The organism is Sinorhizobium fredii NGR234 (assembly GCF_000018545.1).
GTDB lineage: Bacteria > Pseudomonadota > Alphaproteobacteria > Rhizobiales > Rhizobiaceae > Sinorhizobium > Sinorhizobium fredii_A.
In genome coordinates, this window is sequence record NC_012587.1 from 3,850,491 (window position 1) to 3,904,611 (window position 54,121).

60 protein-coding genes (2 of these 60 only partly in view) are annotated in these 54,121 nt (G+C 64.1%); 22 read left to right on the forward strand and 38 right to left on the reverse strand.

The window, feature by feature from the left end; genetic code table 11:
- Positions 1-426: the 5' portion of a MarR family winged helix-turn-helix transcriptional regulator gene (locus NGR_RS29305; protein WP_012710104.1), read on the reverse strand. Its footprint begins 72 nt before the window's first position; the window shows 426 of its 498 coding nt (coding positions 1-426); its start codon is at positions 424-426; its stop codon lies off the left edge, out of view.
- Positions 427-551: 125 nt separating this feature from the next.
- On the opposite strand from NGR_RS29305, the gene NGR_RS29310 reads away from it, so the two are divergent.
- Positions 552-1,427, forward strand: coding sequence for an EamA family transporter (locus NGR_RS29310; protein WP_164924698.1), 876 nt, complete (start codon positions 552-554; stop codon positions 1,425-1,427).
- Positions 1,428-1,541: 114 nt separating this feature from the next.
- On the opposite strand, the gene NGR_RS29315 is transcribed toward NGR_RS29310, so the two are convergent.
- Positions 1,542-2,798 (reverse strand): aminopeptidase, encoded by a 1,257-nt coding sequence (locus NGR_RS29315; protein WP_012710106.1) that lies wholly within the window; start codon positions 2,796-2,798, stop codon positions 1,542-1,544.
- An 82-nt stretch (positions 2,799-2,880) separates the two neighbouring features.
- Positions 2,881-3,567: a glutathione S-transferase family protein gene (locus NGR_RS29320; RefSeq protein ID WP_012710107.1), complete on the reverse strand. Its 687-nt coding sequence runs from the start codon at positions 3,565-3,567 to the stop codon at positions 2,881-2,883.
- An 84-nt stretch (positions 3,568-3,651) separates the two neighbouring features.
- Between NGR_RS29320 and NGR_RS29325 the strand changes: the two genes are divergently transcribed.
- Positions 3,652-4,107, forward strand: coding sequence for a MarR family winged helix-turn-helix transcriptional regulator (locus NGR_RS29325; protein ID WP_164924565.1), 456 nt, complete (start codon positions 3,652-3,654; stop codon positions 4,105-4,107).
- Positions 4,108-4,260: 153 nt separating this feature from the next.
- Here NGR_RS29325 and ybaK read toward each other — a convergent pair whose 3' ends face one another.
- From ybaK to tatA, 4 genes are all read right to left on the reverse strand, one after another.
- Positions 4,261-4,734: a Cys-tRNA(Pro) deacylase gene (gene ybaK, locus NGR_RS29330; RefSeq protein ID WP_164924566.1), complete on the reverse strand. Its 474-nt coding sequence runs from the start codon at positions 4,732-4,734 to the stop codon at positions 4,261-4,263.
- Positions 4,735-4,739: 5 nt separating this feature from the next.
- Positions 4,740-5,090, reverse strand: coding sequence for an ArsC family reductase (locus tag NGR_RS29335; protein WP_012710110.1), 351 nt, complete (start codon positions 5,088-5,090; stop codon positions 4,740-4,742).
- 80 nt (positions 5,091-5,170) lie between these two features.
- Positions 5,171-5,800 (reverse strand): YitT family protein, encoded by a 630-nt coding sequence (locus tag NGR_RS29340; RefSeq protein WP_012710111.1) that lies wholly within the window; start codon positions 5,798-5,800, stop codon positions 5,171-5,173.
- A 14-nt stretch (positions 5,801-5,814) separates the two neighbouring features.
- A complete protein-coding gene (tatA, locus tag NGR_RS29345) occupies positions 5,815-6,984 on the reverse strand; it encodes a tyrosine aminotransferase (RefSeq protein ID WP_012710112.1) in 1,170 nt (389 codons plus the stop codon).
- Between the two features lie 211 nt (positions 6,985-7,195).
- On the opposite strand from tatA, the gene NGR_RS29350 reads away from it, so the two are divergent.
- Complete coding sequence (locus NGR_RS29350; RefSeq protein ID WP_012710113.1) at positions 7,196-7,663, forward strand: Lrp/AsnC family transcriptional regulator; 468 nt, start codon at positions 7,196-7,198, stop codon at positions 7,661-7,663.
- 112 nt (positions 7,664-7,775) lie between these two features.
- Here the strand turns inward: NGR_RS29350 and NGR_RS29355 are convergent, their stop codons facing one another.
- The 6 genes from NGR_RS29355 to NGR_RS29380 form a co-directional block, all read right to left on the reverse strand.
- Positions 7,776-8,363 (reverse strand): hypothetical protein, encoded by a 588-nt coding sequence (locus NGR_RS29355; RefSeq protein ID WP_012710114.1) that lies wholly within the window; start codon positions 8,361-8,363, stop codon positions 7,776-7,778.
- Positions 8,364-8,367: 4 nt separating this feature from the next.
- The gene (locus NGR_RS29360; protein WP_202800176.1) at positions 8,368-10,056 is read right to left on the reverse strand and encodes an SWIM zinc finger family protein; all 1,689 of its coding nucleotides are present in this window, start codon (positions 10,054-10,056) and stop codon (positions 8,368-8,370) included.
- Positions 10,053-10,454, reverse strand: a complete 402-nt coding sequence (locus NGR_RS29365) for a hypothetical protein (protein WP_012710116.1) — start codon at positions 10,452-10,454, stop codon at positions 10,053-10,055. Before NGR_RS29365 ends, NGR_RS29360 begins: the two co-directional genes overlap by 4 nt.
- A 206-nt stretch (positions 10,455-10,660) precedes the next feature.
- Positions 10,661-12,223 (reverse strand): glutamine-hydrolyzing GMP synthase, encoded by a 1,563-nt coding sequence (gene guaA, locus NGR_RS29370; protein WP_012710117.1) that lies wholly within the window; start codon positions 12,221-12,223, stop codon positions 10,661-10,663.
- A 106-nt stretch (positions 12,224-12,329) separates the two neighbouring features.
- Positions 12,330-12,968 (reverse strand): 5'-methylthioadenosine/S-adenosylhomocysteine nucleosidase, encoded by a 639-nt coding sequence (locus NGR_RS29375; RefSeq protein WP_012710118.1) that lies wholly within the window; start codon positions 12,966-12,968, stop codon positions 12,330-12,332.
- Positions 12,965-13,351, reverse strand: coding sequence for a PaaI family thioesterase (locus NGR_RS29380; RefSeq protein WP_234782428.1), 387 nt, complete (start codon positions 13,349-13,351; stop codon positions 12,965-12,967). Before NGR_RS29380 ends, NGR_RS29375 begins: the two co-directional genes overlap by 4 nt.
- A 224-nt stretch (positions 13,352-13,575) precedes the next feature.
- On the opposite strand from NGR_RS29380, the gene NGR_RS29385 reads away from it, so the two are divergent.
- Positions 13,576-14,130, forward strand: a complete 555-nt coding sequence (locus NGR_RS29385) for a GNAT family N-acetyltransferase (protein WP_164924567.1) — start codon at positions 13,576-13,578, stop codon at positions 14,128-14,130.
- Here the strand turns inward: NGR_RS29385 and NGR_RS29390 are convergent.
- From NGR_RS29390 to NGR_RS29435, 10 genes are all read right to left on the reverse strand, one after another.
- Positions 14,127-15,215: a DUF1513 domain-containing protein gene (locus tag NGR_RS29390; RefSeq protein WP_164924568.1), complete on the reverse strand. Its 1,089-nt coding sequence runs from the start codon at positions 15,213-15,215 to the stop codon at positions 14,127-14,129. The two genes, NGR_RS29385 and NGR_RS29390, sit on opposite strands and share 4 nt — an antisense overlap.
- 216 nt (positions 15,216-15,431) lie before the next feature.
- Positions 15,432-16,421 (reverse strand): magnesium transporter CorA family protein, encoded by a 990-nt coding sequence (locus NGR_RS29395; protein ID WP_012710122.1) that lies wholly within the window; start codon positions 16,419-16,421, stop codon positions 15,432-15,434.
- Positions 16,422-16,629: 208 nt separating this feature from the next.
- Positions 16,630-17,754, reverse strand: a complete 1,125-nt coding sequence (locus NGR_RS29400) for an imelysin family protein (protein WP_012710123.1) — start codon at positions 17,752-17,754, stop codon at positions 16,630-16,632.
- Entirely contained in the window at positions 17,754-19,505 is a 1,752-nt protein-coding gene (locus tag NGR_RS29405) for a di-heme oxidoredictase family protein (RefSeq protein ID WP_012710124.1), read from the reverse strand. Before NGR_RS29405 ends, NGR_RS29400 begins: the two co-directional genes overlap by 1 nt.
- Positions 19,506-19,553: 48 nt before the next feature.
- A complete protein-coding gene (locus tag NGR_RS29410) occupies positions 19,554-20,834 on the reverse strand; it encodes an imelysin family protein (RefSeq protein WP_012710125.1) in 1,281 nt (426 codons plus the stop codon).
- A gap of 144 nt (positions 20,835-20,978) precedes the next feature.
- Positions 20,979-22,268 (reverse strand): RsmB/NOP family class I SAM-dependent RNA methyltransferase, encoded by a 1,290-nt coding sequence (locus NGR_RS29415; protein WP_012710126.1) that lies wholly within the window; start codon positions 22,266-22,268, stop codon positions 20,979-20,981.
- Positions 22,269-22,398: 130 nt separating this feature from the next.
- Positions 22,399-22,773 carry a septal ring lytic transglycosylase RlpA family protein gene (locus NGR_RS29420; RefSeq protein ID WP_012710127.1) on the reverse strand — a complete coding sequence of 125 codons (375 nt, stop codon included), beginning with the start codon at positions 22,771-22,773 and terminating at the stop codon, positions 22,399-22,401.
- 460 nt (positions 22,774-23,233) lie between these two features.
- A complete protein-coding gene (locus NGR_RS29425; protein WP_164924569.1) occupies positions 23,234-24,109 on the reverse strand; it encodes an SDR family oxidoreductase in 876 nt (291 codons plus the stop codon).
- The gene (gene queG / locus NGR_RS29430; protein WP_012710129.1) at positions 24,097-25,269 is read right to left on the reverse strand and encodes a tRNA epoxyqueuosine(34) reductase QueG; all 1,173 of its coding nucleotides are present in this window, start codon (positions 25,267-25,269) and stop codon (positions 24,097-24,099) included. The genes NGR_RS29425 and queG overlap by 13 nt, the downstream gene beginning before the upstream one ends.
- A gap of 10 nt (positions 25,270-25,279) precedes the next feature.
- Entirely contained in the window at positions 25,280-25,972 is a 693-nt protein-coding gene (locus NGR_RS29435) for a glutathione S-transferase family protein (protein ID WP_012710130.1), read from the reverse strand.
- Positions 25,973-26,231: 259 nt separating this feature from the next.
- Between NGR_RS29435 and NGR_RS29440 the strand changes: the two genes are divergently transcribed.
- Positions 26,232-27,038 carry an undecaprenyl-diphosphate phosphatase gene (locus NGR_RS29440; protein ID WP_012710131.1) on the forward strand — a complete coding sequence of 269 codons (807 nt, stop codon included), beginning with the start codon at positions 26,232-26,234 and terminating at the stop codon, positions 27,036-27,038.
- A 276-nt stretch (positions 27,039-27,314) separates the two neighbouring features.
- On the opposite strand, the gene NGR_RS32475 is transcribed toward NGR_RS29440, so the two are convergent.
- The 5 genes from NGR_RS32475 to NGR_RS29460 all read right to left on the reverse strand — a co-directional run bounded on the left by NGR_RS32475 (position 27,315) and on the right by NGR_RS29460 (position 30,534).
- Positions 27,315-27,476 (reverse strand): hypothetical protein, encoded by a 162-nt coding sequence (locus tag NGR_RS32475; protein WP_012710132.1) that lies wholly within the window; start codon positions 27,474-27,476, stop codon positions 27,315-27,317.
- Positions 27,477-27,714: 238 nt separating this feature from the next.
- Entirely contained in the window at positions 27,715-28,695 is a 981-nt protein-coding gene (locus tag NGR_RS29445) for a complex I NDUFA9 subunit family protein (RefSeq protein ID WP_012710133.1), read from the reverse strand.
- Positions 28,696-28,827: 132 nt separating this feature from the next.
- The gene (locus NGR_RS29450; RefSeq protein ID WP_012710134.1) at positions 28,828-29,115 is read right to left on the reverse strand and encodes a DUF1330 domain-containing protein; all 288 of its coding nucleotides are present in this window, start codon (positions 29,113-29,115) and stop codon (positions 28,828-28,830) included.
- A gap of 125 nt (positions 29,116-29,240) precedes the next feature.
- Positions 29,241-29,945, reverse strand: coding sequence for an orotidine-5'-phosphate decarboxylase (pyrF, locus tag NGR_RS29455; protein WP_012710135.1), 705 nt, complete (start codon positions 29,943-29,945; stop codon positions 29,241-29,243).
- Positions 29,946-29,952: 7 nt separating this feature from the next.
- Positions 29,953-30,534, reverse strand: a complete 582-nt coding sequence (locus NGR_RS29460; RefSeq protein ID WP_012710136.1) for a histidine phosphatase family protein — start codon at positions 30,532-30,534, stop codon at positions 29,953-29,955.
- A gap of 98 nt (positions 30,535-30,632) precedes the next feature.
- Between NGR_RS29460 and NGR_RS33305 the strand changes: the two genes are divergently transcribed.
- Together NGR_RS33305 and NGR_RS29465 are read left to right on the forward strand one after the other, a co-directional pair.
- Positions 30,633-30,992, forward strand: coding sequence for a helix-turn-helix domain-containing protein (locus NGR_RS33305; RefSeq protein WP_015886710.1), 360 nt, complete (start codon positions 30,633-30,635; stop codon positions 30,990-30,992).
- Positions 30,931-31,584, forward strand: a complete 654-nt coding sequence (locus NGR_RS29465; protein WP_012708199.1) for an IS630 family transposase — start codon at positions 30,931-30,933, stop codon at positions 31,582-31,584. The genes NGR_RS33305 and NGR_RS29465 overlap by 62 nt, the downstream gene beginning before the upstream one ends.
- A 12-nt stretch (positions 31,585-31,596) precedes the next feature.
- Here the strand turns inward: NGR_RS29465 and pmtA are convergent, their stop codons facing one another.
- Entirely contained in the window at positions 31,597-32,199 is a 603-nt protein-coding gene (pmtA, locus tag NGR_RS29470) for a phospholipid N-methyltransferase PmtA (protein WP_012710137.1), read from the reverse strand.
- A gap of 269 nt (positions 32,200-32,468) precedes the next feature.
- Positions 32,469-33,587, reverse strand: a complete 1,119-nt coding sequence (gene dnaN, locus NGR_RS29475; RefSeq protein ID WP_012710138.1) for a DNA polymerase III subunit beta — start codon at positions 33,585-33,587, stop codon at positions 32,469-32,471.
- Between the two features lie 234 nt (positions 33,588-33,821).
- On the opposite strand from dnaN, the gene rsmI reads away from it, so the two are divergent.
- The 9 genes from rsmI (at position 33,822) to NGR_RS29520 (ending at position 43,574) form a co-directional block, all read left to right on the forward strand.
- A complete protein-coding gene (gene rsmI, locus NGR_RS29480; protein WP_012710139.1) occupies positions 33,822-34,769 on the forward strand; it encodes a 16S rRNA (cytidine(1402)-2'-O)-methyltransferase in 948 nt (315 codons plus the stop codon).
- Entirely contained in the window at positions 34,759-35,127 is a 369-nt protein-coding gene (locus NGR_RS29485; RefSeq protein WP_012710140.1) for a YraN family protein, read from the forward strand. Before rsmI ends, NGR_RS29485 begins: the two co-directional genes overlap by 11 nt.
- 106 nt (positions 35,128-35,233) lie before the next feature.
- A complete protein-coding gene (locus NGR_RS29490) occupies positions 35,234-36,532 on the forward strand; it encodes an extracellular solute-binding protein (protein ID WP_012710141.1) in 1,299 nt (432 codons plus the stop codon).
- 123 nt (positions 36,533-36,655) lie between these two features.
- A complete protein-coding gene (locus tag NGR_RS29495) occupies positions 36,656-37,576 on the forward strand; it encodes an ABC transporter permease subunit (protein WP_164924570.1) in 921 nt (306 codons plus the stop codon).
- A 10-nt stretch (positions 37,577-37,586) separates the two neighbouring features.
- The gene (gene ugpE, locus NGR_RS29500; protein ID WP_012710143.1) at positions 37,587-38,429 is read left to right on the forward strand and encodes a sn-glycerol-3-phosphate ABC transporter permease UgpE; all 843 of its coding nucleotides are present in this window, start codon (positions 37,587-37,589) and stop codon (positions 38,427-38,429) included.
- A 190-nt stretch (positions 38,430-38,619) separates the two neighbouring features.
- Complete coding sequence (locus tag NGR_RS29505) at positions 38,620-39,759, forward strand: sn-glycerol-3-phosphate import ATP-binding protein UgpC (protein ID WP_012710144.1); 1,140 nt, start codon at positions 38,620-38,622, stop codon at positions 39,757-39,759.
- Positions 39,756-40,742: an endonuclease/exonuclease/phosphatase family protein gene (locus tag NGR_RS29510; protein WP_164924571.1), complete on the forward strand. Its 987-nt coding sequence runs from the start codon at positions 39,756-39,758 to the stop codon at positions 40,740-40,742. The genes NGR_RS29505 and NGR_RS29510 overlap by 4 nt, the downstream gene beginning before the upstream one ends.
- Positions 40,743-40,917: 175 nt before the next feature.
- Positions 40,918-41,865: a glutathione synthase gene (gene gshB, locus NGR_RS29515; RefSeq protein WP_012710146.1), complete on the forward strand. Its 948-nt coding sequence runs from the start codon at positions 40,918-40,920 to the stop codon at positions 41,863-41,865.
- 176 nt (positions 41,866-42,041) lie between these two features.
- Entirely contained in the window at positions 42,042-43,574 is a 1,533-nt protein-coding gene (locus tag NGR_RS29520) for a YifB family Mg chelatase-like AAA ATPase (protein WP_012710147.1), read from the forward strand.
- A gap of 91 nt (positions 43,575-43,665) precedes the next feature.
- On the opposite strand, the gene cysK is transcribed toward NGR_RS29520, so the two are convergent.
- The gene (cysK, locus tag NGR_RS29525) at positions 43,666-44,634 is read right to left on the reverse strand and encodes a cysteine synthase A (RefSeq protein ID WP_164924572.1); all 969 of its coding nucleotides are present in this window, start codon (positions 44,632-44,634) and stop codon (positions 43,666-43,668) included.
- Between the two features lie 282 nt (positions 44,635-44,916).
- On the opposite strand from cysK, the gene NGR_RS29530 reads away from it, so the two are divergent.
- Both NGR_RS29530 and NGR_RS29535 read left to right on the forward strand, forming a co-directional pair.
- The gene (locus NGR_RS29530; RefSeq protein ID WP_012710149.1) at positions 44,917-45,549 is read left to right on the forward strand and encodes a LysE family translocator; all 633 of its coding nucleotides are present in this window, start codon (positions 44,917-44,919) and stop codon (positions 45,547-45,549) included.
- Positions 45,550-45,624: 75 nt separating this feature from the next.
- On the forward strand, positions 45,625-46,362 hold the full coding sequence (locus tag NGR_RS29535) for a gamma-glutamylcyclotransferase (RefSeq protein WP_012710150.1): 738 nt from the start codon (positions 45,625-45,627) through the stop codon (positions 46,360-46,362).
- 2 nt (positions 46,363-46,364) lie between these two features.
- On the opposite strand, the gene NGR_RS29540 is transcribed toward NGR_RS29535, so the two are convergent.
- Positions 46,365-46,670 (reverse strand): NIPSNAP family protein, encoded by a 306-nt coding sequence (locus tag NGR_RS29540; RefSeq protein WP_012710151.1) that lies wholly within the window; start codon positions 46,668-46,670, stop codon positions 46,365-46,367.
- The gene (locus NGR_RS29545; protein WP_012710152.1) at positions 46,670-47,581 is read right to left on the reverse strand and encodes a DMT family transporter; all 912 of its coding nucleotides are present in this window, start codon (positions 47,579-47,581) and stop codon (positions 46,670-46,672) included. The genes NGR_RS29540 and NGR_RS29545 overlap by 1 nt, the downstream gene beginning before the upstream one ends.
- A 136-nt stretch (positions 47,582-47,717) precedes the next feature.
- Between NGR_RS29545 and NGR_RS29550 the strand changes: the two genes are divergently transcribed.
- Positions 47,718-48,155, forward strand: a complete 438-nt coding sequence (locus NGR_RS29550; RefSeq protein ID WP_012710153.1) for an Lrp/AsnC family transcriptional regulator — start codon at positions 47,718-47,720, stop codon at positions 48,153-48,155.
- Here NGR_RS29550 and dut read toward each other — a convergent pair.
- Positions 48,148-48,624, reverse strand: coding sequence for a dUTP diphosphatase (dut, locus tag NGR_RS29555; RefSeq protein ID WP_012710154.1), 477 nt, complete (start codon positions 48,622-48,624; stop codon positions 48,148-48,150). The two genes, NGR_RS29550 and dut, sit on opposite strands and share 8 nt — an antisense overlap.
- Positions 48,625-48,716: 92 nt before the next feature.
- Between dut and NGR_RS29560 the strand changes: the two genes are divergently transcribed.
- Positions 48,717-50,300 carry a peptide chain release factor 3 gene (locus tag NGR_RS29560; RefSeq protein WP_012710155.1) on the forward strand — a complete coding sequence of 528 codons (1,584 nt, stop codon included), beginning with the start codon at positions 48,717-48,719 and terminating at the stop codon, positions 50,298-50,300.
- Between the two features lie 17 nt (positions 50,301-50,317).
- Here NGR_RS29560 and NGR_RS29565 read toward each other — a convergent pair whose 3' ends face one another.
- From NGR_RS29565 to NGR_RS29580, 4 genes are all read right to left on the reverse strand, one after another.
- On the reverse strand, positions 50,318-50,689 hold the full coding sequence (locus tag NGR_RS29565; protein ID WP_012710156.1) for a hypothetical protein: 372 nt from the start codon (positions 50,687-50,689) through the stop codon (positions 50,318-50,320).
- Between the two features lie 89 nt (positions 50,690-50,778).
- Positions 50,779-51,471 (reverse strand): B3/B4 domain-containing protein, encoded by a 693-nt coding sequence (locus NGR_RS29570; RefSeq protein WP_012710157.1) that lies wholly within the window; start codon positions 51,469-51,471, stop codon positions 50,779-50,781.
- Between the two features lie 14 nt (positions 51,472-51,485).
- Entirely contained in the window at positions 51,486-52,394 is a 909-nt protein-coding gene (locus NGR_RS29575) for a DMT family transporter (RefSeq protein ID WP_012710158.1), read from the reverse strand.
- An 81-nt stretch (positions 52,395-52,475) separates the two neighbouring features.
- Positions 52,476-53,282, reverse strand: a complete 807-nt coding sequence (locus NGR_RS29580) for an AraC family transcriptional regulator (protein WP_164924573.1) — start codon at positions 53,280-53,282, stop codon at positions 52,476-52,478.
- Between the two features lie 67 nt (positions 53,283-53,349).
- Here NGR_RS29580 and NGR_RS29585 point away from each other — a divergent pair, with 67 nt between their 5' ends.
- Both NGR_RS29585 and NGR_RS29590 read left to right on the forward strand, forming a co-directional pair.
- Positions 53,350-53,874: a helix-turn-helix domain-containing protein gene (locus tag NGR_RS29585; RefSeq protein ID WP_012710160.1), complete on the forward strand. Its 525-nt coding sequence runs from the start codon at positions 53,350-53,352 to the stop codon at positions 53,872-53,874.
- Between the two features lie 73 nt (positions 53,875-53,947).
- On the forward strand, positions 53,948-54,121 hold the 5' portion of the coding sequence (locus tag NGR_RS29590; RefSeq protein ID WP_012710161.1) for an NAD-dependent epimerase/dehydratase family protein. It continues 810 nt past the right edge of the window; only the first 174 of its 984 coding nucleotides appear in the window; the start codon lies at positions 53,948-53,950; the stop codon falls past the right edge of the window.

Sequence of the window (54,121 nt, forward strand, 5' to 3'; positions counted from 1 at the left end):
GATGAGGCGCTGCTGGTTGGCGACGTGGGCGGCCGCGGCGGCATCGATGCGCTTCAAGCCCTCTGGCGTCAACGCGATGATCACGCCGCGCCGGTCTTCGGGATTGTCCAGGCGCTCGACGAGGCCTGCTTTTTCGAGTTGGTCGATGCGGTTGGTCATGGTGCCGGAGGTAACCATTGTCGCCGCAAGCAACTCGCCGGGCGAAAGCTGAAAGGGAGCGCCGGAGCGGCGGAGCGTCGCCAAGACGTCGAAGCTTGCCGATGTCAGATCGTATTCGGCGAAGACCGTTTCCTGCTCCCGGGCGATATGGGCCCTGAGCCGCGCCAGGCGGCCGAGGGGACCCATGGCGGAGATGTCCAGCTCCGGCCGCTCCCTGCGCCACTGTGCCAGGATCTTGTCCACATGGTCCTTGTCGCTTTGCCTCATGCGCGCCCATGGTCTGACGGGCGGAGCCGCTCCGCGCCTTCGTCGTGGTTGTAATGCCTTGGTATCTTGACGTCAAGTTAAATTATGTTAGTTATCTTTATATCAAGATTATTGAGATGAAGAAAATGGAAGCGCGAAATTTCGACATTGCCTTCACGGCCATAGCCCCGGCGATCTGGGGAAGTACCTATCTGGTTACCACCGAATTCTTGCCGGCCGGCTACCCGCTGACGGTGGCGATGCTGAGAGCCCTGCCTGCGGGCCTCCTGCTGCTGCTCGTCGTCCGGCAAATGCCGACGGGCATCTGGTGGGCGCGCAGCTTCCTGCTCGGCGCGCTCAACTTCTCCTTCTTCTGGGCGATGCTGTTCGTCTCCGCCTATCGCCTTCCGGGCGGCGTCGCCGCGACGGTCGGCGCAGTCCAGCCGCTGATCGTCGTGCTGCTCTCCCGTGTCGTGCTCGGTTCGCCGATCCGGATACTAAGCATTGTCGGCGGTCTGGCAGGCATGGCCGGCGTCGCGCTTCTGGTGCTGACGCCCGGCGCGGCGCTCGATCCGCTCGGGGTCGTGGCCGGCCTGGCCGGCGCCGTCTCCATGGCTTTCGGCACGGTGCTTAGCCGGCATTGGACGCCGCCTGTCTCGCCGCTGACCTTTACCGCCTGGCAATTGGCGGCCGGTGGGCTTCTCCTTGTGCCGGTTGCTATGTTCTTCGAGCCCCCGCTGCCAGCGCTCACCGCCTCCAATATCATGGGTTTCGCCTATCTCGGCCTGATCGGCGCCGCCTTCACCTATCTTCTGTGGTTCCGCGGTCTGTCACGGCTGGAGCCCTCCCAGGTCGCACCGCTCGGCTTCCTGAGCCCCGTCGTGGCAATCTTGCTTGGTTGGGGCGTGCTTGGCCAGCAGATGACGGCGGTGCAGGTGTTCGGGATCGTCGTTGTGTTCGCAAGTGTCTGGATGAGCCAGCAGGCGCAAATGGTGCGCCGCACGGTGCCGGGTCGGACTTAATGAAATCGTGCATGTTGCGAGGCAACTGCCCCCTCACCCTAGCCCTCTCCCCGCACGCGGGGAGAAGGTGCCGGCAGGCGGATGAGGGGCCGACCCGCCGGCAGTAAAAACCTATCAGGCCCACTCGCCCTGACGCATCACCGGTACGCGGCTGCCGTCGGCACGCACGCCGTCGATGTCGACCGCGCCGGAGCCGATCATCCAGTCGATATGGATCAGGCTGGAATTGCCGCCTTGGGCGCGGATCTGCTCCTCTCTGAGGCTGGCACCGTTCAGGAAGCATTTCGAGTAGCACTGGCCGAGCGCGATGTGGCAGGAGGCGTTTTCGTCGAAGAGCGTGTTGTAGAAGAGGATGCCGGAGGCCGAGATCGGCGAGGAATGCGGCACCAGCGCCACTTCGCCGAGCCGGCGGGCGCCGTCGTCGGTGTCGAGGACCTTCTTCAGCACTTCCTCGCCGCGCGAAGCCTTGGCCTCGACGATACGGCCGCCTTCGAAGCGCACCTCAATATTGTCGATGAGCGTCCCCTGGTGTGACAGCGGCTTGGTGCTCGACACATGACCTTCGACGCGCAGCGCATGCGGCGTCGTGAACACCTCCTCGGTCGGGATGTTCGGGTTGCAGGTGATGCCGTTCTTTGCGGTCGAGGCGCCGCCGTGCCATTCGTGGCCGTCCGCAAGCCCCACCGTCAGATCGGTACCCGGGCCGCTGAAATGCAGCGCGGCGAAGCGCGCCTCGTTCAGCCAGGCCGAACGGCGGCGGAGATTGGCGTTGTGCTCCGCCCACGCGGCAATCGGATCGTCGACGTCGACGCGGGAGGCCGCGAAGATCGCGTTCGCCAGTTTCTCGACGGCGATCGCTTCCGGATCATCCGAAAAGACCTGCTTGGCCCAGGAGGGGTTCGGATAGGAGACGATGTTCCAGTTGATGTCGAAGTTGGAGATCTTTTCGAGCGCCGGCTTGTAGGCGATCGAATTGGCCCGGTTGGCGCGCGCCACCTTCTGTGGATCCTGAGACGAGAGCAGCATCGGGTTGTCGCCGGCGATCGCCAGACGCGCCGCGCCGCCGGCAAAGGCCTTCGCCATGCCCTGGTACAGCCAGTCGCTGGCCCGGTCGAAACTCTCGTCCGGCGCATGGGCGTAGCGGGCGAGCGTCGCCTCTTCGTCGGCATAAAAGGTCGTCACCAGCCCGGCGCCGCCCTTGTACGCATGCCTGGTGATGAGCCGCACCAGCGGCAGCGCGGCGATCGGCGCGGTCATCACCAAGTCCTGGCCACGCTGCAATTGCAGGCCGACCTTGACGGCGACCTCGGCGAGTTTTTCGAGCTTGGCGGCGTCGACGGGGTTTCTGGCCGACTGGAGGGGGGCGTTCATGGGAACTCCTTCTGGCATGTGATGCGGGTGCGCCCGTTTTAGACCGCTTCCCGCAAAAACAGAAGGCTCTGTTGTCTTCCAATCAGGCGGCGATCTTTCCGGTTTTCAGCAGGACCGCGTCGTGCTTTTCGAGAAACGCCACCAGCCGCGCGGCGTAGTCGTCGGTTACCGCTGCCTTGACGCTTGGCCGAGCCGCCAGTGCCTGACGCCAGGCGCCGACGCGCGGGCTGCCGTCGAAGATGCCGTGCTCCGCGATCGTGTCGAACACGTCGAAATAGCGGAAGATCGGCGCGAAGACGGCGTCGACGAGACTGAAACCGGCGCCGGCAAAATAGGGGCCGTCACCGAGTTCGGCCTCGACGGTCGCGAACTTCGTCTTGAGCGTGTTCCGCTTGGCCTCGAGTGTCTGCACGTCCTGTGTCGTCTCGTAGACCCAAAGATCCGAAAGAATGGAGGAGCCGAATTCCAGCCAGCCTCGGTGGCGTGCCCTGATCAGAGGATCGGCCGGGTGAAGCTTCGCGCCGGATTGCGTTTCTTCGAGATATTCGCAGATCACCGTGCTTTCGAAGAGGATCGCCTCGTCCTCGTCCTGCGGAATGCTGAGCAGCGGCACCTTGCCGAGCGGCGAGATCTTCAGGAACCAGTCGGGCTTGTTCGCAAGGTCGATATGGACGCGTTCGAAGGGTACGCCCTTTTCGTGAAGCGCGATCGCGGCGCGTTGCACATAGGGGCAGAGATGGTGGCTGATCAGGGTGAGGGACGCGGTCATCGGGGTCTCCGCTGTTCGTCAAAGTAGATGCAATTGCATATATAACGGGTTGCCAAATTCGTCAAGATAGATGTAACTGCATCTATGAAGGATGGGGACGGATCAGAGCAAACCGCGCCGACCGCGGCCACCACCGACGCATGGGTCGGGCTCATGCGGGCGCAGAGCCGCGTGCTTGCGGCAATCGAAAAGGACTTCAAGGCGGCAGGGCTGCCGCCGCTCGGTTGGTACGACGTGCTCTGGGAACTGGTGAAGGCCGACGCCGGCCGGTTGCGGCCCTTCGAGATCGAGGCCCGGACGCTGCTCGCCCAATACAATCTCTCGCGCCTGATCGATCGGCTCGAAAAGAAAGGTCTGGTGCGTCGCGAAGCCTATGACGAGGACGCCCGCGGCTGCTGGGTCACCGTCACCGAAGCGGGGCGGGCGATGCGGGCGCTGATGTGGGAGACCTATTCGCGGTCGATCGATAAGCACGTCGGCGCGAAGTTCAGCGAGAACGAGGCGGATGAGCTTGCCAAACTGCTCTCGCGGCTCAGTTGATACACGATGCCGGTTAGAGCGACCAAGCGTTAGATCGTGTGGGACGACGACGGGTGGCTCTTTAAGAGGAAGCGGCATCCTTACACCCTCTGGCCTGCCGGGGCAGGGCAGAGGGGGTAAGCCAAGCTCCAAGGCGCCGGCAATAGCCACGGCCTAAGCGATCAGCGGTGCGCCGATCGCCTTGAGCACGGCCTGCGCATCCTTCGGGTCGAGCCGCACCTGTAGCCCGCGTTGGCCGCCGTTGATATAGACCAGCGCTTCGCCGAGCGCGGCCTCCTCGATTGCGGTGGGCACGAGCTTCTTCTGGCCGAAGGGGCTGATGCCGCCGACGTGGTAGCCGGTCAGCCGCTCGGCCTCGGCCGGCTTCATCATGTTCGCCGACTTGCCGCCGAAGGCGGCCGCGAGCTTCTTCATGCTTACTTCGCGATCCGACGGCACAATGCAGCAGACCGGTTTGCCGTCCACCTCCGCCATCAGCGTCTTCAAGACCCGCGACGGATCCTCGCCGAGTGCTTCGGCCGCCTGCAGCCCGACGCGCTCGGCGCCCGGATCGTAGTCGTAGCTGTGCACGGTGAAGGCGATGCCGGCCTTCGTAAGCGTTTGCGTTGCCCGGGTGGTTTTGGACATCGCGCTCAAGCGCCGAATTCGGCTTCGTAGAGCTCCGGCTTGAAGCCGACGAGCAGCTTGCCTCCCGCTTCCAGGACCGGCCGCTTGATCATCGACGGCTGCTTGAGCATCAGCGCGATCGCCTTTTCGCCGGTCAGGTCCTGCTTCTCCGCGTCGGGCAGGTTGCGGAAGGTCATGCCCTGGCGGTTGAGGACCGTTTCCCAACCGAGCTCGGCGCACCAGCGCTCCAGGTGAGCGCGGTCGATGCCCTCGGCCTTGTAGTCGTGAAACCGATAGGCCGTGCCGCGGCCGTCAAGCCAGCCGCGCGCCTTCTTCATCGTGTCGCAGTTCCTGATGCCGTAGATGGTGACCGTCATTGCCCGAATCTTCTTTCGCCAAATTCGCGATCACACATAGCCGCGTGCGGCGCCGGAGAAAAGGCCGGAAGACCTCGATCTCAGGTCACGCCGGCATAGCGTCCGGGCTTGTGGTTGATCGCCAGCGTCATGTTGACGACGACAGCGCCGACGACCGACAGGAAGAGATTGGCCGGCGGCAGCACGAATGCGGAGGCCGCGAGGATCGCGAGATCGACGCCGAGTTGGAAATAGCCGGCGCGGATCGCCCATCTCTCCTGCAGGTAGATCGCCAGGATATTGATACCGCCGAGGCCGGTGCGGTGACGGAAGAGGATCAGCAGGCCCATCCCCATCAATGCGCCGCCGATGATGGCGGCATAGAGAGGATCGAGTCGGGCAAAGTCCACCCATTCTGCGGTCAGGCGGGAGAACAGCGAGACGAGGCTGACCGCAATGAAGGTGCGCAGCGCGAAGACCCAGCCGAGGCGCTTCACCGCCAGGATGTAAAAGGGCAGGTTGACGAGCGAGAAAGCGAGCCAGAAGGCGGCGCCGGTCGCATATTGCAGCAGCAAAGCCAGGCCGGCGGTGCTGCCGGTGATGAGCATGGCCTTGCCATAGATGACGACGCCGAGCGCCATGATCAGCGTCCCCGTGACGATTGCGAGCGCGTCCTCGTAGAGCCGGTGCCGCTCGGGCGCACCGGCGTTGGTGTTTTCGTCGACCTTCATATTGGCGAGTCCGTTCAGAGGCTGGTGAATTTCTGGATGACGTCGGCGACCTCCGCCGTCTTCAGCCCGGCGATATTGATGCGGCCCGAGCCTGGCATGTAGAGGCCGTGCTCGGTCCTCAGCCGCATCACTTCCGCCTCGGTCAAGGGCAGCATCGAGAACATGCCCTCCTGGTCGGCGACTGCCCCGAGGCTCTGCCAGCGGCTCCGGAGCCCTTCGGCGAGCGCCTGGCGTATGCCGGTCATGCGCAGCCGCATGCCTTCCAGTTCCTCGGCCCAGTCGCGGGCGAGATCCGGATCGGCAAGGATGGTGCGCACCACGGCCGCGCCATGGTCCGGCGGCATCGAATAGCTGGTGCGGGCAAGCCCGGCGAGGTTGGAGCGCACCGTGTCGGCGGAAGAGGTCGACGGGGTGACGCCGAAGATCGCACCGGTGCGCTCGCGATAGAGGCCGAAGGATTTCGAGCAGGAAACCGCGACGAGCGCTTCCGGAACGACGGTTAGGAGGTGGCGCAGGCCCGCGACATCCTGCTCGAGACCGCGGCCGAAGCCCTGGTAGGCGAGGTCGACGAGCGGCAGCAGGCCGCGCTCGGCGACCAGCGCCGCGATCTCCATCCATTGGGCTTCCGTCAGCACGCCGCCGGTCGGGTTGTGGCAGCTCGCATGCAGCAGCACCGCGTCGCCGGGGGCTGCACCTTCGAGCGCGCTGACGACATTGTCGAAGATCACGGACTGCGAGGGCATATCGAAGAAGTCGTAGGTGGCGATCTCGAGACCCGCCGCCTTGAAGATCGGTGCGTGGTTCGGCCAGCTCGGCAGGCCGAGCCAGATTTTCCGGCCGCCCATCCGGTAGATCAGATCGGCCGCCAGACGAAGTGCGCCGGACCCGCCGGGCGTCTGCACCCCGGCCACATGGCTGCGCTCGACCGTGTCGCCGCCGACGAGACGCCAGAGATGATCGAGGAACACCAGATCGCCCTCGGGCCCGACATAGGCCTTGGTCTCCTGTGTTTCGAGCAGCCGCTTCTCTGCCTCTTTCACGGCGCGGAAGATCGGCGTGCGCCCCGTTTCGTCGCGATAGACGCCGACGCCGAGATCCACCTTGCCGGGGCGTTCGTCCTTTCGGAACAGGCCGATCAGGGCCAGCAACGGATCGTCAGGTTGGCGAGCGAGGGCGTCGAACATGCTGGAAATCCCTATGAAACGGAGAAATCGATCGATAGTCGGCTTGAGGCAGCTGAAAGGCAAGCCGCGTCTGCGGCCCGTCCGTTTCTGTGTAGCGCAGGGTCAGCGCAAAATCGCCGATGAATTTGCGCATATCCAGGAGATAACTTATAGGTTTTTGCTCTGAATTGTACATTTGCACGTTCAGCTTGCTGAACCGAGGGGAGCCGCGATGGAACAACGGGCCGAACTGGATGCGACCGATCGCCGGATCATCCGGTTGCTGATCGCCGATGCGTCGCTCAGCAACAACGAACTGGCCGAGCGGGTGGGCCTATCGCCCGCACCGCTGTCGCGCCGGCTGGCGCGCCTCTACTTGACCGGCGTCATTCGCCAGACGGTCGTCGTCGACCCGAAGGCGCTGGGGATCGGCTTCCAGGCCTTTGTCGAGGTGACGCTGGAACGCACCGCCAGCAAGGTCGGGCAACGCTTCATCGAGTTGGTGTCCCGCATGCCGGAAGTTATCGAATGCCACACAGTTGCCGGCGACTTCGACTTCCTGCTGAAGATCGCGGTGCGCGATGTCGCCGATTACAAGCGCCTGCTCTGGAGCGAGTTCGAGCAGATCGCCGAGATCAAGACGCTGCGCTCGACCATTCTGCTCGACAGCCCGAAGATGGCTACCGGCGCGGCGCCGTAGGTCGCGGAAGCGCGCCGCTTGCGGTCTCGATGGCCCCTCATCCGCCTGCCGGCACCTTTCTCCCCGCAGGCGGGGCGAAGGGACTCGCGGCGCGCACCTATTAGCAGTTGCGTCACTCTTCTTGGACGGCCGGCAGATCGAGCGCGGAGCGCAGCACTCCGGTTCCCCGTTCGTAAAGCATCGCATAGCGCGCCGGCGCCAGAAGATCGGCCCATGGCGTAAATCTCGGAACGACCTTGTTGAAAGGGATCGTGCCGCAGCCTGGCGTGAGACAGTCGAACTTGCCTTTGGGACACTGACTGAACTTGCAGAGGCGGCCGAGATAGCGGTCGCTTCCCGGTTCGAACAGGAAGCCATCGACTTCATTGCTCGGAACGCTCATGCCGGCTCCCGCCTCGAAGGCCTCGCGCAAGGCCCTGGCGCATGCTTTCCGCAACTCGCCGAGCCGCTCCTGCGAGTCGATCCAAAGAGCCATGTCGAGATCGCCGCACTCGTGCCAGACCTCGATGCCGCGACGCCGGAACTCCCTGAAGCGGGGTACCTCCTTCCAGAGCGGTTTTGCGACCGAGCCGATGACGGCGATCGCCTGAACCTCCGGAAACGTCATCCAGGCGCGCGTGACGATGTCCGCCGCCAGGCGAAAGTCGCGCTGGCGCTTCACGAGATAACGGTTCTGGCTTTCGATTTCGGAGCGCCGCACGGACTCACCCCAAAAGCTTCATGAAATTACGCCTGCGGCCGTGTCGCGTCTTCAGCGACTCGACATAGTCCGCATGTTCGCCGGCGCTGCGCAAGCCGCCGATCCGGTCGATCAATCGGGCCGCTTCCTCGTAATTGTGATTGCCGCTGAGATTGACGAGTTGTTCGATCTTCTCGGCATAGACGCGGACCGCCTGCTCTGGATGGGTCGCCGCGCTTGCATCGGCAAGCGTCTGCCGCATTCCGGTCGAGACACCACGCCTCGATGACACTGCCCAGGCGGCGTCGAACCGCTCCTCATGCATCAGGATGCGCATGAGAAGATCGTACGGGGCGTAGAGACCAGCGTCCTTGCCCCCGGCCAGTTGGGACTCGATCGTCTGCACCGCGCTGTCGCAGACCGCTTCTCCCTCCAGTTCCCGGAGCTTCAGGTAGATCTCGAAATTCGGAACCTTCCTGAATGCCCGCCACAGGTGCTGCGCCGCATCCGTGGCGCGACCGATCTTCGTCAGGAGCTCGACGGCGATAAAGACGAGCTGCGCGTCGGGTCGCTCGTCCTCGAAGATCCACAGACCCTCCTCGGCCCAGCGCAGAGCTTGCTCCTCGCGGTCGTTCTTCCGGCAGAACCCTGCCAGTTCCAGGTAGTTCCAGGGCGACGACAGGTCCTTCGTGCGCAGCGCAATGCGCGCCTCGATATTGCGTTCGTCCGCGCCGACGGTGTCGAGAATCCGCCGCAATTGACTATAATCGGCAGTGTATGCGGTTCGGCTCCGCGTTCCACCGCCGCCGCGCAGTGGCGGCAACTTCTCCCAAGCCGCGAGCGCAAGGCGGCGGTATTCTGCGAGCCCTTCATCTCCCAGGATATCCGCATAGGTGCCGGCGGCGTTGTAGAAGGTGTCGTACTCGCCCTCCATCTCGCGCTTAAAGAGATCGCGGGCGAGTAAGACGGGGTCGGGTCGGACGGCACGCGCCGCAGCGAGATGGATATCGCGGGTCCGGTCGAGCAGCGTACTGCAATGGCCGTCGGAGTCGTCGATGTTTTCCATGGCGTCTTGGATTCGGTCGAAGGTGTGCTCCGCAAGCTGCAGGGCAAGTTCGCCATGGCCCTTGCCCGGCAGTTCCGCGACGACGTTAAGCACCCGATGCACGTCGGCCGCCCATCCGGCAGCTTCCCTGTACCCAACGTAATCGTCGATCTGCGTGGCGCTGTCGATGGCCCGCCTGAGGTGCTTCTCGATCGTCTTGCTGTCGCCGTCCGTGGCAAGCGCGGCCATGTCCAATCTATGAAGCAGGTCCGAATCGAACTCGGCGATCTCCATGATCATGTCGACCAGGGCGTCGATGCTCTTCGCCTGCAGATGAGCGCGAATGCGCGCGAAAGTGCCGGTGCCGTCTTGCCCTGCCTCGCCTCCGCCGGCATTGGCCGCAAGCGCCACTGCGACCATATGCTTGCAAGATCCGCGGTCGTCGAAGGCGACGCAGGTACAATCCCCACCGAACGCCCGCCCTTGGCCGGTAAGCTCGACGCGGTAGCTCTCCGTGCCTTTCACGCGCGCCAGTACGCGCTCCGGCTTGATCGCCAGAAGTTCGACGCGATCCTCGCGAAAATAAGCCTCGCCGCGTGCGAACACCGTCTTGCCCACAAGCTCCCGCAAGGCGTCGACGTTGAAATATACTTTGTTTTCAGGGCTCATATGGGCTGAAGCAACTCCTCGGTTTCGATAAGGTGGAGCGCCTCCTCGAGTGTGACACCGGAATAGAGGCGCCACCATCGCCCGGTGTGCCTGAACCACATGACGTCGAACCGGGTTTCGGCGACGCATTCCTCCAGATGGTTGAGGCGTGTGAAGGCCATGTCGAATTCTTGGCCGGCATTGTCGGCAAAGCCGGAACGGTAGCGCGTGATGAAGCTGTATTTGCCCGCTCGCCACTTGCCGAAAATATCGACCGGATAATTGAACTGGGTTGGGCGGATATTCGGCAGGAAGCGGGGCTTCAGCTTCTCCGCGATGAATCGCTCGCAGGTCGCGGCGACGGCCGCTTTTTCCTTGGGGTCAAGTGCCTTGACCCACCGCCACTCTCCCCGTGCCATGGACCCTCCTCGCTCGGTGATTTACAGCGCCGCGCGTCTTGTAAGACGCGCAAAGGTCGCTGTAGCACTTTGAGTGCTGCATGTCCTAAATCGCCTGCGATTTAGAACATGCAGCGGGCGGGGAACAGCCTATACGGAAGCTGCGACGGCGCAACAGCCCGGCCGGGTTATCCTCAGCGAAGGTGCAGGCACTGGAAGCGTCGCCCTCACTCCCACTCGATCGTGCCGGGCGGCTTCGAAGTGACGTCGTAGACGACGCGGTTGATGCCGCGCACCTCGTTGATGATGCGGGTTGCGGCGCGACCGAGGAATTCCATGTCGTAGTGGTAGAAGTCGGCGGTCATGCCGTCGACCGAGGTGACGGCGCGCAACGCACAGACGAACTCGTAGGTGCGCCCGTCGCCCATGACGCCCACCGTCTGCACCGGCAGCAGCACGGCGAAGGCCTGCCAGATGGCGTCGTAGAGGCCCGCCTTGCGGATCTCGTCGAGATAGATCGCATCGGCCTCGCGCAGTATTTCGAGCTTCTCGCGGCTGATGCCGCCGGGGCAGCGGATGGCAAGGCCCGGGCCGGGGAAGGGATGGCGGCCGATGAAGCTCTCGGGCAGGCCGAGCTCGCGGCCGAGCACGCGCACCTCGTCCTTGAAGAGTTCGCGCAGCGGCTCGACGAGCTGCATGTTCATCCGCTCCGGCAGGCCGCCGACATTGTGGTGCGACTTGATCGTCACCGACGGGCCGCCGGTGAAGGAAACGCTTTCGATCACGTCCGGATAGAGCGTCCCCTGGGCGAGGAAATCGGCGCCACCGAGCTTCTTCGCCTCTTCCTCGAAGACCTCGATGAAGAGACGGCCGATGATCTTGCGCTTGGTCTCCGGATCGCTGACGCCCTCGAGCTCGCCGATGAAGCGGTCGGACGCGTCGATGTGGAGGAGGTGGAGGTTGTAGTGCTCCTGGAACATGGCGACGACATTCGCCGCCTCGTCCTTGCGCATCAGGCCGTGGTCGACGAGGATGCAGGTGAGCTGGTCGCCGACGGCCTCATGGATGAGCAGCGCCGCCACGGAAGAATCGACGCCGCCCGAAAGCGCGCAGATCACCTTCTTGCCGCCGACTTGTTTGCGGATCGCCTCGACCGCCTTGGCGCGGTAGGCCGACATCGTCCAGTCGCCCTTGATGCCGGCGATCTTGTGGACGAAGTTGGAGATCAGCTTGGCGCCGTCCGGCGTATGCACCACTTCCGGATGGAACTGCACGGCGTAATATTTGCGCGTCTCGTCGGCGATGAAAGCAAAGGGCGCATTCGAAGAGGTCGCCACCACCTCGAAGCCTTCCGGCAGCGCTGTCACCCGGTCGCCGTGCGACATCCAGACCTGATGGCGGGAGCCGAGCGACCAGAGCCCGTCGAAGAGGGCACAGTCCTTCTCGACCTCCAGGAAGGCGCGGCCGAATTCGCGGTGATGGCCGCTCTCGACCTTGCCGCCGAGCTGGGCGCACATGGTCTGCTGGCCGTAGCAGATGCCGAAGACCGGCAGGCCGCTTTCGAAGATCACCGATGGCGCGCGAGGCGACCCGATGTCGAGCGTCGAGGCCGGGCTTCCGGACAGGATCACCGCCTTCGGTTTCAGGCGCTTGAAGCCCTCTTCGGCCGACTGGAATGGTACGATCTCGCAATAGACACCGGCTTCGCGCACGCGCCGGGCGATGAGTTGCGTCACCTGGCTGCCGAAATCGACGATGAGCACGGTGTCGGGATGGGCTGTCTGGGTCATGGCGGGCCTTCAAGCGAGCTTGATCATGGCGAGCCTTTAATGAAAGCCCGCCGCCGGCGCAACGTTTACATTGCACCCGGACAATTTAGGAGCTGCTGCGGGACTGTCAGAGCCGGATTTCGCCGCCGTCGAGCGCGCCTTCAAGCCGGTCGATTGCATCTGCCAGCTTCTCGTCGATGACGTGCAGATATTCCGTCCAGTCGCCGACATGCTGCAGTTCCGCCTTGCCGTCGGATATGCCGCGCAGCCCGATGAGCGGGACGCCGAAGCTCTGGCAGGCGCGCAGGATCGCATAGGTCTCCATCTCGACCATGTCGGCGTCGATATCGTCATAGGCCTTGCCGGAGACGATGTTGGCGCCGGTCGAAAGCCGTGCCTCCTTCACGCCTGGAATGCGCAACGGCAGTTCGACGACGGCGGGAAGGTCGAGGAAAGGTGTTCTGCCCTTCTCGAAACCGAGCGGCGAGGCGTCCATGTCGCGATAGGCGACCGACGTCGCCTGGTAGATTTCCGTCTGCTCGAGCCTTGCCGAGCCCGCCGAGCCGAGCGAGACGACGAGATCCGGCAGGTTGCCAGCCGCCTGGAGCTCGCAAAGCGCCCTGGTCAGGCCGACGGCCGCCTCGACCGGGCCGACGCCCGTCATCAGCGGTGCGATCCGCTGCTTGAGGCAGGGACCATACTCCGGTTCGACGGCCATCACGTAGAGGACCTTCTTGCCGGCCACCGGCTTCAGCTCGAAACTCATCCCTCGATCCCTTCACGGCCGCGCACCACCATCATCGTCCCGGTCATCGAGGCGATCAGCTTCGCCGGTCCGTCGGACCTGACCGCATAGGCCTTGCCATCCGAAACGATGATCGTCGTGCCTGGCTTCGTCACCTCACCACGGAACAGGAAGCGCTCGCCGCGGCCGGGCGACAGGAGATTGACCTTGAACTCGATCGTCAGCAGCGATGCGTCGGGGTCGATGAGCGAATAGCCCGCATAGGTCCCGGCGGCATCGAGCGCCGCCGAGATCACCCCGGCATGCAGGAGACCGTGCTGTTGCGTCAGCTTGGGATCGAACGGCAGCTCGATCTCCACGGTGCCCTGCTCGACACGGGTGAGTTCAGCACCGATCGTGCGCATGGCGGCCTGACGGTCGAAGCTCTCCCGGATGCGGGCACGAAAATCGTGTGGTTCGCTGTCGTCCCTCAATGCAAAAGCCCCTTGTCAAAACAGTCCTGGCTGCCCCGCCGCGCAGACAGTTGCATGCGTCGCGCGCGAGAACAAGCGCAATCGTCCGTACGCCGCAGGCCGCGAATCGAGGCCCCGGACTTTCGGCAGGCGGGCTGCGTCCATATATCATCTCGATGAGAAACGTCAGACGCATCGAGATCCGCTCGGCCGTGCCGGATGACGTGATGATGATCGCGTCGGTCCTTGTCAGCACCTGGCGCGCGACCTTTCGCGGCATCATTTCCGATGCCTATCTCGACGCGATGAAGGTCGAAGACCAGGCGATCGGCCATGCCCGACGGATGCGGATTCCGGGTGCTTTCCTCGTGGTCGCCGTCGACCTCTCGGACGAGCGGGTAATCGGCTTCGCGAATTACGGTCGGGCGAGGTCGATGCCGCCCCCCTTCGACAAAGAACTCTACGAGCTTTATCTGCTACCGGAATTTCATGGCGTGGGCATCGGCTCGGCGCTGGTGCGCACCGTGGCGGGCCATTGCCGTGAGATGCAGGCCTCATCGCTCTTCGCCTGGGTGCTGGCCGGCAATCCGAACCGGGCCTTCTATGAGCGGCTCGGCGCGCGGGCCGTCGGGCAGGGACGCGTCAGCGTCGGCCGCGAGAGCCTGGAGCAGATCGCCTATCGCTGGGACGATCTGGCGAAGCTTTCCGGCGCGGGAAGTCGATCGACCTAATCCTTGTCCAGCCGAATGATATGCTGGTCCCAGGCGACCGGGCTTCGGCGGCTCATGAACAGGCCGTCATAGGACGAGACGGCGAAGCCGGGCTTTGCGGCGGCAACGCCTGCCGCGTCTGCGACCCGCTCCTCCTTCACGACCGAACCCGTTTTCGCATCGAGCGTGACGGCGACGTTGCCCTTCGGCGACGTAAGGCCGACAAGGCCCTCGCGGCGGTTGACGGCGATGGCGCCGACATAGTTGGCGAGTGCTGCCGTCGTGCTTTCCGGCAGGGGAACGAAGGTCAGCTTCTCCCCCTTGGCGCAATGCCCGACCAGCGGCGGCAGGTCGTCGCGCGCCCCCTCGTACTGGCAGGCGAACCAGATCCTGCCGTCGGCGCCGATGTCGACATGCCGGGTGGAAAGCTGCCTGAGTTCAGCCGGCAGGCCATGTTTCTCGATGAGCGCTCCGGTCGCCGTGTCGACGAGGGTGAGGCTCGGTTCCATGCGGTCGAGATTGAGCTTGGTGCGGCCGAAATCCGGATGCGTCTCGATGCCGCCATTGGCGATGACGAGCGTCCCGCCCTCGGGGGCGAGCGTCATGTCGTGCGGGCCGATGCCATAGGTCGGGAACTCGCCGATGCGGGCAAAGCCACGTGTCCCGTCATAGACGCCGATCATGCCGCGATTGGCGGAAAAGTCGTTCTCGGTCGCGTAGAGCAGCCGCCCGTCGGCCGAAAAGCAGCCGTGGCCGAAGAAGTGGCGGCCTTCGGCGGCGGTGATCACGATCGGCTCGGCAGTGCCGTCGGTCGCCAGGATCATCGCATAGGTTCCGGGCCGGCGCGCAAAGGCGACGGCTCGGCGCGTCGCCGGCGAGAAGGCCATGCCGTGTGCCCGCGCCGGCAGCACCGTACGCTCGACGATCTCTCCCGCTTCCGTCAGCGTCGCGATGCCGTAGCCGCCGTCCGGGGCCATGAAGGCCGAGGCGAAGACGGCGTCGGTCCGTTCGAGCGCGAAGGCGCCGCGCGAGCCAAGCGTTGCCATCCAGACGGCCCCGGCCATTTTGACGAAGCTGCGTCGGTCGATGAGGGTCTTGGCGCTCATGCGATTTGCCCTGATGGGCCTGGGCGGAATCCGACCGGTTGGTAAGACCCCTCCCCAACCCCTCCCCACAAGGGGGAGGGGCTTTCCCCCGCTGCAGCCCGAGGTGCCATCTGCGACATTCGAGCCTGCTGAACCGTTGAGGTTGAGCGGGCCCGGCGCGGCATCGTAAGCCCCTCCCCCCTGTGGGGAGGGGCTGGGGAGGGGTTTCTTCCACATCTACAGCCAACCCCGGCGTTTGAAATAAAGATACGGCAACAGCGCGGAAATCGCCATCGCCGCCAGCGCATAGGGATAGCCCAGCTGCCAGTGCAGTTCCGGGATGATCTCGAAGTTCATGCCGTAGATCGAGGCGACGAGCGTCGGTGGCAGGAACACGACCGCCGCGACCGAGAAGATCTTGATGATCTGGTTCTGCTCGAGATTGATCAGGCCGAGCGTCGCGTCGAGCAGGAAGTTGATCTTGTTCGACAGGAACAGCGCGTGGTCGCCGAGTGAGGCGGCGTCGCGCTGGATCAGCTTAACCCGCTGCCGGCTCTCCTTGGCGGCCTTGCGCGCCGTGCTGCCTTCCAGGGCCACATGGTAGGCGACGAGCCTGCCGATGCTGACCAGGCTTTCGCGGATGGTCGTCAGCAGGTCGCCCTTCTGGCCGATCTGCTCGATCAGCGACTGCAGGTCGCGCGTCTTCTTGGTGGCGCTGGCAGTCGACTTGCGGAACACCTCGCGCGAGATCCCGTCGACCTCGTTGCCGGCCCGTTCCAGGGCGTCAGCGATCCGGTCGATCATAGCCTCGAGCAGACCCAGCATGACCAGTTCGCCCGTTTCGCAGACGGCGCCGTTCGGTTTCTGGATGCGGGTTGCATAGGTCTGGAACGGCTTCGGATCGGCGTGGCGCACCGTGACGAGAGTCGCCCCCTTGAGGACGAAGGTCACCGGCACCTTGACCGGATAGTCGCTGTCGAGCTTGGCGGTCGCGGTCATCGTCATGAACTCCGCGCCGTCCTCCTGGTAGAGGCGGTCGGAGAGCTCGATTTCCTGCATCTCGTCGCGGGTCGGGATGGCGATGCCGAGGTGCTCCTCGACGAACCGGGTCTCATCGGCGGAGGGATTGAAAAGGTCGAACCATGTGACCGGCTCCTGGAAGGCAAGGCCGGTGGCGTGATCGGCGAGCGCGAGATGGCCGTTCTGGCTTAGGTAGATGCGCAGCATTTTGGGCTCCATGGGCGAGGTCATCGGACCGCCTGGAGCCCTGATCAATCAGGTCCGAGCGGCCGCGATGAAAGCTCGACTTCGACTGTCGGGGTTCATCTTGGGTTGGTCCTTCGTGGGTGACGCATGCCCGTGAAAAACGGGCATGGAATGCGCTTTGCTCCCAAACTTACGGCTTGTCAACCTGAGGCTTTTTCACGTTGGCGTGTCAATCGCCGTCGGCGAAGGAAAACCCGGCGCCGAGCCCGATCGCGCCGCCGAAGTCGCGGTTCAGCCGGTCGAGGAGGTCGGCGGTGTTGAGTGCGATGAAGTCGAGCCTTGCGCGTTGTTTCTCATCCGCCAGAACCGCATCGATCGGCCCCTCGACGCGGTCGGTCGCGCTGATCAGCGCCTTGAACAGAAAATTCAACGAGCCGGCGATCGAGCGGCTGTCGGCGGGAAGCAGCTTCTCCATGCCTGCGCTGTTGAAGAGCGCCTGCAGACCGCCGAGGTTCGCGGCAATGGACGCCATCGTGTTACCCGAGCGCCAGTAGATCGCGAGCTTCGGGCGGCCCTTGTCCGGCTTGCCATCGAGCGCCCCATCATAGAATGGGCGCAGCCGCTGGTCCTTGATCATCTCGACGCTGTGCACGAGAACCCCGAGCAGTTCCGTCGCCGCCTCCTTGCTGTCGCGGAAGAACGGGTTGCCGGGGCCGGGCGACTTCCAGGCAGACTGGACGCCATCGGGCTTCTCCCAGGCGGCGAGCAGCTCGTCGGCGATCGCCGTCAGGTTCTGGGAGATCGCCACTCCGTAACGGCAGCGAAAGCTGCCTCCCTTGCCGGCGAGCGTCTCCGCTCCGGTGCCGTAGAGAACATACTCGAAAGCGCCGAGCCCCTGCACGGCGACGCTCTTCCCCTTGAGACTGTCCGCCCTTGTCGCACTCTCGTCGTGCTTGGCAAGAATGGCCTGCACCTGCTTGAGACCAGTGCTCTTGCGATCGGGATAGAAAAGGAAGCGCTCGAACCGGTTCTGTTCGAGAGCCGGTCCAAGCCGGACGATTTCGATCGTCGACCATTTTCGTACGACATTCGAGAAGGCCGATCGGGTTTCCTCGAGCGCTGCGGCGGACGGTGTCGCGCAGAGCGCGGCGCTTTTCTCGGCAAGATCGGCCGTTGCCCGCGACAGGTCGCGGTATCCGGGAACGATGAAACTATCCACCGCCTCTGCCATCACCCCCGGCAAGGCCGCTTCGTCGAGGACCCGCGGCGAAAGGGCAGTGCCCTCCTGTGCCGCTGCGGGCGCGGCGGCTGCAAGAAGCAGCAGGCCGAGGGTCAGAGGAAGCTTAAAGCGCATCAGAGCGACTCCAGAAAGGAAAGCAGGGCGTTTCGGTCGTCCTTCGCCATGGTGGCGAAGGCATTGCGGGCCTTTTCCGCTTCTCCGCCGTGCCACAGGATGGCCTCGGTGGAATTGCGAGCCCGCCCGTCGTGGAGCAGGAATGTGTGACCGCTGACCGTTTTGGTCAGGCCGATCCCCCAGAGCGGCGGCGTGCGCCATTCGCGCCCGCTGGCGACACCGACCTGCTGGCTGTCCGCCAGTTCCTCGCCCATGTCGTGCAGCAGGAAATCGGAATAGGGCCAGATCAGCTGGAACGCCAGTTCCTTGTGCGGTGCGTCGCGCCGGGTGACATATTTTGGCGTGTGACAGGCCGGACAACCCGCTTCGTAGAAAAGCTGCTTGCCTTTCAGCGTTTGCGGAAAGCTCGCCTGGCGGCGGGCCGGGACTGCCAGGTTGGCGGAATAGAAGGTGACGAGGCCGAGCACCGGGTCGGGCGCCTCGACCGGCCCGAGCCGCGCCTGCACGCCGCTCGGCAGCTTCAGGCAGGCGTCCTGCGCCTCGGTGCAATCGCCGTGGCTGCGGCCCGAGGCAGGCGTGGAAATGCCGATGTCGGTGGCGAAGGCGTCGGCCGCCTGCTGGCGAATGGTCGCGTTCTGGGCCTTCCATCCGAAACGGCCGAGCGCGGTCGCGTTCCTGTCTCGGTCGCGGACGAGCGCCGCCCGTCCGCTGATGCCGTCGCCGTCCCGGTCGTCCGGATCGGCCCGCGCAAGAATGTTGGCCTCGTGGATCATTTCTATGAGGCCGAGGCCGATCATCGGCGGGGCGACGCGCGGCGACAGCGTCGTCGCCGGATGCAACGGGCCATAGCCGAGATCGGCAACCGCGTATTCGGGCTTGCGCAGCGAGACCGTCTCGCCTTCGGAAAGCGGCACCGTTGCTTCCGTATAGGTGACCGTGAGACGCCCTTCGGCGGCAAGCCCCGGCACGGCGCTGTCCTGCAATTGCGCGCCATAGACGGGATCAGGAAAGTTGAGCACCTGGTAATCGGCGACCATGCGGCGTTCGGCTTCGTCGCGCGGCGCACGGGCAAGACGGTAAACCGTCGACGTCGCGTCGCCTGCCTCGGGCGGGCGGCCGCGGCCGTCGCGCAGGTGGCAGCTCTCGCAGGCGCGGGCGTTGTAAAGCGGGCCGAGCCCGTCGGAGGCCTGCGTCGAGGAAGGGGCGGAGACCCAGAGCTTTTCGAACAGCGCCTTGCCGAGCTTGAAATTCTGCTCGTCCTCGAAGGGTAGATTGGCGGAGAATTGCTGGAAGACCTTCTGGTCGACCGGCGCGATCGTCGTCGTCGCGCCCGCCGACATCGCCTCGAAGGGTTCGGCCCTGGAGAAGTCGGTCGCCGGTCGAGTGACGGCCTCGACGCGCTGGAGGTCCTGTTCGGAAAGGTCGTCGCGTTGAGGGAGGCACCCCCCTCTGCCCTGCCGGGCATCTCCCCCACAAGGGGGGCGATCGGCAAACGGCGATGTCCCGCTCAGCGAATGGGGCTGGGCGAGTACCCTTGCAGTCGATGAAGGCGGCGCTTGCGACGTGTCCGTCGGGCAGGGCTCTGCTTCTGGCCAATCTCCCCCCTTGTGGGGGAGATGCCCGGCAGGGCAGAGGGGGGTATTGGCGCCGGCGCCGCGACCGATACCCCCGCCAATCGCCGATGCCGTGGCGGCAAGGCCGACGAGCGCGGCGAGCGGCAGCGCGAGGAAGCGGGCGGTCGGGACCTTCATCGGGCAAGGGCCGGGCCGCGCCTTGTCGGAGCGACCCGCCTTTTCGGCTTATTGGAAAACCGCGTTAGGATTATCCAGGCTGTCGGAACCTTCAAGCTCGATTGTGCCGAGTTCGAGCGCCGCGATGACGCGCTCGACGGTCTTGGCCTGGGCGATCAGCCCGTCGATGGCGGCCTGAACGGTCGCATTGCCGTCCTTGTTGCCTTCGGCGATCATCTGGTCATAGGCCTCGCCAGCTTCGGCGCGCTTGGCCATCGCCTGCATCTTCTCGACGGTGGTTGCGAGATTGGTCGCCATCTCCTTGTCGAGCGCGGCGTCCTTGGCGGCGACGAGTTCGGACAGCGAGGGGCCGGCAAGCTTCGTGCCGTCGACCCGGGTATATTCGCCGGTATAGGCCGACTGGATGCCGATCGCATCGTGCAGATGCGAATTATGGGTGTTGTCCGAGGAGCAGTCGTGTTCTTCTTCCGGATCGTGCAGCAGCAGGCCGAGCTTCATGCGCTCGCCGGCCAGTTCCCCATAGGAGAGCGAGCCCATGCCGGTGAGAATCGCCGCGAGACCGGCCTTGGGGTCCGCTTCCACTGCCTTGGCCGCGGCACCTTCCGGCGCCCAATTGGCGACCATTTCCTTGAGGTCGGCGACGAGCAGGTCGGTCGCCGCCTTCAGGTAGGCAGCGCGGCGGTCGCAATTGCCGTTCGTGCAGGCTTTGGTGTCGAAATCGGTATAGGTGCGCTTGCCGGCGCCCGGGCCGGTGCCGTTCAGATCCTGGCCCCACAGCAGGAACTCGATGGCGTGGTAGCCGGTCGCGACATTCGCTTCGATGCCGCCGGCTTCCTGCAGCGTGCCGGCCAGGAATTCCGGCGTGATGTTCGTCGCGTCGACGTCCTTGCCGTCGATCTTGATCGTCTTGTTGGCGATGACGTTGGCGGTGAAGAGCGCGTTCTCGTCGCTCTCCGTGCCGTAGCTCGGATCGACATAGTCGATCAGGCCCTCATCGAGCGGCCAGGCGTTCACCTTGCCTTCCCATTCGTCCACGATCGCATTGCCGAAGCGGTAGACCTCGGTCTCCTGGTAAGGGTTGCGGGCCTTGAGCCAGGCGTCGCGCGCCGCCTTCAGCGTCTCTTCGCTTGGGCCTGCGATCAGTGCATCGACCGCCTTGTCGAGCGCCTCGGCCGTTGTCAGTGCGTCCTCGTATTTGGCGTGCGCGACGGCGGCATAGTGTTTGACGACCGCAGCGGCATCCGTCGCGGCGCTGGCCGGCTGCAGAGCAAGCACGGACGTGGCCGTCATGAGTGCCAGCGCAGCGGCGCGGATGAAATTCTTGGTCATGACCCTCTCCTTGGCATGTCGGCCGAGCAACGGCTCGAGGCCGGGTAAAGCGCCATTGTCATGAACCAAAAGTAAACTGGTGTCAAAGCGTATAGTTTAGAACATTTTCAAATTACGACCTCCCCTTGCGGGGTGCAGGGAATGCTATCCTTTTCTGCCCATCAGGCAGAAGAAGAACCCGTCGGTTCCGGTCGAGGCGGGCGTCAGGGTGACGGTCTTCATGTCGGCGGACCAGGGTTGCGGCTTGTCGGTGCCGAACAGCGCCGCCCAGGTGTCTGCGGCCGAGAGGATCTCGAACTCCGGATTGTCCTCGCAGAAGCCGTAGACCTGTGCCTCGTTTTCTTCCGGCAGCACCGAACAGGTCACGTAGATCAGATGGCCGCCGGGACGGACGAACTGGGCGGCGCCGGCAAGCGCCTCTTCCTGCTGCGCCAAGCGCTCCTCGAGGTTCTTCTGGGTCAGGCGCCATTTCGTGTCCGGCCGGCGCCGCCACGTTCCGGTGCCGGTGCAGGGGGCATCGACGAGCACCCGGTCGCAGCGGCCGGCGAGCGATGCCAGCGCTTCGGCCGACTCGTGCACCTGCACATTGCGGGTGCCGGCCCGTTTCAGCCGTTCGATGATCGGCGCAAGACGCTTGCGGTCGGTGTCATAGGCATGCACCTGGCCCTTGTTGTTCATGGCAGCGGACATGGCGAGCGTCTTGCCGCCGCCGCCGGCGCAATAGTCGAGCACCTGCTCGCCTTCACGCGGGAAGACCAGGTCCGCAACGATCTGCGAGCCTTCGTCCTGAACCTCGAACCAGCCCTTCTGGAACGAGATTTCGGCGGTCACGTTCGGCAGCCGCGAGGCGCCTTCGCCAGCGGGGATGCGCACGCCGTGGCGGGCGATCGCCGCCGGCTCGGCGCCGCTGCGCTCCAGGGACTTCAGCACCTTGTCGCGGCTGGCCTTCAGCGTGTTGACCCGAAGGTCGAGGGTCGGTCGGCCGGCGAGCGCCCTGGCTTCGTCGAGCCAATCGTCGGAAAAATTTTCCTCGAAGGAGGCCTGCGTCCATTCGGGGATGTCGCCTTGCACGTTGAGCGGCGCGTCGTCGATGCGCCGCGCGCCGAACGCCGTCATCATCTCCGCCGAAGGTGCCTGCGGGGCAAACTTGTCATCGGCAAGTTCCTCCGCGAGCTTGTCGGGCGTAAAGCCCCATTGGCGGTACATGACCGCGTGGCCAAGCGCGGCCGCGCTGTCGCTGTCCATCAGATAGGCATGGGAAAGCTTCATCCTAAGTGCGTCATAGACGATGTTGCCGATGGCGGCGCGATCGCCCGATCCGGCGAAGCGGTGCGAGAGGCCCCAGTCCTTGAGCGCGTCGGCGACCGGGCGCTTGCGCTTCTCGATATCGTCAAGAACGTCAATGGCTCCCGAGAGCCGTCCGCCCAATCGCATCTTCGATCAACTCCTTTTTCGCCGTGGTAGCGGCGATGGCCTCGAAGAGCAAGTGAGCGGTCGCATTATCCGCCAGAGCAGCAGCCCCGCAGAATAATCCGTCCAGCCGACCCGGTGGACGGATGGATGATCAGGAATTGACGACTTGGTAGCAGATGCTGGCCGTGCCCGAGCGGATCATGCCGATCTGCGAGGCGGCCGCCTTGGACAGATCGATCACGCGGCCGCGAATGAAGGGGCCGCGGTCGTTGATCCGGACTACGACGGACTTGCCGTTCCGCTTGTTGGTAACCTGCACCTTAGTACCGAATTTCAGGCTGCGGTGGGCTGCCGTCAGGCGCGCGGCGTTCATGCGCTCACCGGAGGCGGTTTTCGAGGTGAGGGCGTACCAGGAGGCGCCACCGCAACCCGTTCCCTTTGCCTGGATGTCGGATGCCGAGACCAAACCCATCCCGACGGCGAATAGCGCTGCGGCGGCAGCAGTCTTGATTTTCGCGGGCTTCAAGCGATGACCTCTTCGGATTGAATGTTCGACTAGTTCCCTTGCAGTTCGAGCTAATTAGGGCAAAAAATGGCAAAACCGTGCTTCAACCGTTAACCTTCGATTAGGATTTATTGAAAAACATGGTGATTTTAAAAATGGAGTGCCGTTTTAATTGCTTTAGAAAGGACAAAGAAGTTCTATGAAATCAGCGGTTAAACGATTTGAGCGCCCATTCGTTCCGCGCAGCTGCCAGCCGAACGTAAAAAATCATTTAAAATTTCGATTCACTGGATTTTTCACGAATTTCCCTCGTCAAAAATGCGAACTATCGCTTAGGTTGTAGTGAATGGACAAGTATAGGGCAAAATATGGCAGTATGAGGCAGGAGCGCTGAATCTTCCGAATCTATTACTTTCGGATGATCTCACGACATGCTTTTGGAGGGGGGCGATATTCTGAAAGAAGTATCGCAGAAGTAAATCTATTCGCCGCGCCAGGTGCCGCTGGCCCATAGCTGTGCAAGCGAAACGCGATAGTTCGGGAAGGCGAATTCGAAGCCAGCCCGGCGAAGCCGCGTGTTGGAGACGCGCTTGTTCTCGCCATAGAAGGATCGCGCCATCGACGACATCTCTGCGCTCTCGAAGGGAATCTCCGGTGGTGGCTCGACACCCATCAGCCGGGCGGCCTCGGCCACCACGTCCTGCGGCGGCCCTGGCTCATCATCGGTCACGTTGAAGATTCCGCCCATGCCGCGGCCGGCGAGGAATGCGGCCGCCGCCCCGATATCCTCGACACGGATGCGATTGAAGACCTGGTTCGGCTTCACGACGCGCCGCGCCGTGCCTTCCGTGAGGTTGCGGAAGGCGTTGCGGCCCGGCCCGTAGATGCCGGCGAGCCGCAGTACGGCGACGGGAATGCCCAGACTCGCGCCATGATCCAGCCAGGCATTTTCCGCCTCGACCCGCTCGACGGATCGCTGCGAGACAGGCTTGAGCGGTGTCTCCTCCGATACCCAGCCGCCGCCATGATCGCCGTAAACGCCGACGGTGGAGAGATAACCGACCCAGCGAAGGTTCGGCAGAAGCCTCTCGAGCGGTGGCGTGCCGGCCCGGAACATCGGGTCGCCTTCGCGACCGGGGGCGATCGACTGGACGAGGTGAGTCGTCTTGCGCATCGCCTCGGCGAGATCAGCGGAAATCGCGTTGCCGTCGAACAGCAGAGGCTCGATGCCTGCGGCCTTGAGCGTTGCCAGCTTCTCCGGTGACCGGGTGGTTCCCGTTACCGATTGCGCCGCGGGGGCGAACGCCTTCGCGATGGCCGTGCCGGAATAGCCGGCGCCAAGTATCAGGACATGCATCGGCTCACTCCTGCCATTTCCCATTCCGAAAGCACCTCGTCGTCGGTTTCCTGTCCGCATTCCGCGGCGAAAGCTGCCAGGTCGCCCGCCGGCATCAGGCGCGACAGCGCCCAGACGGCCATCCCTCTGACGGTTGGCGAGCCATCGCGCGCGCATGCCTTGCAGGCGGGTATCAGGTCCTTCTGACCGGAATTGCCGGCGGCGATCAAGACATTTCTGACGAAGCGGTCGCGTCCGATACGTTTCACCGGGGAGCCGGAGAACAGGCTGCGGAATGCGGCGTCGTCGAGCGTCAGCAGGGCGGCGAGCTCCGGCTCCTGGAGGTCCTCCCGTGCCCTGAGCTTCATCTCCGAGGCCGAGCGTGCAAACTTGTTCCAGGGACAAACGGCGAGACAGTCGTCGCAGCCATAGATGCGGTTGCCGATCAGCGGCCGCAATTCGCGGTCGATCGGCCCCTTGTGCTCGATGGTCAGATAGGAGATGCAGCGCCGCGCATCGATGCGGTAGGGCGCCGGAAAGGCGTCGGTCGGACAGGCATCGAGACAGGCCCGGCAGGAGCCGCAATGGTCGCGCTCGGGCGCATCGAGATCGAGATCGGCGGTCGTGAACAGGCTGCCGAGAAACAGCCAGGAGCCGAATTCGCGGCTGACGAGATTGGTATGCTTGCCCTGCCAGCCGATGCCGGCCTTTTCCGCGAGCGGCTTTTCCATGACCGGGGCGGTGTCGACGAAGACTTTCACGTCCTCGCCGGCGCGTGCCGCAAAGCGCGTGGCGATCTCCTTCAGCCGGCCCTTGACGACGTCGTGATAGTCGCGGTTCTGAGCGTAGACCGAGATCGCGCCTCGGTCCCGCTTGGCGAGGATCGCGAGCGGATCGCTGTCGGGGCCGTAATTCATCCCGAACAGTACGATCGAGCGGACCTCGCTCCACAGCACCCGCGGATCGGCGCGCCGCTCCGCCGTCTCGGCAAGCCATTCCATCGTCCCATGCCAGCCGGCGTCAAGGAATTGCGCAAGCCTGTCCGGCGCCTCGGGAATCGCGTCCGGCCGGGTGATGCGACAGAGGTCGAAGCCCTTGGCCGCGGCCTCTTCCTTCAGGAAGGCGGTGAGCGTCCGTCGTTTCCTGCCCTGGTTCTCCGCCTTTATAGCGTGGCCGGGCATTGTCGTGTCCTTAGAAGTCAAGGTCCGCATAATGGGAGACGGGGGTTACACCGCGCACCCGCTCGGCGAGCAGCGGGCGGAAGGACGGCCGGGATTTGAGCCGCTGGTACCATTCCTTGGCGGTCGGCGCGTCGGACCAGTCGATTTCGCCGAGATAGTCGAGGACGGAGGTCGCCGCGGCCGCCGCGAGGTCGGCGTAGGAGATCCGGTCGCCGGCCAGCCACGGGCGCGAGCCGGCGAGCCACGAGAGATACTTCATGTGCTGGCGGACATTGCTGCGCGACGTCCTGAGGACCTTCGAATCCGGCGCGCCGCCACCCTGGTCGGGCGTCATCTGCAGCTTGAAGATGCGCTCGCGCACCAGCGGCCGCGTCACGTCGGCTTCCATCTTGTGCAGGAACCATTCGGTGAGCCGGCGGATTTCGGCGCGCTGGAACGGATCCTCCGCCAAAAGCCGGCGGTCGCGTTTCATGATGCCGCTGGTTTCGTCGAGATATTCCGAAATGATCGTCGCGCCGCAAAGCGCCCGCATGCTGTCGTCGACATAGACCGGCAGGGTGCCGGCCGGGTTGAGCGCCAGGAAGTCGCGCCGGTTCTCCCAGGGCTGCTCTTCGCTCAATTCCGTCTGATAGCCATATTCTGAGAGAATAAGGCGTACGAACCGCGAGGCAGAGGACATAGGGTGATGATACAGTGTCGGCATCGATGATCAGATTGCAGCTGTTTTTCGGGGATCTGCAGCGCCGTGCGTCTTTTCAGACGCACCAGGACGCTGCAGCACTTTGAATCGCTCGCATGCTTTGATCCTTAAATCGGCTCGATTTAAGGAAACATGCAGTCGGCATCGCGGCATATGCAACTGGCCACGGCTTCATACAACGAGCTATAGGTAGTTGCGGTGGCAAACACAAGAGAATCGACCTCCTCCTCCCAAATCCAAGAATATCAGGAAACGTTCATATATGGCCGATCAATCGATCATCAGCGCGCTCGTGCTCGGGCTCATCGAAGGGCTGACGGAATTCATCCCCGTCTCGTCGACGGCGCATGTGCTGCTCGCCGGGCACTTCCTCGGCTTCAAGTCGCCGGGAAACACCTTTGCCGTGCTCATCCAGCTCGGTGCCATCCTTGCCATCCTGCTCGTCTATTTCCAGAAGCTCCTGTCGATCGCGCTGGCCCTGCCGACGAGCGTCAAGGCGCGCCGCTTCGTGTTTTCCGTGCTCATCGCCTTCCTGCCGGCGGCGCTGATCGGCGCGGCGGCGCACGGCTTCATCAAGGCGGTGTTGTTCGAGACGCCGATGCTGATCTGCGTCGTTCTGATCGTCGGCGGCGTCATTCTCTACGCAATCGATCGCCTGCCGCTTCAGCCGCGCTATACCGACGTCTTCGACTACCCGCCGTCCCTGGCGCTGAAGATCGGCCTCTTCCAGTGCCTGGCGATGATTCCGGGGACGTCGCGCTCCGGCGCAACGATCGCCGGCGCCCTCTTGATGGGAACCGACAAGCGTTCGGCGGCCGAATTCTCCTTCTTCCTCGCCATGCCGACCATGTTGGGCGCCTTCACCCTCGATCTCTACAAGAACCGTGACGCGCTCTCCTTCGACGACATCGGCGTCATCGCCATCGGCTTCATCGCCGCCTTCGTCGCGGGGATCGTCGTGGTGCGCTCGCTGCTCGATTTCGTCTCGCATCGCGGCTTCACGCCCTTCGCGATCTGGCGCATCGTCGTCGGCACGGCGGGGCTGGTCGGGCTTTGGTTGGTTGGGTAGACTCTGCGCTTGCGAGCCGCTCTGCCATAGATTCGCCTTTCACCCTAGCCCTCTCCCCGCACGCGGGGAGACGGGACTTTAGAGCGTGCCGCGAGTCTCCTTCGCCCCGTTTACGGGGAGAAGGTGGCCGGCAGGCCGGATGAGGGGGCGCGAACCGGAAGAAAATCGCACGTAGAAACAAAAAAGCCGCATGCGTCTCTTGCGAAACGCATGCGGCCCCTGGCCCCCGCCAATGAACTCACAATGTCTGCCTCGAAGACGAGGCAGTTGACCGGCTTACCAGCCGGAAGCGCCGATCGACGCCGTCGTGCACGGGTCGACGCCATAGGCAGGCGTGCAGCCCTTGCTGCTGCTCGCCACGGTACCCGGTGCGATGAATGAGCCAGCCAGAATGATCAGTGCCGCAGACGCAAAAAAGATTGCGATCGACTTGCCCATGAGACGTTATGCCTTTCGACTATGATGTTGTCACCGCCTGCGCTTGCCGCGCCTTGGGTGCGAGCGGTGTTTATTCGCCGGGCGTGTCATGATCAATATCAGGACATGCTGAATCTGCGGTAAACATCATTCCCGTTTTCGACTGCGGCAGAACTGCAACGCTGTTGCGCCAGTGCCACAAGCGAAAGCCGCCGGCGGGACCGGCGGCTGGAATCGAACCGGGCGGGTTGCAGGGCAATCAGGCCGCGCGGCCGCCGCGCGTATACTGTCCTTGCGGGCGAAAACGTACGAGATAGGTCGGCAGGATCGAATCGAGCAATGTCGGTTCGATGCCGATGCCGGCTAGTGTGCGGCCCTCGGCTTCGGCCGCCGCCGAAACGACATTGTCGGATTTCAGCAACACCACCTGGTCGGCGGTAATCGGCGGCGCGATGAAGGGAACGAGCGATGCGACGCTGCCGAGAAGCGATGCGATGCCGAAGGGGATCGACACGAAGGAACGCTTGCGATCGATGGTGTTGAGCGTGATCTCCAGACATTCGCGGAACGACAGGACCTGCGCGCCACCGAGTTCATAGATCGTCCCGCCCTTGAGCTTGCCGTCGACGGCGCGGGCGACGGCTTCGGCGACATCCGTCACATAGACCGGCTGGAACTTCGTCTGGCCGCCGCCGATCAGCGGCAGCGCCGGCGCGAAGCGCGCCATGCTGGCGAACTTGTTGAAGAAGTCGTCCTCCGGCCCGAAGATGATCGACGGGCGCAGGATGATCGCCTCGGGAACCGTTTCGAGGATGGCGATCTCGGCCCGGCCCTTGGTGCGGGCATATTGCGATTCTGAATTCGTGTTGGCGCCGATTGCCGAGATATGCGTCAGCGTCGCGCCGGCCGCACGGGCGGCTTCCGCGACGGCGCGGGCGCCGAAGTCCTGAACCGCGTCAAAGGTGTTGCGGCCGCTCTCGAAGAGCACGCCGACACAGTTGATCACATGGTCGGCGCCCTCGACGGCGCGATCAACGGACTTGCGATAGCGCAGATTGGCCTGAACGAAGGAAATCTGCCCCATCGTGCCGAGCGGCTGGAGGTGACCTGCCAGGTCCGGCCGGCGCACCGCAACGCGAATGCGATAGCCCCGCTTGGCAAGGGCGCGCACCACATGACGGCCGACAAATCCGGATCCGCCGAAAATCGTCACCAGCGGCGGAAGGTTGGACAAGGTCATGGGAAGCGCGCTCCTGAAGTCGTTTGGAAGAATTGCTTGCTACATAGCCGAAGCGGCGGCCAAGGTGAAGGCCATTCCGCGCGTCGCCGCGAGCCTCGCGCCTGCCCGGCCGGCACTGCCAGGAGCCGCGTCTCAGACGCCCTCCACCACGACCATCTCGGCGTCGGCGACCTCTTGGCGGATCGCCGCGGCGATCTGGTATTCCGGGGAATTGTAGCAGTCGACGGCCGCCTGCAGGGAGGGGAATTCGATCACCACATTGCGGGCGCGAACGGCGCCTTCCAGCCGTTGGAACTCTCCGCCGCGCGCCAGGAAGGTCGCGCCGTATTTCTCGAAGGCGGGCTTGGCGGCTGCCACATAGTCCTTGTAGCGTTCGGGGTCTCTGATATCGACCCGAGCAATCCAGTATCCCTTGGCCATTTACGAGTTCCTCGTCTTTCTCGAAAAGCACAGACGGGATCGTTACTTCCGGCAATTCTTGGTCGAGGTCAAGCGCCCCACTCACCGGAAGTCGATAAAGTCGAGGCCGGCTGCGGCCTCCGGTGTCAACCGGAGAGGGCGTTCTGCATCTCGGCAAGTATGCTGCGGCTGGCAGCCAGCGGATCGGCGGCCTTGACGATCGGCCGGGCGACGACGAGATGGCTCGATCCGGCACGGATCGCCTCGGCCGGTGTCATCACCCGTTTCTGGTCGCCTTTCTCCGTGCCGGCGGGGCGAATGCCGGGCGTTACCACCGCCATCTCCGAACCGACGACGCGGCGGACGGCGGCGGCTTCCTCCGCCGAACAGACGATGCCGCCCATGCCGGCAGCGCGTGCCTGTTCGGCCCTGCGCAGCACCAGGCTATGCGGATCCGAGCCGTAGCCGGCATCGATGACGTCTTGCGCGTCCATCGAGGTCAGCACCGTGACGCCGAGCAGGCAGAGATCGGAGCCTTTCGCCGCTTCGACAGCCGCCTTCATCGCCTTCGGATAGGCATGCAGCGTCAGCATCGACATGCCCATCCTGACGATGTTCTCGACGCCCTTCGCCACCGTGTTGTCGATGTCGAGCAGCTTCATGTCGAGAAAGACCTTCTTGCCGCTCGCCGCCAGATCGCGGGCGAAGTCCAGGCCGCCGGCGAAGGCGAGCTGGTAGCCGATCTTGTAGAAGACGACCTCGTCGCCAAGCGTCGAGACGATCCTTTCCGCCTCGGCGATCGTCGGAAGGTCGAGGCCGACGATCAGCCGGTCGCGCGCGCCTGTGCTCATGTCGAGATCACCCCTGCCAGATTTCCATCGGCGTCCAGTCGCATGTGACGGCGCGATCCGCAAGACGGAAGGCAAAGAGATTACCGCCGCCCGGCAATTGATCGGCGCTGCGGGCGATCGGCACGCCTGCCATCCGGCATTTCAGCAATGTGCCGACACCGCCATGGCCGACAAAGGCGATCGGGATGGCCGGATCGTGGCGGTCGAGTATGTAGAACACGGCCCTTGCGATGCGCGCCTGGGCGTCGATGGCGCGCTCCCAGCCCGAATAGCTCTCCTCGGGATGGGCGAAGAACCGGTCCGCTGCCCTTTCGAAGTCCTCCGGCGGGAGGAATCCGGTCGCGGAACGGTCATTCTCGCCCGTCTCCTCGTCCGTCTCGACCGGAACGCCTGCAGCCTCGGCGAGGAACATTGCGGTTTCCAGCGCCTTCCTCTCGGCGCTCGATATGACGCGGCCAAGCAATCGGACCCACGGCTGCCCGGAGGTCATGCGCGCCCGTTCCCGGCCGAGATCGGACAGGCCCCATTCCGGCACCGCGACGGCAGCATCGATCTTGACTTGCGGATGCGTGAGATAGACGCCGAACACGGGCGGGCCGGCGGTCTAAAGCGGGTCGCGATTTTTAGGATTCAGGATTCCCGAATCGGGGTTGGCTGTGATTCCCTCGCTTTGACGGGAGGGACACCATGGGCAAATCACATCCGCTTGCTTTGCGTAGTCGTGTCATTGCGTTTGTCGAGGACGGTCACAGCCATCGGGCCGCGGCCCGGCACTTCCGGGTGTCGCCGCGTTTCGTGAACAATCTGGTGAAGCTCAAACGCGCGACCGGATCGCTGGCGCCACGGCGGCAAGGCCATCTGGGTGGCGGCAAGCTGAACGCGCATGGCGAGTGGGTCCGCGAGCGCCTGGCGCAGAATGGCGACCTGACGCTGGACGAACTGTGCCTGGAACTCGCCGGGCGCGGCGTCATCGTGCACCGCTCCAATGTTGGCCGTCTTCTCCACCGCCTCGACCTCAGCCATAAAAAAAAGCCTGCAGGCAAGTGAGCAGCAGCGCCCAGAGATCGCGCGGGCGCGTGAGCTCTGGACCCGGCGACGCCGGCGCTTCTTCAACAAGGCATTGGCGCGACTGGTCTTTATCGACGAGACCTCGACCAATACCAAGCTGACCAAGCGCTCAGGCTGGGCACCAAAAGGGCAACGCTATCGCGCCCACGCCCCCTTCGGTTCGTGGAAGACGCAGACCTTCATCGCCGGCCTGCGATCACATGGCGTGGTCGCGCCCTTTATCGTCAACGCGCCGATGAACCGGCGCATCTTCGAGACCTGGATCGAAACGCAACTCGCCCCGACGCTGTCGCCCGGAGACGTCGTCATTCTCGACAATGTCGGCTTCCACAAGAGCGAGCGGGCCGAACAAATGGTCAAGGCGAAAGGCGCATGGCTGCTCTTCCTGCCACCCTATTCGCCCGACCTCAACCCGATCGAAATGGCCTTCTCCAAGCTCAAGGCGCTGCTGCGCAAGCGGGCCGCCCGCAGTTTCGACGCCATCGCCGATGCACTCGGCGATATCTGCAATCTCTTCTCCGTCACAGAATGCCGGAACTACTTCAATGCGGCCGGATATGAGGCCGATTGAACGCGACACGCTTTAGTGAGCCTTGCTGTAGACCCAGAGCTGAGCCGGCGGGATGTTGCGCACGACGAAATCGTAATGCTGGATGCGATAGCGATCCGGCATGGCGACGACCGGCGACATCGGCCCGTAGGAGATCTGAACGACAGGACGACCGAAGGGGATGCGCGACAGCAGGTCCTCGATCAGCTCGACGCGGCGGTGCATGGGGAAGTTCAGCAGCGGGACGGCGGAGATGACGCTGTCGAACTGCTGACCGTTCAGTGCGCCGAGCGTGCGCGCAAGGTCGAATGCATCGCCGTTGATGAAGTTGACGCCGGCGAAATCCGCCTTCAGCTGATTGAAGAATTCGGTCGAGTATTCCACCGATACCAGCCTGTCAGGGGAGATGCCGCGCTCCAGGATCGCCTTGGTGATGACGCCCGTGCCCGGACCGAGCTCGAGAACCGGCAGGCCGGAACGCGGGTTGACGACGCTCGCCATGCGTCGCGCCGTTATCGAGGACGTAGGCAGGATCGCGCCGACGGCTCGGGTGTTGCTCATCCAGCCCTTGAAGAAGCGAATCTCTTCGTCGAACTTCTGACCGAACTTTTCCTTCACCTTCAGGCGCAGACTCATTGAATCCCCTCGGCTTCATTGTTCCATGACAACGCACGCGTCGCCGCTATTCGGCGGCCCGCGCGAACCTCTTCTCATAATGTGCTCGCATCTGCGGCGAAAACAAGTCGGCCCGCGTCTGAAAGCGACAGTTTATCAACAGAGAGCGACGTCGGCCCTGTGAAAAACCCGCCAAGCGGGCGCGTGGCGGGTTTCAATCCGAAATCGCTCTGCTGATCTATCCCTAAATCGCCGCCGATCCAGCGATGGAAATGCAGCGCGGTTCAGCCTCAGACGCGCATCGGCATGAGCACGTAAAGCGCGTCGTCCGCCGCGAGGTCACGCACCAGCGTCGGAGAGCCGGGATCGGCCAGCATGAAGACCGCTTCATTGCCGGTCAGTTGGGCGGTGATGTCGAGCAGATATTTGGCGTTGAAGCCGATTTCGAGCGGATCGTTCTCGTAGCCGACCGGCAGTTCTTCCATTGCGCTACCGGAATCCGGGTTGTTGACGGTCAGCGTCATCTGGCCGTCGGTGAGTGCCAGCTTGACGGCGCGGCCGCGTTCGGAGGAGATCGTCGAGACGCGGTCGACGGCTTGCGCGAAGGACTGGCAGTCGACGCGCAGCTCCTTGTCGTTGCCGGCCGGAATCACCCGCTGATAGTCCGGGAAGGTGCCGTCGATCAGCTTGGATGTCATGACGATCGAGCCGATCGTCAGGCGGATCTTCGCGTCCGAGACTTCAGCGGTGACGACCACGTCCGGCGTGTCGAGCAGCTTCTGCAATTCGCTGACCGTCTTGCGCGGAATGATGATGCCGGGCATGCCCTCGGAGCCGGCCGGCGCCTCGATGTCGGCGCGGGCGAGGCGATGGCCGTCGGTTGCCACCGCACGCAGCTTGAGCTCACCCTTGTTCTCCACCGTGTGGACGAAGATGCCGTTGAGGTAGTAGCGCGTCTCCTCGGTCGAGATCGCGAACTGCGTCCTGTCGATCAGCATCTTCAGATCCGTCGCCTTGAGGCGGAAGGAATGCGAGAAGCTGCCGGCCGTCAGATCCGGAAAATCCGATTGCGGCAGGCATTGCAGCGAGAACTTGGAGCGGCCCGAGGCAACCGTCATTGCGGTACCCTCGGCATTGGTGGCGAGCCGCACCTCCGAACCATCCGGCAGCTTGCGGACGATGTCGTAGAGCAGATGCGCCGGAACGGTCGTCGCGCCGGCCTGTTCGACCTGCGCCGGCGTGGCCTCGGTGATCTCGAGGTCGAGGTCCGTCGCCTTCATTTCAAGGCTGGCGCCGTCGGAGCGCAGCAGCACGTTCGAGAGGATCGGTATGGTGTTGCGTCGTTCGACCACGCGATGGACATGGTTCAGCGATTTCAAAAGGTTGGACCGCTCGAGAGTAATGCGCATGGGATGCTACCGCTTTCAACCATAGCCGGACGGGCAAGGCGCCCGCCGCAGCGTCAAACTGCGTGTGTCCCGGCCAGCCGGCCGGAGCGATGTGGACGGGCAAAATGGCAGAAAAATTGCCGCGAAAGCAAGCGGTTTCGCGGGCTTTTCCCAAATGGAGGCGCCTGGCGAGATGGGCGCCCTTGCCCTGCGCTTGCCGCTCACTCATAAAGGGGCGAACCGGCGGTGCCGGGCATGAGCGGGAACATGGCATTGGACAAGCAGCAATCGGCCGAGGCGGCGGAGAAGGAACGACACCGCAGCTTTCGCCTGCACAATGCAAGCATTCCGGCGCGGCCGCTGGAGCCGGCCCTCTATCTGGTGGCGACGCCGATCGGCAATCTTGCCGATATCACTTTGAGGGCGCTCGAGACGCTTGCCGGTGCCGATCTGCTCGCCTGCGAGGACACGCGGGTGACGCGGGTGCTGCTCGACCGCTACGGCATCGTCAACCGGCCGGTTGCCTACCATGAGCATAACGCCGCCGAGGCCGGGCCGCGGCTGCTTTCAGCACTTGCCGACGGGAAATCGGTGGCGCTCGTCTCCGATGCCGGAACGCCGCTGGTCTCCGACCCCGGCTATCGCCTGGCGCAACTCGCCATCGACGCAGGTCACCGGGTCGTGCCCATTCCCGGGCCGTCGGCGCCGCTCGCGGCCCTCGTCGGCTCGGGCCTTCCAAGCGACGCCTTCCTGTTTGCCGGCTTCCTGCCCACCAAGGACAAGGCGAAGCGCGACCGGCTCAGGGAATTTGCCGAGGTGCCGGCGACGCTGCTTTTTTTCGAGTCGCCTCACCGCATCGCCGCGACCGTCACCGCGGCCGCTGAGGTTTTCGGCGAAGAGAGGAAAGCCGCCGTCTGCCGTGAACTGACCAAGACCTTCGAGGAATTCCGCCGCGGTACGCTCGGCGAGCTCAGGACCTTTTATGAGGAAGGCGCGACCGTCAAGGGCGAGATCGTTCTGGTGATCGGTCCGCCGGACGCAAAGCCAGCCCCCGCGGCCGCGGATGTGGACGCGCTCCTCAGGGAACTAGCCCGCGACATGCCGATGGGCAAGGCAGCGACGGAAGCGGCGCGCCGCACCGGTTTGCCGCGCAAGGAGCTCTACGACCGGCTTTTGAGCCTCAAGGACGGCGATGAAGGCTGAGCGTCCTGATGGCCGCAAGCTTCGGGCGCTGAAGCGCGGCCATCTCGCCGAATACCGCGCCGCGCTCTGCCTGATCGTCAAGGGCTACCGCATCGTCGCCATGCGCTATCGAACCAAACTGGGCGAGATCGATATCATCGCCCGGCGCGGCGACTTGATCGCCTGCGTCGAAGTGAAGGCCCGGGCGAGTTTCGACGGGGCGGTCTTCGCGGTCTCCGATACGGCGCAACGGCGGATCAGGGCGGCAAGCGACGTCTGGCTGTCGCGCCAGGCGGATTTTCACTGCCTCTCGGTCCGCTACGACATCGTCGCCGTCATGCCCTGGCGCTGGCCGCGGCACCTGCCGGATGCGTTTTGATCAAACGATCAAAAATGTAATCGATCCGACACAAAAGCATTACCGGCCTGTCATCGAAGGTCACTAGTCCACTTCCACCGCAATCACGGTGGAGAGGGACCCAGACATGTTCAAAACGATTTCGCTCGCAGCCCTAGCTCTTGCATTTTCCACGACGACGTCGCTCGCTGCGACCGACATCACCTGGTGGCACGGCATGGCCGGCCGCAACGGCGAGGTCATCAACGAGGTCGCCCTGAAATTCAACGCGGCCCAGAGCGCCTGCGCGCTGACGCCCGTCAGCAAGGGCACCTATGAGGAGGCGCTTGCCTCCGGCATCGCCGCCTTCCGCGCCGGCGAACAGCCGAACATCCTGCAGGTCTTCGACGCCGGCGCCGCAACGATCATCAACGCCAAGGGCGCCGTCATTCCGGCGGAAGACCTGATCACCAAGGCGGGCTACGGCTTCGATCGCAACGCCTTCATCGATGGCGTGCGCCATTTCTACGCCGATGCAGAAGGCAAGTTCGTCGGCATGCCGTTCAACTCGTCGGCACCGATCATGTACATCAACGACGAGGCCCTGAAGAAGGCCGGCGTCGAGGCGCCGAAGACCTGGGAAGAGTTCGAGGCGATCGCGCCGAAGCTGAAGGAAGCCGGCTTCATCCCGCTCGTCCAGTCGCAGCTCACCTGGCAGTTCACCGAGAACTTCTTCTCGCGCAACAACATCCAGTTCGCCACCAACAACAACGGCTACGACAGCGTCGTCGACACCAAGCTCAACGTCACCGACCCGAACCTCGAAATGATGTTCGAGAAGCTGAAGGCCTGGAAGGACCAGGGCTATTTCGCCTTCTACGGCGCCGGCTGGAATGACAACCAGAAGGTCTTCGAAGAGGGCAAGGCAGCCCTTTGGATCGGCTCCTCCGGCTCCTTCGGCGGCCTGCAGAAGACGGCGACCATGCCCTTCTCTGCGACCTTCCTGCCCTATTGGGGCGCGATCAATGGCGCCGGCACCAACTCCTTCATCGGCGGCGCGGCACTCTTTGCCATGTCCGGCAAGTCGGACGAGGAAAACAAGTGCGTCGCCGATTTCTTTGAGTTCCTGACCTCGCCGGAAGTCCAGTATTTCTACCACAAGTCCACCGGCTACGTGGCGATCACCAAGGCTGCCTATGCGCTCGCTGAGAAGGACGGCTACTACAAGGAAAAGCCGATCGCCGAAGTCGGCATCAAGCAGCTGCTGCTGCCGGCCGGCGAATGGTCCAAGGGCTACCGCCTCGGCTTCTACCCGCAGATCCGCGAGATCATGGAGCGTGAATACGGTCGTATCTTCTCCGGCGAAGCGACCGTGAAGGATGCCCTCGAAACGATCGAGCGGGAAGGCAACGAGCTGCTCGCCCGGTTCGCCAAGACGGCCGGCTGATCGATGAGCCAGACGAGCCCCTCACCCTGGCCCTCTCCCCGCGCGCCCGGAGAGGGGAATGCAGCGTCCTTCGGGACGTCCCTTCTCCCCGCAGCGGCGCGGAGAAGGTGGCCGGCAGGCAGGATGAGGGGCGCGTCCGGCCTCGAAGGGCAGCAGACGTTCGCCAAGCGCGTGCAGTTCTCGTCACCCTTCCTGCCCTACCTGTTTCTTGCGCCGCAGCTCGCGATCATCTTCGTGTTTTTCTACTGGCCGTCCGTCCAGGCGATCCAGTCTTCCTTCTACCTCGAGGATCCGTTCGGCTTCGGCGCGACCTTCGTCGGCATGAGCAACTACACCGACGTCCTGAAGTCGACCGAATATCTCGGAATCGCGCAGTTCACAGCGATTTTCACCGCCCTCGTCGCCTTTTTCGCGCTGTCGATCGGCCTGCTTCTCGCCATCAAGGCGGACGGCGTCATTCGCGGCAATGCCGCCTACAAGACGCTGCTCATCTGGGTCTATGCGATCGCCCCACCGGTCGCCGGCCTGATCGGCATGATGTTCTTCAACCAGCATATCGGCCCGCTCGTCGAGTTCGCCCGTTGGTTCGGCTGGGACATCAAGGTCGGTCTCGATTATTCCGACACGGCCTTTGCGATGATTGTCGTCTCGGTCTGGAAGCAGATCCCCTACAACTTCATCTTCTTCCTTTCCGGACTGCAGGGCATTCCGGTCTCGGTGCGCGAGGCGGCGGCACTCGACTGCCGCTCCGAGTTCCGTCGTTTCTGGACGGTCATCCTGCCACTGCTGGCGCCGACCGCTTTCTTCCTGCTGATCATCAACGTCACCTATGCGCTCTTCGACACATTCGGCGTCATCGACGTGATGGTGAAGGACAAGGCCGCCAACAATCCCATTACCCTTGTCTACAAGGTCTACATGGACGGCTTTCGCGGCAGCGACCTCGGCGGTTCTTCGGCGCAATCGGTGATCCTCATGCTCGTCGTCCTGGTGCTCACCGTCTTTCAGTTCCGCTTCATCGAGCGGCGCGTGCACTACAATTGAGGGAACGCCGATGCATCGCACCCGGTTCTTCGACCACGTCATTTTGCTTATCGGCGTCTTCATCATGGTGGCGCCGGTCGTGGTCGCCTTCATGACCTCGACGCATGAAGCGGCCGACATCCATCGCAACGGCCTCAGCCTTACCTGGGGCGGCCATTTCACAGAGACCTACGAGGCGGTGCTGACCCGCGAAGGCGGCTTCACCGGCAAGGTCACCGGGCTCAACATGATGCTGAATTCGATGATCCTCGGTCTCGGCTTCGCGGTCGGCAAGATCGTCCTCTCGATGCTGGCGGCCTATGCGATCGTCTATTTCCGCTTTCCGCTGGCGACCTTCTTCTTCTGGGTGATCTTCACGACTCTGCTGCTGCCGCTCGAAGTCCGCATCCTGCCTTCCTACGAGGTGATGAATGCGTTGAGGCTGACGAACACCTATACCGGGCTGATCGTGCCGCTTCTCGCCTCTGCAACGGGCACCTTCTATTTCCGCCAGTTCTTCAAGTCGGTGCCGGACGAACTCTTGGAGGCGGCGCGCATCGATGGTGCCGGACCGTTCAAGTTTTTCATCGACGTGCTGGTGCCGCTGTCGCGCACCATGATGGCGGCGATCTTCATCATCATGTTCGTCTACGGCTGGAACCAATATCTGTGGCCGACCTTGATGACGACCGACGAGGGCTTCTTCACGCTGGTGCGCGGCATCAAGCAGATCCTGCTCGTCTGGGTCGGCTCCAACATTCCCGACTACAACGAGGCTTTCGCGCTGGCGATCCTCGCCATGCTGCCGCCGGTGATGATCGTCGTGATCTTCCAGCGGTGGTTCATCAAGGGGCTTACCGAAAGCGACAAATAAGCATTTCCAGGCGAAGCGTGCAGCGATTCGCCGTCTGGAAATGCGCAGGACAAACAAAGCATTTCCAGGCGAAGTGTGCAGCGGCTCGCCGTCCGGAAATGCGCAGGGCAAAGAGTTTGACGGAACGAAGCGAGGGCGACGCGGTTTAGAGCCCGCGCCCTGACTCGCAATCCATGAATGGAGGCAGCCAATGGCAGCGATCGACATCGTCGATGTCTCGAAAATCTACTCGGGCAATATCGAGGCCGTGAAATCCGTCTCGATCGATATCGCCGACGGCGAGTTCATCGTGCTCGTCGGGCCTTCCGGCTGCGGCAAGTCGACGCTTCTGCGCATGGTCGCCGGGTTGGAGACAATATCGAAGGGCACCGTGACGATCGGAACGCGCCTCATCAACGATGTCGAGCCGGCCGAGCGCGACATTGCCATGGTCTTCCAGAACTATGCGCTCTACCCGCACATGACGGTCTTCGACAACCTCGCCTACGGCCTCCGGAATCGGAAGACGCCAAAGACCGAGATCGACGCGCGGGTCGCGGAAGCCGCGCGCATGCTGGAGATCGAGCCCTATCTCGACCGCAAGCCCCGGGCGCTGTCCGGCGGCCAGCGCCAGCGCGTCGCCATGGGCCGGGCGATCGTCCGCAAGCCGGCCGCCTTCCTCTTCGACGAGCCGCTCTCGAACCTCGACGCCAAGCTCCGCGTGTCGATGCGCGGCGAGATCAAGCGGCTGCAGAAGCGGCTCGGAACGACGTCGCTCTATGTCACCCATGACCAGCTCGAGGCGATGACGCTGGCTGATCGGCTGGTGGTGCTGAATGGCGGCCGGATCGAGCAGATCGGCCGGCCGCTCGAGGTCTATCATGCGCCGGCCTCGACCTTCGTCGCCAGCTTCATCGGCTCGCCGGCGATGAACCTCCTCAGGGGCGCATTGGAGGGCGGCCGCCTGCATATCGGCACGCACGGAATCGATCTCGCTTATCCCGTGCCGGCGGAAGGCCCGGTCACGGTCGGCCTGCGCGCCGAGGATCTGCGACCGGCGTCCCCCGGTGAGCAGGCACTGCTCTTCCGGGTTGACTATGTCGAAGAGCTCGGTGCCCAGCGCCTGGTGCACGGCATGGTCGAGGACCAGGCGCTGACCGTCTCCCTCGCACCTGAAACGCCGCTTGCGGACGAGGTGGCGATCGCCATTCCGATGGATCGATTGCATTTCTTCTCGGCTGATAGCGGCAAGCGGCTCAATCGCCCAAGGGTGACCGAGGGGGCGGCCGACGGGGCGACAGCTGCTCCTTTGGCCCGCCACCACGCCGTAAACCTGGAGCCTGTACCGTGATTGAAGGGACCGTATCGACGCTCGCCGTCGCTTCGCAGGAAGATCGCGAGGGCTTTGTCCGGATGGAGCGCAGCGTCGCCGCCCATGACGCCGTCATGGCTGGGCTCGAGGCGATGAATACGATCGAACTCGGCGGTTCAGCCTCCGGAGCGCTCGCTTTTCCCTTCACCGTTGCCGCCTGGAACCTCGAGCGCTGCCTCTTTCCCGAAGAAAGCGCCGACCAGGTCCGCGCCACCGGCGCGTCGCTGGTTCTGCTTTCGGAGATGGACAACGGCATGGCCCGCACCGGTCAGCGTCATACGACCGCCGAGGTCGCGGCGGGGCTGGCGATGCAATTCGCCTATGGCGTCGAATTCGTCGAATTGGGCCTCGGATCGGATACCGAGCGCGAATTCTGCAGGGATGACTTCAACGAGAAGGGCTTCCATGGCAACGCCCTGCTTGCCTCCACTCCGCTCCGCCGCCCCTTCCTGTTGCGGCTTTGGGGCGAGCGCCTGTGGTTCATGGATGGTGGCGATCAGCCGCGCCTCGGCGAGCGTTGCGCCGTCGGCGCCGTGATCGGCACCGAAGCCGGCCCCTTCGTCGCCGTTTCCACGCATCTGGAAAGCGCCACGACCGCCGCCTACCGCGAGCGTCAGGTCGGGGCGCTTATCGATGCGCTGGACGTGGCCTTTCCGGGGCTGCCCATCCTGATCGGCGGCGATCTCAACACCGGCAACCATGTCGGCGGCGACTTCGAGGCCGAGGGCCTCTTTGCGGCGAGCGCCGCACGCGGTTTCACCCGCCACGGCGGGCCGATCGACCGGATGACCACCCGCCCGAGCCTGATCACCCGTTGGCCGAAGCGGGCGATGAAGCTCGACTGGTTCCTGGCGCGAGGCCTGAGGATCGGCGAAAGCCGTATCATTTCCTCGCTCGATGCCTCCGGCCGTCCGCTCTCCGATCACGACCTCGTCACCTGTGTCGTCGAGGGTTTCGAATAGGCTTCGGTCTCCTTGCCTAAGCGCCTCACGCATTCTACATGTTGCGGGCGCCTTGGCGGCCTCTTGTCTGTCGGAGCCGATCAGGGCCGCCGTAGCGCTTTGAATTGCTGTGTAATTCGCCTCATAGCGATGCCCACTGGGCTTATACGGCGAAGATCCAACCAGGAACGGTAGAATGGCAAGAATCGTCAATGTCGGGGTCCAGATGGACCATGTGTCGGGCATCACCATTGCGGGCGATTCGACCTTTGCCATGAGCCTCGAGGCGCAGGCGCGCGGCTACCGTCTGTTCCACTACACGCCCGACAGGCTGTCGCTCCGCGACGGCAAGGTTTATGCGACCGCCCAGCAGATGACGCTGCGCGACGTCAAGGGCGACCACTTCACGCTCGACGAGCCGGAGCGGATCGACCTTTCGACCATGGACGTCATCCTGCTTCGCCAGGATCCGCCCTTCGACATGGCCTACATCACCTCGACGCACCTCTTGGAGCGGCTGCACCCGAAGACGCTCGTCGTCAACGACCCCGCCTGGGTCAGGAATTCGCCGGAAAAGATCTTCGTCACCGAATTCCCCGACCTGATGCCGCGCACGCTGATCACCCGCGATGCGGGTGAGATCGCCCGCTTCCGCCAGGAATTGGGCGACATCATCCTGAAGCCGCTCTACGGCAATGGCGGCGCCGGCGTCTTCCATTCGGCGCGCGACGACCGCAACCTCTCCTCGCTCCTCGAAATGTTCGGCCAGATGTTCCGCGAACCCTTCATCGCCCAGGAGTACCTGCCGGCGGTCCGCAAGGGCGACAAGCGCATCCTGCTCGTCGACGGCGAACCCGTCGGTGCGATCAACCGGGTTCCGGCCGAGCACGACGCGCGATCCAACATGCATGTCGGCGGGCGGGCCGAGGCGACCGAACTCACCGCCCGCGAGCAGGAAATCTGCGCCCGCATCGGCCCGGCGTTGAAACAGCGCGGCTTCCTCTTCGTCGGCATCGACGTGATCGGCGATTACATGACCGAGATCAACGTAACGTCGCCGACCGGCATCCGCGAGGTGAAGAAATTCGGCGGTGCCGATGTCGCGAGCCTGCTCTGGGACGCGATCGAGACGAAGCGCGGCTGACCCGCCGCCCCTTCCGAGGAAGCCGACTTGATGTGACCTGCGTGCCGCCTGCACACCGGAGTCATTGTCTCGCGCGTTTGTTCTATTATTGTTCTTGTTTTTAAGCGCGTGCCGTGCAAGATTTGGCGTGCTACCGGCGGCGGTTGTGCGGTGCAGGTCGGAGCAGTGGGGGCATCATGGTCGCGCGCGTCAGTACGGTTGCGTTTCAGGGGATCGAGGGCGTTCCGGTCGACGTCCAGGTGATGGTGGCGCCGGGAAAGGTCGGCATGCAGATCGTCGGTCTGCCGGACAAGGCGGTTGCCGAAAGCCGCGAGCGCGTCCAGGCGGCACTGCACGCCTCCGGTCTGGCGCTGCCGGCGAAGAAGGTGACGGTCAATCTGGCCCCGGCGGATCTGCCCAAGGAAGGCAGCCATTTCGATCTGGCCATCGCGCTCGGGCTGATGGCGGCGCTCGGCGCCATTCCCGCCGACGCGCTGTCCGGCTATGTCGTCATCGGCGAGCTCAATCTTGACGGCACGATCGCGCCGGTTGCCGGCGCGCTGCCGGCGGCAATCGGCGCCAATGCGCTCGGCAAGGGGCTGATCTGCCCGGCCGAAAGCGGCGCCGAAGCCGCCTGGGCCGGCTCCGAGATCGACATCCTAGCGCCACGCAGCCTGATCGCCATCGCCAATCATTTCCGCGGCACGCAGGTGCTCTCCCGTCCCGAGCCCGCCATCCGAGCCGCCGCCGCCAACCTTCCCGATCTCGCCGACATCAAGGGCCAGGAAAGCGCCAAGCGGGCGCTCGAAGTGGCAGCGGCCGGAAACCACAATCTGCTGATGGTCGGCCCGCCAGGGTCCGGCAAGTCAATGCTGGCGGCGCGTCTGCCCTCCATCCTGCCGCCGCTTTCGCCGGCCGAACTGCTCGAAGTCTCGATGATCCATTCGATCGCCGGCCAATTGCCGGGCGGCAAGCTTTCCGATCGCCGCCCATTCCGCGCTCCACATCATTCCGCCACGATGGCCGCCCTGATCGGCGGCGGCTTGCGCGCCAAGCCCGGCGAGGCGTCGCTTGCCCATCATGGCGTACTGTTTCTCGATGAATTTCCGGAATTCCCGCCGCAGGTGCTCGACGCGTTGCGCCAGCCGCTCGAAACCGCGGAGTGCGTCATTGCCCGCGCCAACCATCGTGTCAGCTATCCGGCGGCCATCCAGCTCGTCGCTGCCATGAACCCCTGCCGCTGCGGCATGGCCGGCGAACCGGGCCGCAGTTGCGCCCGCGGCCCGCGCTGCATGGCCGACTACCAGGCACGGATTTCCGGCCCGCTGATGGACCGCATCGACATCCGCATCGACGTGCCCGCCGTCAGCGCCGCCGACCTGATCCGTCCCGCCACGGCCGAGGCGAGCGCCGTCGTCGCCCGGCGCGTCGCCCGTGCCCGCGAACTGCAGAGGGACCGCTTCGCTGCGCTTGGCCATCCCGAGCTGACGAGCAATGCGCGTGCATCGACGACGATGATCGAGAAGATCGCCGAGCCCGACGCCGCCGGCCTCCAGCTCTTGAGGGATGCGGCGGAGAAGATGAAATTCTCGGCACGCGGCTACCATCGGGTGCTGAAGGTAGCGCGCACCCTTGCCGATCTCGACGGGGCGCCGACGGTCGGCCGCATCCATCTCGCCGAGGCGATCTCCTACCGCGTCGCCGGCGAGCGCCTGCCGGCGGCGGCGTAGCGTTGTCCGCGGGGCCGATGTGAACCCATGCGACGACGAGCACAAAGGGCAGGTGAAAGCGCCCTTTATATCAGCGTAGGGACTGTTTGGCCTACGCGCCTAGCCCCTCGAACAGCACCGTCGAGAGATAACGCTCGGCAAAGGACGGAATGATCACCACGATCGTCTTCCCCGCGTTCTCTTCGCGCTGGCCGACCTCGATCGCCGCCTGCAGCGCCGCACCGGAGGAAATGCCGACCGGCACGCCTTCGAGCTTTGCGACAAGGCGCGCCGTTTCGATGGCTTCGCCCGCGTTCACGGTGATCACCTCGTCATAGACGCCGGTGTCGAGGATCGCCGGCGCGAAGCCGGCGCCGATTCCCTGGATCTTGTGCGGACCGGGGGCTCCGCCGGAAAGAACCGGGGACTCCTCGGGTTCGACCGCGATCACCTTGACCGACGGCTTGCGCGCTTTCAGCACCTGGCCAGCGCCGGTGATCGTGCCGCCCGTGCCGATCCCCGAAACAAGGATGTCGACGCTGCCCTCGGTGTCGTTCCAGATTTCCTCGGCCGTCGTCCTGCGGTGGATCTCCGGATTGGCCGGGTTTTCGAATTGCTGCGGAATGATGGCGTCCGGCAGCGTCTCGACGAGTTCCTGCGCCTTGGCGATCGCCCCTTTCATGCCCTTCGTTCCCTCGGTCAGCACCAGCTCGGCGCCGAGCAGCGCCAGCATCTTGCGCCGTTCGACCGACATCGTCTCGGGCATGGTGAGGATCAGCCGGTAGCCCTTGGCAGCGGCGACGAAGGCGAGCGCGATGCCGGTGTTGCCGGAGGTCGGTTCGACAAGCGTCGTGCGGCCGGGTTCGATCTTGCCCTCAGCCTCGAGGGCTTCGACCATGGCGACGCCGATGCGGTCCTTGACCGAGGCGATCGGGTTGAAGAATTCCAGCTTGGCAAGCAGGTTCGCCTTCACGCCCTTTTCCGTGGCGAGCTTGTCGAGCCGCACGATGGGAGTGTCGCCGATCGTTTCGGTGATCGAGGAAAAGACGCGGCCGCGGCCGGGCTTGCGTGATTCAGGCATTTCGTTTCTCCCGTCGTTCAATTGATTGTCGTGAGAATAGGAACATTGACCGGACCATTCCAGAGCGAGAAAGCCGCGGATCGGAGCTTGGGAGGAAAAAGCGATAGCAAAACCCGCTGGTTGGGAAATCATTTTTCCAAGTCGCCCCGTCGCGGCGCAGCGAGCGAATTCGCTTGGGCGTCCGGCCGGTGTCGTCGGAAAAATTGATCCGGTGACAAGAACGACGTTGCCCGGAGTCGGGCAAGCCGTACACGTTCCGGAAGACTGCGGAAGGGATGCGTCGTGCCGGAAATTCAGAACCTTATCGGCTTCGCTTTGATCGCCCTCGGCATGGTGCTAACGCCGGGGCCGAACATGATCTATCTGATCTCTCGCTCGATCTGCCAGGGTCCGGCCGCCGGCCTCGTCTCGCTCGGCGGCGTGGCGCTCGGCTTCGTCTTCTACATGGTCTTTGCCGCGCTCGGCATCACCGCGCTGCTGTTGGCTGTTCCATTCGCCCACAACGCGCTTTGCTTCGCGGGCGCGCTCTATCTGCTTTACCTCGCCTGGCAGGCCGTGAAGCCCGGCGGACGCTCGCCGTTCCAGGTCCGCGACCTGCCGAAGGATGGGCCGCGCAAGCTCTTCGTCATGGGGCTTGTCACCAGCCTGCTCAATCCGAAGGTGGCGGCGCTCTATCTTTCGCTGCTGCCGCAGTTCATCCGACCGGAGTCCGGTAGCGTGCTGCTGCAGTCGCTCGTCTTCGGCAGCCTGCAGATCGTCATCAGCGTCACCGTCAACGCGCTGATCGCCGTGACGGCCGGGTCGATTGCCGCTTTCCTGGCCGGCCGTCCGCTCTTCATGCTGGTGCAGCGCTGGATGATGAGCACGGTGCTGGCGAGCCTCGCGGTCAGCATGGCCGCCGAGGCGCGCCGGTAGAAGGAATGCAAGCCCAAACAGCTTGCGTCCGGGGAACCGCTGCGCGATCCTCATCGGCGTGGCGGAGATTTGACCATGCCTCACCGATCAAGGTCATTCAGCTTGACCTCGGCCCATGTCGCGCAGGTGCACAGAGCGGTTGCGGACAGCGGCCCGGGACCTGGGATGAAACTGCATACAGACGCGGACTATGACGACTGGGTGGCGCGGATGACGAGGAGCCATCCGGCTCCCGGCTCGCCGACCTTGCTCTTCGCCTATGGATCATTGATCTGGAGGCCGGAGATCGACCATGTCGGAGAGGAGATCGGCATCGCCCGCGGCTGGCATCGGTCCTTCTGCTTCCGGATGCTCCGTTTTCGGGGAACACCCGAAGAGCCGGGGCTTATGATGGCTCTCGATCGGGGAGGTCAGTGCCGGGGCGTTCTTTACGAACTGCCGAGCGACGACCTCGAAGGGCAACTCGCAAGGCTGTTCCGGCGTGAGTTCACCTACAAGCCGCCCAACAGCATGCCCCGCTGGATCAAGGTCGAGACGGCGCACGGTTATGTTCCCGCCTTGGGTTTCGTCATGAACCGCGCTTCGCCATTCTATGCCGGACGTCTTCCCCTCGAAGCCGTCGCCGAAGTCCTGGCCCGAGCCTGCGGTCATGTCGGCTCGGGCGCGGAGTACCTCCTCAATACCGTGACGCATCTCGAGGCCAGGGGCATCCGGGATCGCAATTTGTGGCGTCTGCAAGCGCTCGTAGCGGAGTGCATCGAGCGCAGCACGACGGCGCCGCGCGTCTCATCAGACGCGCAAGGGTCGCGTTAGGCTCATTCAAACAGTGGGCGCATGAAGCTGCGTTCGTAGCTCAATATGCAGCGCGTTTCTTCGGCATAGGCGAAGGCTGCCTGGCATTCGGGATCAGCCGCCATCTTTTCGCGATAGCTCTCGTAAGCGGCAAGCGACGGAAAGCTGAAGAGCGCCAGCGCGATGTTGTTGGCCCCCTCATGCGGCATGAAATAGCCGTGATGTGTGCCGCCGAGCCGATTGACGAGCGGAATCCAGAGCTTGGCGTAATGCTCGAATTCCTTGAGCTTGTAGGGGTCGATGACGTATTTCAGGTAGCAGGTGATCATCAGGCACTCCGTTCGGTCTGCCGGTTGATAAGCGGGACCGAACGAAGCGTCCAGCCGAGATTGGTGCCGGCCGCGGCGATGAGGATCGCCACCGATCCTAAAATCTGCGCCGGTTGCAGCGCATGCCCGAAGGCGATCCGATCGACCAGGATCGCGGCGATCGGGTAGATGAAGGAAAGCGCGCCCGTCACATGGGTCGGCAGCCGCTGGATCGCTCCATAGAGCAGGATATACATGATGCCGGTATGGACGACGCCGATGGTGATCAACAGCGTCCACTGGAAGGCGGTCTGCGGCAGCGGTGCCGTGATTGCGAAGGGCGCCAGCATCGCCGCGCCGGTGATGACCTGGATCAGCGCGATCAGCAGCGGCGGCGTTCCCTTGAGCAGCTTGGTGACGATCGCCGCAATCGCGTAGAAGAAGGCGGCGGCGAGCGAGAGGGCGATGCCTGCGAGATAGTGGCCGGTTCCCGCGCCGCCGGCCGGCTTGGCCGAGACGATCGCCATCATGCCGATGAAGGAGACCGACAGCCAGAAGAGCTTGGTGGGGGTGATCTTGTCGCCGAGGAAAAGCGCGCCGAGCCCGAGCAGCATGAAGGGCTGGGTATTGTAGACCATCGTCGCGATCGAGATCGATGCGTGCGAATAGGCCTGGAAGAGCAGCAGCCAGTTGACGACGATCGCGACACCGCCGAGCACCGCGAGGCCGACGATCCTTGGCCGCAATTGCCTGAGGTCGATGAGGCCGAGTGCCACGGCCAGGATGGCAAGCGTCACGGCCCCGAAAACGCAGCGCCAGAAGACGACGCCGGTCACCGGCTGGCCTGACATCAGCACGAACCAGCCGATCGTCCCCGAAATCAGCATTGCCGCCGTCATCTCCGCGCTTCCGCGCCGCAAATCCCTATCCATCGCGCTCGCTCCATTCCTGAGTTCATGAAAATAGTAGTGAGCCTGCTGCAAGGAATATATGGATTATCAGAGGAAGAGATGGAATAATGCCTAATTGTCGAAGGTGGATTGCGAAGATTGGCTTATGAGGTTGCCGATGCTGGATGAGCTTGACCGCCGCATTCTTGAAATTCTCGCGGCCAATGCCCGCGTCTCCTTGAAGGAACTCGCGCAGGAAGCGGGGCTTTCCTCGCCGAGCGCGGCCGAAAGGCTGCGCAAGCTCGAGGAGCGCGGCGTCATCAACGGGTTCACCGTCTCGGTCAATCCGGCGCGGCTCGGTTATCCGCTGCAGGCGGTGGTCCGCGTCCGGCCGATGCCGGGCATGCTGCACATCGTCGAAAGGCTGATCCAGCAGACCCCGGAGATCGTCGAATGCGACAAGATCACCGGTGACGATTGCTTCGTCGCCAAGCTCCTCGTCCGTGACATGAGCGAGCTTGACACGATCCTCGACCGGATCGCCGAGAAGGCGCAGACCAACACGTCGATCGTCAAGTCGACGCCGGTCAAACGGCGGCTGCCGCCGCTTATTTAGCGCCGGTCGAGCCGAATCCGCCGGTCCCACGCGCCGTCGTCGTCGCGCCGTCCGCCTCGCGGACCGCCATCTGGGTGACCGGCGCGATCACCATCTGGGCGATGCGCATGCCGCGCTCGACGATAAAATCCGCTTCGCCGAGATTGACGAGCAGCACCTTGACCTCGCCGCGATAGTCGCTGTCGACGGTGCCCGGCGTGTTGAGGCAGGTGATGCCGTGCTTGAGGGCAAGCCCGGAACGCGGCCGCACCTGGCCCTCATAGCCGGCCGGGATTTCGAAAATGAAGCCGGTCGGCACCAGCGCCCGGGCGCCCGGCGCGATCGTCATTGGCTGGCCGGAAGGAACGGCGGCGCGCAAGTCCATGCCCGCGGCCCCCGCCGTCTCGTAGGCCGGCAGGTCGAGATCCTCTCCGTGCGGCAGGCGGATCAGGGTGAGGGCGGGGTGGTCTTCGGAATTGTACGGGGTCATGCCGCCATAAGCAGGCTCAGTCTCCCGGCAGTCAATTGCATAATGCCGCCCAAGCCTGTAAAGGACGCCGCAACTCACAGGATACTCAGATCATGGCCGAAAGCATTGCCGAGGCGGTCTCCCGCCGCCGCACATTTGCGATCATTTCGCACCCGGACGCCGGTAAGACGACGCTCACCGAAAAGCTGTTGCTCTTCGGCGGCGCCATCCAGCTCGCCGGCGAAGTGAAGGCCAAGAAGGATCGCATCCAGACCCGGTCGGACTGGATGAAGATCGAGCGCGAGCGCGGCATCTCTGTCGTCACCTCGGTGATGACCTTCGAATACAACGACACCGTCTTCAACCTGCTCGACACGCCCGGTCACGAGGACTTCGCCGACGACACATATCGCACGCTGACGGCGGTGGACGCGGCCGTCATGGTCATCGACGCCGCCAAGGGTATTGAGCCGCGGACGCTGAAACTCTTCGAGGTCTGCCGCCTGCGCGACATTCCGATCATCACCTTCGTCAACAAGATGGACCGCGAGAGCCGCGATCCTTTCGAGATCCTCGACGAGGTCGAGCAGAAGCTGGCGCTCGACTGCGCGCCTGTCACCTGGCCGATCGGCCGCTCGAAAACCTTCTGCGGCACCTATCATCTCGCCACCAACGAAGTGCGTGGCGCCGACACGCAGGAGAGGCTGACCAAGGTCAACGATCCGGAAATGGCCTCGCATCGCCTGCCGGAGAACGAGCGCGATGCCTTCGTCGAGGAGACGATGCTGGCGATCGAGGCCTGCAAGCCGTTCGACCGCAAGGCTTTCCTCGAAGGCCATCTGACGCCGGTCTTCTTCGGCTCGGCGCTCCGCAACTTCGGCGTCCGCGACCTGATCCATGCGCTTGGCGACTTCGCGCCGCCGCCGCGCGCCCAGGTCGCCGACATCCGCACCGTCGAGGCGACCGACGACCGGATGACCGCCTTCGTCTTCAAGATCCAGGCCAACATGGACCCGAACCACCGCGACCGCATCGCCTTCGTGCGCGTCTGCTCGGGCAAGCTCGAGCGTGGCATGAAGGCGCGGCTGTCGCGCACCGGAAAGCAGATGGGTTTGACCGCGCCGCAGTTCTTCTTCGCCTCGCAGCGCCAGCTTGCCGATACCGCCTTTGCCGGCGACGTGGTCGGTATTCCGAACCACGGGACGCTCAGGATCGGCGATACGCTGACGGAGGGCGAACCGCTCGTCTTCCAGGGCGTGCCGAACTTCGCGCCGGAAATCCTCCGCCGTGTCCGGCTCGAGGACGCGATGAAGGCCAAGAAGCTGAAGGAGGCGCTGCAGCAGATGGCGGAAGAGGGCGTCGTGCAGCTCTTCTCGCCGGAGGATGGCGCACCGGCCATCGTCGGCGTCGTCGGCGCGCTGCAGCTCGACGTCCTGAAGGAGCGCCTGCAGGCGGAGTACGGCCTGCCCGTCTCCTTCGAGATGTCGCGCTTCTCCGTCTGCCGCTGGGTTTCCGCCGACAATCCGGCCGAACTCGACAAGTTCGTCACGGCGCGCCGGGGCGACATCGCCCGCGATCTGGACGGCGACCCGGTCTTCCTGGCGCAGGACAGCTTTTCGCTGCGCTACGAGGCGGAACGCTATCCGGCGATCAAGATGGTGGCGATCAAGGAGTATCACGTCGCCAAGGCGGCGTGATTGCCCTTGAGCTGGCGCTACGAGAACGACATGCGCAGCGCCAGGATCAACTGGGCGACGCGGATCGTGACGACGATGTACACTGCAGCGACGAGAAGCTGCAGTGCCACGTGCCGCCGCACCTTCGATAGCCTGTAGAGGCCGTCGACGAAGTTCATCAGGAACAGTGCGATCCCGATCGCGAAGACGATATAGCCGGCGAGCGAGATATTCAGCAGTCCCTTGGCTTCGATGAGGTCGGGATGTTCGACGGCGTGTATTCCCGCCGCAGTGACCAGCGTCGCGACGACCAGGTTGCGGGCGTGGCGGAAAATCTCCTCTAGGCCGCCACGGTCGAAAAGCGCCTGTTTGGCGCGCGCAACAAGGGATGGAACGCCTCGATCGAGCATTGTTGCAGTCCGCTTCGCCGTTTCGGGCAGGTGACGCCTCTTAGCCCTTCAAAGCTTTTTGGCAGCAGTGAGGCGATCCCCTCCGAATCTCAGCAGTCGAATTGCGGTACGCTCCGACTCAATATCGCGCTTCGGGGCTCGATGGACCATGTGGCGCGGATGGCCGCGTCGAGCGCATCGGTGAGCCGTTCCACGTCAGCCGCCGCACTGGCGTGCAGCGCCTCCGCGACGATCAGCACGCTGCCGGTCTCGTCGCGGACCGCCGAATGGCCGCTCTGACGATTGGTCCAGCGCCGCGCGTGGGCACGCTGTTCCGCGTCGGCGAAGATGACTTCCTGCGGCTCGGGGTGCTCGATCTCGCCGGCAAACGTCATGTAGATCTCGTCGCCGGCGGCTCGCCGCACCTCCAGGTGACCGGCCACTCGGGCAAGATCGAAGACGGCGATCGGAACGGCAAAGGCGAGCGAAGCCGCATTGCAGAGATCGATCAGCGGATGGATTCTTGGCAGCGTTCCCTCCTTCCTGAATCGCCTGAGCAGCGCCTCCGAGGCCGAGCGATATTGCGTCGGCTTCAGCCCCATGCGCGAAAAGGCGCGGCGCCAGGCCTGGATTTCGAGAAGTTCGCCCTCCGCACTATCAGCAAGTCGCGCCTGCGCCATGGCCTCGAACTCAGCGACATGGTTTGCGACGGATACCTCCCTATGAATGCCGTTCACATGAAGGACGCCGGCCGAAAGCTCGGGAAACTCGCTCCAGATGTCGCTGGAGTGACAAAAATGCATGGGAACCTTCCTTCTCAGAGTGCTTTGGCTTGCCGCCTGAGGGCGTTCCGGCCCCTCGACGCGACGCCAAGACAGGTGACGGCGGCAAGAACGCAGCCGATGCCGAGCAACTGGTTGAGCCTCAGGGGCTCACCCAGCACCGCGACGGCGAGAAGCACGGCGGAAACCGGCGCCAGCGCCGTGAATACAGAAGCCTCCGCGCCGCTGACTTTTGCCAGGCCCGCATACCAGAGCACGAAGCCACCGACGGTCGGGACGAGTGCATAATAGACCACCGCCGCGACGGCCCGCACGGTCATCGTCTCCGTCCAGGGAAGCTCCGCAAGCGCAATCGGCGCGGCGATGGTGCCGCCGAGACCCGCCATCAGGCAAGACAGCGCAAGCGGCGGGATTTCGGCCCTCAGGCGCTTGTTGAGGAGGATGAACAGGCCCTCGCAGACGACCGCGCCGAGGATCAGAGCGCTGCCCGCGAGTGAATACCGGTTGCCGGCATCGGGCCGGAAAACGATCGCCAGGACACCGGCAGCGGCAAGGGCTACCGCCAGAAGGACGGAGCGCTTCGGCCGTTCGCCGAGCACGACGATGGCGATCATCGCCGAGACGATGGGAAGCGTGCCGATGATGACGCCGGCGTCCGCCGCCGGTGTCAGCTTCAAGCCGGAGATGAGCAGGGTCGTATAGCCGACGCTGCCGACGCCTGCCTGCAGCAGCACGATGGCCCAGTCGCGTCTCGCGAGCCGCGGCCACGGCGTGGCGGTCAACCGAATGAGCAACAGGAAGAGCGGAAGGGCAATGGCGAAACGCAGCGCCGTCGCCGTGAAGGGCGGCAGGCCGGCGGCGATGACTTTGCTCGCGACGACCGTGCTGCCCACCAGCACCATCGCTACCGACAGATAGAGATATCCCCGAGATTTTTCCGACATGCCGTCGCCACTCCCTTGATCGTGGCCGGCAGAAAACCGGATCGGTGAGCGGAGGTCTTGAACGGAATTGCAGGGCGGAATTCAGGTCAAAGCCCGCGCATAGGCACCGGGCGAGAAACCGTATTTGCGCACGAAAACGCGCGTCATATGGCTCTGGTCGGCGAAGCCGCCGGCAATCGCCGCCTCGGCAAGCGGCATGCCCTCGCCGATCAGCCGGCGGACGATGTCGATGCGGCGCTGCATGAGATAGGCGTGCGGCGTCAGCCCGGTTGCTCTCGCAAAGCCGCGCACGACCTGGAACCGGCTCAATCCGCTCGCCTGGGCGAGATCCGCAAGGGTGAGGGGTTTCAGCGGGTCGTCGTCGATCAGGCCGACAGCCGCCGCGATTGACCTGGGCGGACGGGCGGGGGACCGGGGCACGAGACGCAAGGCCTCGGCAAGCAGCGTCACTGCGAGCTCGTCCCAGCGCAACCCTGCCTCGGTGCCGCCTGCGCTTGCCGCGACCGCGAAGATGGCGCGAAACCGGGCGGCAAGGGCGATGTTGCGGATGACAGGGTCGGCGAACTCGCAGGCCTTCCATCGCCCATCGCTGATGTCAGTTACGGCGGCCTCGACCAGCGACGGCTCGAGATAGAGCATCCGCCAGGAGCGGCCGGCATCGCCGATCGGCGCTCCGTCATGCACCTCGCCGGGATTGACGGTGATCACGTCGCCGGCTTCCGCTTCGACGGTGCCGCGCCCGCTGTGCGAGGTCTGCGCGCCCTGGTGAATGAGCCCGATGCCGAACTGCTCGTGCGTGTGGCGCGCGAAGGCATGGCGTGTCGCGGCTTCCACCACCTCCACGCCGGCAATGCGGCGCGGCATCACCTTGAATTGCCCTTTCGTCACGCTTCGGTCGCCGTCTTCGTTCGTCGTTGAGCCCCGATGCTGATATAGCCTTTCCGTGGAGGTGGCAATGCTTTACACGGGGCGGGCACTGAAGCGCTTGCGGCTCCTGCGTGGCATCAAGCAGAGCCATGTGGCGGAGCTTCTCGGCGTCACGCAGGCGACCGTATCGCGCTGGGAGACCGGCGTCCTGATCCCGGCCGAGGATCAGCAGGCGGCTCTCGAACACCTCTTCGCACGTGAGGACTCGACCGCCGATGCGGCCATCAAGCGGCTGGTCGAAACCTCGACGGCTCGCGTCCACCTCATTTGCGATCACTCGCACCGGCTGCTGGCTGCCTCACCGGCCCGACGGGCCGAATGGCGACGCGACATGCTCGGCACGCCGATGTTCCGTTATGCATCTGACGATATCCAGCACGCGGAGGCCACGCTTCAAGACCTTGGCTGGCACGAAGGTGAGACGACGTCGCTTGTCGTCGAGACCGGACCGAACGGCCGCTACGACGTGCCGATCGTCGCGGGTCGGGTGCTTTGGGAACGCATTCCTCTTGCCGACGGCGCGATGGGTCGCCTGGTGACGACGCTGACGTGATCGCGACGCATAATTTATGCGTTGTTCTTCCCGACCAGGGGCGGTTAGCCTCGAGGAAAACGAGGAGTGACGCATGACCATACTGGTGACCGGAAGCGCCGGGCATCTCGGCGAGGCGCTGATGCGGGTGTTGCGCCGGGCAGGGCGCCCTGCGCGCGGCATCGATATCAAGGCTTCGGATTTCACCGATCATGTCGGCTCGGTCGCCGATCCCGCTTTCGTCCGTCATGCCGTCAGGGGCGTGCGC

Excerpts from the sequence above, each read along its gene's own strand:
- NGR_RS29310 (WP_164924698.1), top strand. The coding sequence starts at position 552 with ATGGAAGCGCGAAATTTCGACATTGCCTTCACGGCCATAGCCCCGGCG.
- NGR_RS29315 (WP_012710106.1), bottom strand. The coding sequence starts at position 2,798 with ATGAACGCCCCCCTCCAGTCGGCCAGAAACCCCGTCGACGCCGCCAAG.
- NGR_RS29320 (WP_012710107.1), bottom strand. The coding sequence starts at position 3,567 with ATGACCGCGTCCCTCACCCTGATCAGCCACCATCTCTGCCCCTATGTG.
- NGR_RS29325 (WP_164924565.1), top strand. The coding sequence starts at position 3,652 with ATGAAGGATGGGGACGGATCAGAGCAAACCGCGCCGACCGCGGCCACC.
- ybaK (WP_164924566.1), bottom strand. The coding sequence starts at position 4,734 with ATGTCCAAAACCACCCGGGCAACGCAAACGCTTACGAAGGCCGGCATC.
- NGR_RS29335 (WP_012710110.1), bottom strand. The coding sequence starts at position 5,090 with ATGACGGTCACCATCTACGGCATCAGGAACTGCGACACGATGAAGAAG.
- NGR_RS29340 (WP_012710111.1), bottom strand. The coding sequence starts at position 5,800 with ATGAAGGTCGACGAAAACACCAACGCCGGTGCGCCCGAGCGGCACCGG.
- tatA (WP_012710112.1), bottom strand. The coding sequence starts at position 6,984 with ATGTTCGACGCCCTCGCTCGCCAACCTGACGATCCGTTGCTGGCCCTG.
- NGR_RS29350 (WP_012710113.1), top strand. The coding sequence starts at position 7,196 with ATGGAACAACGGGCCGAACTGGATGCGACCGATCGCCGGATCATCCGG.
- NGR_RS29360 (WP_202800176.1), bottom strand. The coding sequence starts at position 10,056 with ATGAGCCCTGAAAACAAAGTATATTTCAACGTCGACGCCTTGCGGGAG.
- NGR_RS29365 (WP_012710116.1), bottom strand. The coding sequence starts at position 10,454 with ATGGCACGGGGAGAGTGGCGGTGGGTCAAGGCACTTGACCCCAAGGAA.
- guaA (WP_012710117.1), bottom strand. The coding sequence starts at position 12,223 with ATGACCCAGACAGCCCATCCCGACACCGTGCTCATCGTCGATTTCGGC.
- NGR_RS29375 (WP_012710118.1), bottom strand. The coding sequence starts at position 12,968 with ATGAGTTTCGAGCTGAAGCCGGTGGCCGGCAAGAAGGTCCTCTACGTG.
- NGR_RS29380 (WP_234782428.1), bottom strand. The coding sequence starts at position 13,351 with ATGCGCACGATCGGTGCTGAACTCACCCGTGTCGAGCAGGGCACCGTG.
- NGR_RS29385 (WP_164924567.1), top strand. The coding sequence starts at position 13,576 with ATGAGAAACGTCAGACGCATCGAGATCCGCTCGGCCGTGCCGGATGAC.
- NGR_RS29390 (WP_164924568.1), bottom strand. The coding sequence starts at position 15,215 with ATGAGCGCCAAGACCCTCATCGACCGACGCAGCTTCGTCAAAATGGCC.
- NGR_RS29395 (WP_012710122.1), bottom strand. The coding sequence starts at position 16,421 with ATGCTGCGCATCTACCTAAGCCAGAACGGCCATCTCGCGCTCGCCGAT.
- NGR_RS29400 (WP_012710123.1), bottom strand. The coding sequence starts at position 17,754 with ATGCGCTTTAAGCTTCCTCTGACCCTCGGCCTGCTGCTTCTTGCAGCC.
- NGR_RS29405 (WP_012710124.1), bottom strand. The coding sequence starts at position 19,505 with ATGAAGGTCCCGACCGCCCGCTTCCTCGCGCTGCCGCTCGCCGCGCTC.
- NGR_RS29410 (WP_012710125.1), bottom strand. The coding sequence starts at position 20,834 with ATGACCAAGAATTTCATCCGCGCCGCTGCGCTGGCACTCATGACGGCC.
- NGR_RS29415 (WP_012710126.1), bottom strand. The coding sequence starts at position 22,268 with ATGCGATTGGGCGGACGGCTCTCGGGAGCCATTGACGTTCTTGACGAT.
- NGR_RS29425 (WP_164924569.1), bottom strand. The coding sequence starts at position 24,109 with ATGCATGTCCTGATACTTGGCGCCGGCTATTCCGGCACGGCCATCGCG.
- queG (WP_012710129.1), bottom strand. The coding sequence starts at position 25,269 with ATGCCCGGCCACGCTATAAAGGCGGAGAACCAGGGCAGGAAACGACGG.
- NGR_RS29435 (WP_012710130.1), bottom strand. The coding sequence starts at position 25,972 with ATGCCGACACTGTATCATCACCCTATGTCCTCTGCCTCGCGGTTCGTA.
- NGR_RS29440 (WP_012710131.1), top strand. The coding sequence starts at position 26,232 with ATGGCCGATCAATCGATCATCAGCGCGCTCGTGCTCGGGCTCATCGAA.
- NGR_RS32475 (WP_012710132.1), bottom strand. The coding sequence starts at position 27,476 with ATGGGCAAGTCGATCGCAATCTTTTTTGCGTCTGCGGCACTGATCATT.
- NGR_RS29445 (WP_012710133.1), bottom strand. The coding sequence starts at position 28,695 with ATGACCTTGTCCAACCTTCCGCCGCTGGTGACGATTTTCGGCGGATCC.
- NGR_RS29450 (WP_012710134.1), bottom strand. The coding sequence starts at position 29,115 with ATGGCCAAGGGATACTGGATTGCTCGGGTCGATATCAGAGACCCCGAA.
- pyrF (WP_012710135.1), bottom strand. The coding sequence starts at position 29,945 with ATGAGCACAGGCGCGCGCGACCGGCTGATCGTCGGCCTCGACCTTCCG.
- NGR_RS33305 (WP_015886710.1), top strand. The coding sequence starts at position 30,633 with ATGGGCAAATCACATCCGCTTGCTTTGCGTAGTCGTGTCATTGCGTTT.
- NGR_RS29465 (WP_012708199.1), top strand. The coding sequence starts at position 30,931 with ATGTTGGCCGTCTTCTCCACCGCCTCGACCTCAGCCATAAAAAAAAGC.
- pmtA (WP_012710137.1), bottom strand. The coding sequence starts at position 32,199 with ATGAGTCTGCGCCTGAAGGTGAAGGAAAAGTTCGGTCAGAAGTTCGAC.
- dnaN (WP_012710138.1), bottom strand. The coding sequence starts at position 33,587 with ATGCGCATTACTCTCGAGCGGTCCAACCTTTTGAAATCGCTGAACCAT.
- rsmI (WP_012710139.1), top strand. The coding sequence starts at position 33,822 with ATGAGCGGGAACATGGCATTGGACAAGCAGCAATCGGCCGAGGCGGCG.
- NGR_RS29485 (WP_012710140.1), top strand. The coding sequence starts at position 34,759 with ATGAAGGCTGAGCGTCCTGATGGCCGCAAGCTTCGGGCGCTGAAGCGC.
- NGR_RS29490 (WP_012710141.1), top strand. The coding sequence starts at position 35,234 with ATGTTCAAAACGATTTCGCTCGCAGCCCTAGCTCTTGCATTTTCCACG.
- NGR_RS29495 (WP_164924570.1), top strand. The coding sequence starts at position 36,656 with ATGAGGGGCGCGTCCGGCCTCGAAGGGCAGCAGACGTTCGCCAAGCGC.
- ugpE (WP_012710143.1), top strand. The coding sequence starts at position 37,587 with ATGCATCGCACCCGGTTCTTCGACCACGTCATTTTGCTTATCGGCGTC.
- NGR_RS29505 (WP_012710144.1), top strand. The coding sequence starts at position 38,620 with ATGGCAGCGATCGACATCGTCGATGTCTCGAAAATCTACTCGGGCAAT.
- gshB (WP_012710146.1), top strand. The coding sequence starts at position 40,918 with ATGGCAAGAATCGTCAATGTCGGGGTCCAGATGGACCATGTGTCGGGC.
- NGR_RS29520 (WP_012710147.1), top strand. The coding sequence starts at position 42,042 with ATGGTCGCGCGCGTCAGTACGGTTGCGTTTCAGGGGATCGAGGGCGTT.
- cysK (WP_164924572.1), bottom strand. The coding sequence starts at position 44,634 with ATGCCTGAATCACGCAAGCCCGGCCGCGGCCGCGTCTTTTCCTCGATC.
- NGR_RS29535 (WP_012710150.1), top strand. The coding sequence starts at position 45,625 with ATGCCTCACCGATCAAGGTCATTCAGCTTGACCTCGGCCCATGTCGCG.
- NGR_RS29540 (WP_012710151.1), bottom strand. The coding sequence starts at position 46,670 with ATGATCACCTGCTACCTGAAATACGTCATCGACCCCTACAAGCTCAAG.
- NGR_RS29545 (WP_012710152.1), bottom strand. The coding sequence starts at position 47,581 with ATGGATAGGGATTTGCGGCGCGGAAGCGCGGAGATGACGGCGGCAATG.
- NGR_RS29550 (WP_012710153.1), top strand. The coding sequence starts at position 47,718 with ATGCTGGATGAGCTTGACCGCCGCATTCTTGAAATTCTCGCGGCCAAT.
- dut (WP_012710154.1), bottom strand. The coding sequence starts at position 48,624 with ATGACCCCGTACAATTCCGAAGACCACCCCGCCCTCACCCTGATCCGC.
- NGR_RS29560 (WP_012710155.1), top strand. The coding sequence starts at position 48,717 with ATGGCCGAAAGCATTGCCGAGGCGGTCTCCCGCCGCCGCACATTTGCG.
- NGR_RS29565 (WP_012710156.1), bottom strand. The coding sequence starts at position 50,689 with ATGCTCGATCGAGGCGTTCCATCCCTTGTTGCGCGCGCCAAACAGGCG.
- NGR_RS29570 (WP_012710157.1), bottom strand. The coding sequence starts at position 51,471 with ATGCATTTTTGTCACTCCAGCGACATCTGGAGCGAGTTTCCCGAGCTT.
- NGR_RS29575 (WP_012710158.1), bottom strand. The coding sequence starts at position 52,394 with ATGTCGGAAAAATCTCGGGGATATCTCTATCTGTCGGTAGCGATGGTG.
- NGR_RS29585 (WP_012710160.1), top strand. The coding sequence starts at position 53,350 with ATGCTTTACACGGGGCGGGCACTGAAGCGCTTGCGGCTCCTGCGTGGC.